At 44.7% G+C, this 54,584-nt stretch carries 78 protein-coding genes, 1 tRNA gene and 6 pseudogenes (2 of these 85 only partly in view); 47 read left to right on the top strand and 38 right to left on the bottom strand.

What is annotated here, in order from left to right:
• The 13 genes from RS881_RS15945 to xseB all read left to right on the top strand — a co-directional run.
• On the top strand, positions 1-557 hold the 3' portion of the coding sequence (locus RS881_RS15945) for an LA_2272 family surface repeat-containing protein (RefSeq protein WP_315821980.1). The gene continues 55 nt to the left of window position 1, outside the view; 557 of the gene's 612 nt are visible here — the last part of the coding sequence; its start codon lies beyond the left edge, outside the window; the stop codon is at positions 555-557.
• A gap of 325 nt (positions 558-882) precedes the next feature.
• Positions 883-1,155: a hypothetical protein gene (locus RS881_RS15940; RefSeq protein ID WP_315821979.1), complete on the top strand. Its 273-nt coding sequence runs from the start codon at positions 883-885 to the stop codon at positions 1,153-1,155.
• 86 nt (positions 1,156-1,241) lie between these two features.
• Positions 1,242-2,177 carry a transglutaminase-like domain-containing protein gene (locus RS881_RS15935; protein ID WP_315821978.1) on the top strand — a complete coding sequence of 312 codons (936 nt, stop codon included), beginning with the start codon at positions 1,242-1,244 and terminating at the stop codon, positions 2,175-2,177.
• Positions 2,120-2,518, top strand: coding sequence for a hypothetical protein (locus tag RS881_RS15930; protein WP_315821977.1), 399 nt, complete (start codon positions 2,120-2,122; stop codon positions 2,516-2,518). Before RS881_RS15935 ends, RS881_RS15930 begins: the two co-directional genes overlap by 58 nt.
• A complete protein-coding gene (locus RS881_RS15925) occupies positions 2,470-2,772 on the top strand; it encodes a DUF3858 domain-containing protein (protein ID WP_315821976.1) in 303 nt (100 codons plus the stop codon). The genes RS881_RS15930 and RS881_RS15925 overlap by 49 nt, the downstream gene beginning before the upstream one ends.
• 7 nt (positions 2,773-2,779) lie before the next feature.
• Positions 2,780-3,376: a hypothetical protein gene (locus RS881_RS15920; RefSeq protein WP_315821975.1), complete on the top strand. Its 597-nt coding sequence runs from the start codon at positions 2,780-2,782 to the stop codon at positions 3,374-3,376.
• Positions 3,377-3,401: 25 nt separating this feature from the next.
• Positions 3,402-3,638: a hypothetical protein gene (locus RS881_RS15915; RefSeq protein WP_315821974.1), complete on the top strand. Its 237-nt coding sequence runs from the start codon at positions 3,402-3,404 to the stop codon at positions 3,636-3,638.
• Positions 3,639-3,784: 146 nt separating this feature from the next.
• Entirely contained in the window at positions 3,785-4,261 is a 477-nt protein-coding gene (locus RS881_RS15910; protein ID WP_315821973.1) for a hypothetical protein, read from the top strand.
• Positions 4,262-4,415: 154 nt separating this feature from the next.
• Positions 4,416-4,616: a hypothetical protein gene (locus RS881_RS15905; RefSeq protein WP_315821972.1), complete on the top strand. Its 201-nt coding sequence runs from the start codon at positions 4,416-4,418 to the stop codon at positions 4,614-4,616.
• Positions 4,617-4,669: 53 nt separating this feature from the next.
• Positions 4,670-5,002 (top strand): DUF3858 domain-containing protein, encoded by a 333-nt coding sequence (locus RS881_RS15900; protein WP_315821971.1) that lies wholly within the window; start codon positions 4,670-4,672, stop codon positions 5,000-5,002.
• Between the two features lie 821 nt (positions 5,003-5,823).
• A complete protein-coding gene (gene xseA, locus RS881_RS15895) occupies positions 5,824-6,795 on the top strand; it encodes an exodeoxyribonuclease VII large subunit (RefSeq protein ID WP_315821970.1) in 972 nt (323 codons plus the stop codon).
• A gap of 257 nt (positions 6,796-7,052) precedes the next feature.
• Positions 7,053-7,193: a hypothetical protein gene (locus RS881_RS15890; protein ID WP_315821969.1), complete on the top strand. Its 141-nt coding sequence runs from the start codon at positions 7,053-7,055 to the stop codon at positions 7,191-7,193.
• Positions 7,171-7,383: an exodeoxyribonuclease VII small subunit gene (gene xseB / locus RS881_RS15885; protein ID WP_315821968.1), complete on the top strand. Its 213-nt coding sequence runs from the start codon at positions 7,171-7,173 to the stop codon at positions 7,381-7,383. Before RS881_RS15890 ends, xseB begins: the two co-directional genes overlap by 23 nt.
• A 446-nt stretch (positions 7,384-7,829) precedes the next feature.
• Here xseB and RS881_RS15880 read toward each other — a convergent pair whose 3' ends face one another.
• Together RS881_RS15880 and RS881_RS15875 are read right to left on the bottom strand one after the other, a co-directional pair.
• On the bottom strand, positions 7,830-8,270 hold the full coding sequence (locus tag RS881_RS15880) for a DUF6169 family protein (protein WP_315821967.1): 441 nt from the start codon (positions 8,268-8,270) through the stop codon (positions 7,830-7,832).
• A gap of 19 nt (positions 8,271-8,289) precedes the next feature.
• Positions 8,290-9,075, bottom strand: a complete 786-nt coding sequence (locus tag RS881_RS15875) for a hypothetical protein (protein ID WP_315821966.1) — start codon at positions 9,073-9,075, stop codon at positions 8,290-8,292.
• A 349-nt stretch (positions 9,076-9,424) separates the two neighbouring features.
• On the opposite strand from RS881_RS15875, the pseudogene RS881_RS61625 reads away from it, so the two are divergent.
• The 8 genes and pseudogenes from RS881_RS61625 to RS881_RS15835 all read left to right on the top strand — a co-directional run bounded on the left by RS881_RS61625 (position 9,425) and on the right by RS881_RS15835 (position 14,089).
• A pseudogene (locus tag RS881_RS61625) lies at positions 9,425-10,008 on the top strand (TOTE conflict system archaeo-eukaryotic primase domain-containing protein).
• Positions 9,996-10,514 carry a TOTE conflict system archaeo-eukaryotic primase domain-containing protein gene (locus RS881_RS15865; protein WP_425476381.1) on the top strand — a complete coding sequence of 173 codons (519 nt, stop codon included), beginning with the start codon at positions 9,996-9,998 and terminating at the stop codon, positions 10,512-10,514. The pseudogene RS881_RS61625 and the gene RS881_RS15865 overlap by 13 nt, the downstream one beginning before the upstream one ends.
• Positions 10,515-10,711: 197 nt before the next feature.
• On the top strand, positions 10,712-11,950 hold the full coding sequence (locus RS881_RS15860; RefSeq protein WP_425476380.1) for an IS701 family transposase: 1,239 nt from the start codon (positions 10,712-10,714) through the stop codon (positions 11,948-11,950).
• Between the two features lie 34 nt (positions 11,951-11,984).
• Positions 11,985-12,227 carry a DEAD/DEAH box helicase family protein gene (locus RS881_RS15855; RefSeq protein ID WP_315821963.1) on the top strand — a complete coding sequence of 81 codons (243 nt, stop codon included), beginning with the start codon at positions 11,985-11,987 and terminating at the stop codon, positions 12,225-12,227.
• A gap of 20 nt (positions 12,228-12,247) precedes the next feature.
• The gene (locus tag RS881_RS15850; RefSeq protein WP_315821962.1) at positions 12,248-12,514 is read left to right on the top strand and encodes a DEAD/DEAH box helicase; all 267 of its coding nucleotides are present in this window, start codon (positions 12,248-12,250) and stop codon (positions 12,512-12,514) included.
• Between the two features lie 20 nt (positions 12,515-12,534).
• Positions 12,535-13,029: a DEAD/DEAH box helicase gene (locus RS881_RS15845; RefSeq protein ID WP_315821961.1), complete on the top strand. Its 495-nt coding sequence runs from the start codon at positions 12,535-12,537 to the stop codon at positions 13,027-13,029.
• Complete coding sequence (locus RS881_RS15840) at positions 13,026-13,442, top strand: hypothetical protein (protein WP_315821960.1); 417 nt, start codon at positions 13,026-13,028, stop codon at positions 13,440-13,442. Before RS881_RS15845 ends, RS881_RS15840 begins: the two co-directional genes overlap by 4 nt.
• Positions 13,443-13,450: 8 nt before the next feature.
• The gene (locus RS881_RS15835; RefSeq protein ID WP_315821959.1) at positions 13,451-14,089 is read left to right on the top strand and encodes a hypothetical protein; all 639 of its coding nucleotides are present in this window, start codon (positions 13,451-13,453) and stop codon (positions 14,087-14,089) included.
• A gap of 225 nt (positions 14,090-14,314) precedes the next feature.
• Here RS881_RS15835 and RS881_RS15830 read toward each other — a convergent pair.
• A tRNA-Val gene (locus RS881_RS15830) sits at positions 14,315-14,392 on the bottom strand.
• A gap of 225 nt (positions 14,393-14,617) precedes the next feature.
• On the opposite strand from RS881_RS15830, the gene RS881_RS15825 reads away from it, so the two are divergent.
• The 4 genes from RS881_RS15825 to RS881_RS15810 all read left to right on the top strand — a co-directional run bounded on the left by RS881_RS15825 (position 14,618) and on the right by RS881_RS15810 (position 16,569).
• Positions 14,618-15,379 (top strand): dienelactone hydrolase family protein, encoded by a 762-nt coding sequence (locus tag RS881_RS15825; protein WP_315821958.1) that lies wholly within the window; start codon positions 14,618-14,620, stop codon positions 15,377-15,379.
• Between the two features lie 185 nt (positions 15,380-15,564).
• Positions 15,565-16,068, top strand: coding sequence for an N-acetylmuramoyl-L-alanine amidase family protein (locus tag RS881_RS15820; RefSeq protein ID WP_315824497.1), 504 nt, complete (start codon positions 15,565-15,567; stop codon positions 16,066-16,068).
• Positions 16,055-16,294, top strand: a complete 240-nt coding sequence (locus tag RS881_RS15815) for a hypothetical protein (RefSeq protein WP_315821957.1) — start codon at positions 16,055-16,057, stop codon at positions 16,292-16,294. The genes RS881_RS15820 and RS881_RS15815 overlap by 14 nt, the downstream gene beginning before the upstream one ends.
• On the top strand, positions 16,288-16,569 hold the full coding sequence (locus tag RS881_RS15810; RefSeq protein WP_315821956.1) for an N-acetylmuramoyl-L-alanine amidase family protein: 282 nt from the start codon (positions 16,288-16,290) through the stop codon (positions 16,567-16,569). The genes RS881_RS15815 and RS881_RS15810 overlap by 7 nt, the downstream gene beginning before the upstream one ends.
• Positions 16,570-16,571: 2 nt before the next feature.
• Here the strand turns inward: RS881_RS15810 and RS881_RS15805 are convergent.
• From RS881_RS15805 to RS881_RS15795, 3 genes and pseudogenes are all read right to left on the bottom strand, one after another.
• Positions 16,572-17,320 (bottom strand): annotated as a pseudogene (locus RS881_RS15805) (proline dehydrogenase family protein).
• A 5-nt stretch (positions 17,321-17,325) separates the two neighbouring features.
• Positions 17,326-17,508: a hypothetical protein gene (locus RS881_RS15800; RefSeq protein ID WP_315821955.1), complete on the bottom strand. Its 183-nt coding sequence runs from the start codon at positions 17,506-17,508 to the stop codon at positions 17,326-17,328.
• Positions 17,505-17,738 (bottom strand): hypothetical protein, encoded by a 234-nt coding sequence (locus RS881_RS15795; protein ID WP_315821954.1) that lies wholly within the window; start codon positions 17,736-17,738, stop codon positions 17,505-17,507. Before RS881_RS15795 ends, RS881_RS15800 begins: the two co-directional genes overlap by 4 nt.
• Positions 17,739-18,082: 344 nt before the next feature.
• Here RS881_RS15795 and RS881_RS15790 point away from each other — a divergent pair, with 344 nt between their 5' ends.
• From RS881_RS15790 to RS881_RS15775, 4 genes are all read left to right on the top strand, one after another.
• Positions 18,083-18,559 carry a hypothetical protein gene (locus RS881_RS15790; RefSeq protein ID WP_315821953.1) on the top strand — a complete coding sequence of 159 codons (477 nt, stop codon included), beginning with the start codon at positions 18,083-18,085 and terminating at the stop codon, positions 18,557-18,559.
• A complete protein-coding gene (locus tag RS881_RS15785) occupies positions 18,505-19,017 on the top strand; it encodes a mandelate racemase/muconate lactonizing enzyme family protein (RefSeq protein WP_315821952.1) in 513 nt (170 codons plus the stop codon). Before RS881_RS15790 ends, RS881_RS15785 begins: the two co-directional genes overlap by 55 nt.
• Positions 19,018-19,028: 11 nt before the next feature.
• The gene (locus tag RS881_RS15780; RefSeq protein ID WP_315821951.1) at positions 19,029-19,178 is read left to right on the top strand and encodes a hypothetical protein; all 150 of its coding nucleotides are present in this window, start codon (positions 19,029-19,031) and stop codon (positions 19,176-19,178) included.
• Between the two features lie 211 nt (positions 19,179-19,389).
• Positions 19,390-19,845: an acyl-CoA thioesterase gene (locus tag RS881_RS15775; RefSeq protein WP_315821950.1), complete on the top strand. Its 456-nt coding sequence runs from the start codon at positions 19,390-19,392 to the stop codon at positions 19,843-19,845.
• 176 nt (positions 19,846-20,021) lie between these two features.
• Here the strand turns inward: RS881_RS15775 and RS881_RS15770 are convergent, their stop codons facing one another.
• Both RS881_RS15770 and RS881_RS15765 read right to left on the bottom strand, forming a co-directional pair.
• A complete protein-coding gene (locus RS881_RS15770; protein WP_315821949.1) occupies positions 20,022-20,567 on the bottom strand; it encodes a lysophospholipid acyltransferase family protein in 546 nt (181 codons plus the stop codon).
• Positions 20,564-20,788: a hypothetical protein gene (locus tag RS881_RS15765; RefSeq protein ID WP_315821948.1), complete on the bottom strand. Its 225-nt coding sequence runs from the start codon at positions 20,786-20,788 to the stop codon at positions 20,564-20,566. The genes RS881_RS15770 and RS881_RS15765 overlap by 4 nt, the downstream gene beginning before the upstream one ends.
• A gap of 122 nt (positions 20,789-20,910) precedes the next feature.
• On the opposite strand from RS881_RS15765, the gene RS881_RS15760 reads away from it, so the two are divergent.
• From RS881_RS15760 to RS881_RS15740, 5 genes and pseudogenes are all read left to right on the top strand, one after another.
• Entirely contained in the window at positions 20,911-21,624 is a 714-nt protein-coding gene (locus tag RS881_RS15760; RefSeq protein WP_315821947.1) for an SIMPL domain-containing protein, read from the top strand.
• Positions 21,625-21,810: 186 nt separating this feature from the next.
• Positions 21,811-22,275, top strand: coding sequence for a MutS N-terminal domain-containing protein (locus RS881_RS15755; protein WP_315821946.1), 465 nt, complete (start codon positions 21,811-21,813; stop codon positions 22,273-22,275).
• A complete protein-coding gene (locus tag RS881_RS15750) occupies positions 22,245-23,612 on the top strand; it encodes a MutS family DNA mismatch repair protein (RefSeq protein ID WP_315821945.1) in 1,368 nt (455 codons plus the stop codon). The genes RS881_RS15755 and RS881_RS15750 overlap by 31 nt, the downstream gene beginning before the upstream one ends.
• 59 nt (positions 23,613-23,671) lie before the next feature.
• Positions 23,672-24,435 (top strand): annotated as a pseudogene (locus tag RS881_RS15745) (MutS-related protein).
• 327 nt (positions 24,436-24,762) lie between these two features.
• Entirely contained in the window at positions 24,763-25,023 is a 261-nt protein-coding gene (locus tag RS881_RS15740) for a hypothetical protein (protein ID WP_315821944.1), read from the top strand.
• 284 nt (positions 25,024-25,307) lie between these two features.
• Here RS881_RS15740 and RS881_RS15735 read toward each other — a convergent pair whose 3' ends face one another.
• The 5 genes and pseudogenes from RS881_RS15735 to RS881_RS15715 form a co-directional block, all read right to left on the bottom strand.
• Positions 25,308-25,793 carry an FGGY-family carbohydrate kinase gene (locus tag RS881_RS15735; RefSeq protein ID WP_315821943.1) on the bottom strand — a complete coding sequence of 162 codons (486 nt, stop codon included), beginning with the start codon at positions 25,791-25,793 and terminating at the stop codon, positions 25,308-25,310.
• Entirely contained in the window at positions 25,756-26,607 is an 852-nt protein-coding gene (locus RS881_RS15730) for an FGGY family carbohydrate kinase (RefSeq protein ID WP_315821942.1), read from the bottom strand. The genes RS881_RS15735 and RS881_RS15730 overlap by 38 nt, the downstream gene beginning before the upstream one ends.
• Positions 26,541-27,344: an FGGY family carbohydrate kinase gene (locus RS881_RS15725; RefSeq protein WP_315824496.1), complete on the bottom strand. Its 804-nt coding sequence runs from the start codon at positions 27,342-27,344 to the stop codon at positions 26,541-26,543. The genes RS881_RS15730 and RS881_RS15725 overlap by 67 nt, the downstream gene beginning before the upstream one ends.
• Positions 27,274-28,056 (bottom strand): alpha-amylase family glycosyl hydrolase, encoded by a 783-nt coding sequence (locus tag RS881_RS15720; RefSeq protein WP_315821941.1) that lies wholly within the window; start codon positions 28,054-28,056, stop codon positions 27,274-27,276. The genes RS881_RS15725 and RS881_RS15720 overlap by 71 nt, the downstream gene beginning before the upstream one ends.
• Positions 28,057-28,369: 313 nt before the next feature.
• Positions 28,370-29,430: pseudogene (locus tag RS881_RS15715) on the bottom strand (cysteine desulfurase family protein).
• A gap of 647 nt (positions 29,431-30,077) precedes the next feature.
• Between RS881_RS15715 and RS881_RS15710 the strand changes: the two are divergent.
• From RS881_RS15710 to RS881_RS15695, 4 genes are all read left to right on the top strand, one after another.
• A complete protein-coding gene (locus RS881_RS15710; protein WP_315821940.1) occupies positions 30,078-30,701 on the top strand; it encodes a toxin-antitoxin system YwqK family antitoxin in 624 nt (207 codons plus the stop codon).
• A gap of 317 nt (positions 30,702-31,018) precedes the next feature.
• Positions 31,019-31,882 carry an SPFH domain-containing protein gene (locus RS881_RS15705; protein ID WP_315821939.1) on the top strand — a complete coding sequence of 288 codons (864 nt, stop codon included), beginning with the start codon at positions 31,019-31,021 and terminating at the stop codon, positions 31,880-31,882.
• 41 nt (positions 31,883-31,923) lie between these two features.
• A complete protein-coding gene (locus RS881_RS15700) occupies positions 31,924-32,412 on the top strand; it encodes a hypothetical protein (protein WP_315821938.1) in 489 nt (162 codons plus the stop codon).
• Positions 32,413-32,438: 26 nt separating this feature from the next.
• Complete coding sequence (locus tag RS881_RS15695; protein WP_315821937.1) at positions 32,439-32,630, top strand: type II toxin-antitoxin system antitoxin; 192 nt, start codon at positions 32,439-32,441, stop codon at positions 32,628-32,630.
• 306 nt (positions 32,631-32,936) lie between these two features.
• Here RS881_RS15695 and RS881_RS15690 read toward each other — a convergent pair whose 3' ends face one another.
• The 4 genes from RS881_RS15690 to RS881_RS15675 are packed head-to-tail and all read right to left on the bottom strand — an operon-like array spanning position 32,937 to position 35,824.
• A complete protein-coding gene (locus RS881_RS15690) occupies positions 32,937-33,374 on the bottom strand; it encodes a hypothetical protein (RefSeq protein WP_315821936.1) in 438 nt (145 codons plus the stop codon).
• Positions 33,335-34,315, bottom strand: coding sequence for a M1 family aminopeptidase (locus tag RS881_RS15685; RefSeq protein ID WP_315821935.1), 981 nt, complete (start codon positions 34,313-34,315; stop codon positions 33,335-33,337). Before RS881_RS15685 ends, RS881_RS15690 begins: the two co-directional genes overlap by 40 nt.
• Entirely contained in the window at positions 34,300-35,325 is a 1,026-nt protein-coding gene (locus RS881_RS15680) for a gluzincin family metallopeptidase (RefSeq protein ID WP_315821934.1), read from the bottom strand. The genes RS881_RS15685 and RS881_RS15680 overlap by 16 nt, the downstream gene beginning before the upstream one ends.
• The gene (locus RS881_RS15675; protein ID WP_315821933.1) at positions 35,276-35,824 is read right to left on the bottom strand and encodes a HupE/UreJ family protein; all 549 of its coding nucleotides are present in this window, start codon (positions 35,822-35,824) and stop codon (positions 35,276-35,278) included. Before RS881_RS15675 ends, RS881_RS15680 begins: the two co-directional genes overlap by 50 nt.
• A gap of 168 nt (positions 35,825-35,992) precedes the next feature.
• On the opposite strand from RS881_RS15675, the gene RS881_RS15670 reads away from it, so the two are divergent.
• Entirely contained in the window at positions 35,993-36,496 is a 504-nt protein-coding gene (locus RS881_RS15670) for a DUF6702 family protein (protein ID WP_315821932.1), read from the top strand.
• Positions 36,497-36,723: 227 nt separating this feature from the next.
• Here the strand turns inward: RS881_RS15670 and RS881_RS15665 are convergent, their stop codons facing one another.
• The 5 genes and pseudogenes from RS881_RS15665 to RS881_RS59490 form a co-directional block, all read right to left on the bottom strand.
• The gene (locus RS881_RS15665; RefSeq protein ID WP_315821931.1) at positions 36,724-37,311 is read right to left on the bottom strand and encodes a carboxylesterase family protein; all 588 of its coding nucleotides are present in this window, start codon (positions 37,309-37,311) and stop codon (positions 36,724-36,726) included.
• An 86-nt stretch (positions 37,312-37,397) separates the two neighbouring features.
• A complete protein-coding gene (locus RS881_RS15660; protein ID WP_315821930.1) occupies positions 37,398-37,601 on the bottom strand; it encodes a hypothetical protein in 204 nt (67 codons plus the stop codon).
• A gap of 264 nt (positions 37,602-37,865) precedes the next feature.
• Positions 37,866-38,306: a transporter associated domain-containing protein gene (locus RS881_RS15655; RefSeq protein ID WP_315821929.1), complete on the bottom strand. Its 441-nt coding sequence runs from the start codon at positions 38,304-38,306 to the stop codon at positions 37,866-37,868.
• Positions 38,303-39,163, bottom strand: coding sequence for a hemolysin family protein (locus RS881_RS15650; RefSeq protein ID WP_315821928.1), 861 nt, complete (start codon positions 39,161-39,163; stop codon positions 38,303-38,305). Before RS881_RS15650 ends, RS881_RS15655 begins: the two co-directional genes overlap by 4 nt.
• Before the next feature lie 17 nt (positions 39,164-39,180).
• A pseudogene (locus RS881_RS59490) lies at positions 39,181-39,605 on the bottom strand (phosphatase PAP2 family protein).
• A 242-nt stretch (positions 39,606-39,847) separates the two neighbouring features.
• On the opposite strand from RS881_RS59490, the gene RS881_RS15640 reads away from it, so the two are divergent.
• From RS881_RS15640 to RS881_RS15605, 8 genes are all read left to right on the top strand, one after another.
• Positions 39,848-40,387 (top strand): LTA synthase family protein, encoded by a 540-nt coding sequence (locus tag RS881_RS15640; RefSeq protein WP_315821926.1) that lies wholly within the window; start codon positions 39,848-39,850, stop codon positions 40,385-40,387.
• Between the two features lie 64 nt (positions 40,388-40,451).
• Positions 40,452-41,735, top strand: coding sequence for an LTA synthase family protein (locus tag RS881_RS15635; RefSeq protein WP_315821925.1), 1,284 nt, complete (start codon positions 40,452-40,454; stop codon positions 41,733-41,735).
• Positions 41,732-41,857, top strand: a complete 126-nt coding sequence (locus RS881_RS15630; protein ID WP_315821924.1) for a hypothetical protein — start codon at positions 41,732-41,734, stop codon at positions 41,855-41,857. The genes RS881_RS15635 and RS881_RS15630 overlap by 4 nt, the downstream gene beginning before the upstream one ends.
• A 231-nt stretch (positions 41,858-42,088) precedes the next feature.
• A complete protein-coding gene (locus RS881_RS15625) occupies positions 42,089-42,688 on the top strand; it encodes a phosphohexomutase domain-containing protein (RefSeq protein WP_315821923.1) in 600 nt (199 codons plus the stop codon).
• Entirely contained in the window at positions 42,672-43,028 is a 357-nt protein-coding gene (locus RS881_RS15620) for a phosphohexomutase domain-containing protein (protein ID WP_315821922.1), read from the top strand. Before RS881_RS15625 ends, RS881_RS15620 begins: the two co-directional genes overlap by 17 nt.
• Entirely contained in the window at positions 43,025-43,462 is a 438-nt protein-coding gene (locus RS881_RS15615) for a phosphohexomutase domain-containing protein (protein WP_315821921.1), read from the top strand. The genes RS881_RS15620 and RS881_RS15615 overlap by 4 nt, the downstream gene beginning before the upstream one ends.
• Before the next feature lie 5 nt (positions 43,463-43,467).
• On the top strand, positions 43,468-44,091 hold the full coding sequence (locus RS881_RS15610) for a peptidylprolyl isomerase (protein ID WP_315821920.1): 624 nt from the start codon (positions 43,468-43,470) through the stop codon (positions 44,089-44,091).
• Positions 44,092-44,117: 26 nt separating this feature from the next.
• A complete protein-coding gene (locus tag RS881_RS15605) occupies positions 44,118-44,417 on the top strand; it encodes a hypothetical protein (protein WP_315821919.1) in 300 nt (99 codons plus the stop codon).
• Here RS881_RS15605 and aroQ read toward each other — a convergent pair.
• From aroQ to RS881_RS15525, 16 genes and pseudogenes are all read right to left on the bottom strand, one after another.
• Positions 44,371-44,793 carry a type II 3-dehydroquinate dehydratase gene (gene aroQ, locus RS881_RS15600; RefSeq protein ID WP_315821918.1) on the bottom strand — a complete coding sequence of 141 codons (423 nt, stop codon included), beginning with the start codon at positions 44,791-44,793 and terminating at the stop codon, positions 44,371-44,373. The genes RS881_RS15605 and aroQ overlap by 47 nt on opposite strands.
• A 124-nt stretch (positions 44,794-44,917) precedes the next feature.
• Positions 44,918-46,024 (bottom strand): glutamine-hydrolyzing carbamoyl-phosphate synthase small subunit, encoded by a 1,107-nt coding sequence (gene carA, locus RS881_RS15595; RefSeq protein ID WP_315821917.1) that lies wholly within the window; start codon positions 46,022-46,024, stop codon positions 44,918-44,920.
• Positions 46,025-46,243: 219 nt separating this feature from the next.
• Complete coding sequence (gene rplQ / locus RS881_RS15590) at positions 46,244-46,729, bottom strand: 50S ribosomal protein L17 (protein WP_350340128.1); 486 nt, start codon at positions 46,727-46,729, stop codon at positions 46,244-46,246.
• A 193-nt stretch (positions 46,730-46,922) separates the two neighbouring features.
• Entirely contained in the window at positions 46,923-47,651 is a 729-nt protein-coding gene (rpoA, locus tag RS881_RS15585; RefSeq protein WP_315821916.1) for a DNA-directed RNA polymerase subunit alpha, read from the bottom strand.
• Positions 47,652-47,680: 29 nt separating this feature from the next.
• Positions 47,681-47,923, bottom strand: a complete 243-nt coding sequence (locus RS881_RS15580) for a hypothetical protein (protein WP_315821915.1) — start codon at positions 47,921-47,923, stop codon at positions 47,681-47,683.
• Between the two features lie 127 nt (positions 47,924-48,050).
• On the bottom strand, positions 48,051-48,656 hold the full coding sequence (gene rpsD, locus RS881_RS15575; RefSeq protein ID WP_315821914.1) for a 30S ribosomal protein S4: 606 nt from the start codon (positions 48,654-48,656) through the stop codon (positions 48,051-48,053).
• Between the two features lie 155 nt (positions 48,657-48,811).
• Positions 48,812-49,225 (bottom strand): 30S ribosomal protein S11, encoded by a 414-nt coding sequence (rpsK, locus tag RS881_RS15570; RefSeq protein ID WP_315821913.1) that lies wholly within the window; start codon positions 49,223-49,225, stop codon positions 48,812-48,814.
• Between the two features lie 198 nt (positions 49,226-49,423).
• Positions 49,424-49,804 carry a 30S ribosomal protein S13 gene (gene rpsM, locus RS881_RS15565; RefSeq protein ID WP_315821912.1) on the bottom strand — a complete coding sequence of 127 codons (381 nt, stop codon included), beginning with the start codon at positions 49,802-49,804 and terminating at the stop codon, positions 49,424-49,426.
• 27 nt (positions 49,805-49,831) lie between these two features.
• Positions 49,832-49,996 carry a 50S ribosomal protein L36 gene (gene rpmJ / locus RS881_RS15560; protein ID WP_425476351.1) on the bottom strand — a complete coding sequence of 55 codons (165 nt, stop codon included), beginning with the start codon at positions 49,994-49,996 and terminating at the stop codon, positions 49,832-49,834.
• Between the two features lie 14 nt (positions 49,997-50,010).
• Positions 50,011-50,229 carry a translation initiation factor IF-1 gene (gene infA / locus RS881_RS15555; protein ID WP_119054088.1) on the bottom strand — a complete coding sequence of 73 codons (219 nt, stop codon included), beginning with the start codon at positions 50,227-50,229 and terminating at the stop codon, positions 50,011-50,013.
• 150 nt (positions 50,230-50,379) lie between these two features.
• On the bottom strand, positions 50,380-50,751 hold the full coding sequence (locus RS881_RS15550; RefSeq protein ID WP_315821911.1) for a hypothetical protein: 372 nt from the start codon (positions 50,749-50,751) through the stop codon (positions 50,380-50,382).
• Between the two features lie 149 nt (positions 50,752-50,900).
• Positions 50,901-51,521 (bottom strand): MFS transporter, encoded by a 621-nt coding sequence (locus RS881_RS15545; protein WP_315821910.1) that lies wholly within the window; start codon positions 51,519-51,521, stop codon positions 50,901-50,903.
• A pseudogene (locus tag RS881_RS15540) lies at positions 51,518-52,125 on the bottom strand (MFS transporter). Before RS881_RS15540 ends, RS881_RS15545 begins: the two are co-directional and overlap by 4 nt.
• A 315-nt stretch (positions 52,126-52,440) precedes the next feature.
• Positions 52,441-52,959: a TetR/AcrR family transcriptional regulator gene (locus tag RS881_RS15535; RefSeq protein WP_315821909.1), complete on the bottom strand. Its 519-nt coding sequence runs from the start codon at positions 52,957-52,959 to the stop codon at positions 52,441-52,443.
• A gap of 292 nt (positions 52,960-53,251) precedes the next feature.
• The gene (locus RS881_RS15530; RefSeq protein WP_315821908.1) at positions 53,252-54,121 is read right to left on the bottom strand and encodes a hypothetical protein; all 870 of its coding nucleotides are present in this window, start codon (positions 54,119-54,121) and stop codon (positions 53,252-53,254) included.
• 249 nt (positions 54,122-54,370) lie between these two features.
• Positions 54,371-54,584, bottom strand: partial view of an aldo/keto reductase gene (locus tag RS881_RS15525; RefSeq protein ID WP_315821907.1) — the final stretch only. It continues 770 nt past the right edge of the window; only the last 214 of its 984 coding nucleotides appear in the window; the start codon falls outside the window, past its right edge — the gene reads right to left on this strand; its stop codon occupies positions 54,371-54,373.

Raw genomic sequence — 54,584 nt, 5'->3', positions numbered from 1 at the left:
TGCCCCAAAAAGAGAAACCCAGGCTGGTAAAAAACTGGTTCTGGTTCGCTCCCTCCAGCGCCACGCAGATTAACGGTCTTTGCGTTGGATTGGAAAGCGACCTGGATGATGACCCGTTGATCATTAAAGGCGTAAACCTCAATGCTGATGGTACTTCTATGTTCATAGGCATGTTTTCCCTGTTTCGACTTTTTACCGATCTCAGCATAGTCAATATGCCCGATACAATAGCTACGGGCAAGTTTAATAATGAAGTGAATGGGTTGAGCATCAGTCTAGGCGGCTTGATGGGCAAAAGTTTACGTGTTCGTGGATTAAGCATCAATGGAGTTATGAGCGAAGCTGCTGAAATGACAGGGCTGCATATAACGATCACCCAAAACAGGAGTGATTCGTTTAAAGGGGTCATCATCACAGGGGTTACCAACCGGGCAATTAAAGGCCGAGGGTTGCAGATAGGATTGGTAAATATGTGTAAGGACCTTAAAGGCATACAGCTAGGTTTGTGGAATATGAACCCAAAACGAAGCCTGCCCTTGATCAACTGGAGTTTTTAGGATGATAATAAATAACAAAGAAGAATCAAGGTATCTTTTTCTGTAAATCAATACTTAACAAGTTTAATTAAATACTCATAATACATGCCCCTGCTACAATACACCGGAAATAGCCAGCGACATTTGCGGCAATAAAAGGGTAATGGCCACGTTTTTCAACTAGCACCGGTATAATAGCCTGATTTTTAATAATTTTGTCGCCCAAATTCTCCATTTTCATGAACCCAACGCTCCAATCAACCGGCGGGCCCGATAGCCCCGCTGCCCCTTTATCATGCATTGGAAATGCCTGCCGTTATTTGTTCCTTTTCGTTTTTATGATAGGTTGTTCGGGAATCACTGTCGCCCAGCTTGTTCATCCGGAGGACCAGGGGATGCCGAAAACCTGTCAAGACAGTACAAGGATGATCCCGTAATATGCCGTTCGGCTCGTCACCTCTTTACTTTTGGCAAGGGTACCAATGCGCTGAATGACAAAGTGGTGGTGGTGCAGGAGGAAGCCGAATTGGAGTTCCTGGCCCTGAAAAAGTATGCCGGACTTACCTATGCGGAGTTCTACAATAAGTTTATCCGTCTCAAGCAATTCAAAAGACCTTAAAGAATGGAAATAAGTTTTTCCTGTCGGAAAGATCGGGCATTGACCGTTCGCTTACCGATGAGAACATCTTTTTCGATGATAGCAGGGTGCAATATTTTCCCCTCCGTTTTGCCGACAAGGGAAATGTGGCCAGGATATCTGTTAGAAAGGAATACAGTGATGCCAAATACCTCACCCGCCTTTTCTTCCATGCCTCCTACCCTATACAGGAACAGGTATTTGAATTTAAGGTACCTGACTGGCTTTCTATTGATTTCAAACCATTCAATTTCGATGGATACAAAGTAGACAAGAAACAAACGCAGAAGGGCGGATATACCACCTATGTGTTTACCTTAAAAGATTTACAGGCCAACAGTTCCGAATTCAAACAAATAGGCAGAGCCTATACCGATCCCCATATTGTGATACAAGTAAAATCCTTTGAAAACAAAGGGGAACTGTTACAGGGATTTGATAAAACCAGTGATGTTTATAATTGGAATAACCGGCTTTATAAAATGGCTAATAATGAACCGGAAAAACTCAAAGCTACTTTATCAAAGATCACAGCCGGTATTACGAACGACCAGGATAAAATAAAGGCGATCTATTACTGGGTGCAGGATAAAATACGGTATATCGCTTATGAAGATGGCTACTCTGGCTATATACCGGCTTCGGTGCAGGATGTACTGACCAATAAATACGGTGATTGTAAAGGTATGGCCAACCTGTTAACAGAGTTATTGAAACTGGCGGGGTATGATGCCCATTTTACCTGGATCGGTACCAGGCAATTACCCTACCCGCAATCAATTCCAGCGTTATGCGCCAATAATCATGCTATCACCACACTGTACTACAAGGGTAAAGAATACTTCCTGGATGCCACAGAGAAATATGTTCCCTTTGGAGAAAATGCCTATCGGATCCAGGGTAAGGAGGCCATGGTAGCTAATGGCGACAAGTTCGACATTAAAAAGTGCCACTCACCACGGGCGATGAACATAAAGTATTTACCAAAGCCGATTTTACGCTGAACAATGAACAACTCAAGGGCAAGATCCAGGTAACGCTTACAGGTAATGAACGCAAGGATTTTCACCAGGAGTACCAGGATCTGCCCAATACCGGCCGGGAGAAATTCCTGAACAGTTACCTGGAATTCAATAATGACAATGTGGAGGCTTCGGATGTAAAAACCAGTGACCTGACCAACCGGGATATCCCTATTAATATTTCAGGTACTATTGATCTTTCCAATTATGTGCAAACCATATCCGGCAATAAATACATCAACCTTGATTTTTCCCTAAAACCCTGGAAAGGTATATGCCCGATGAAAAGCGGAAAAGCGGTTATGATTTTGACTATGTATTAAGTTTTGAGGATGAATTCTCACTCTCAACACCAGCTAATAGTAAGTTTTCAGACATACCTGAAAAGCTGGAGCTGAAATTTGACGGATATGAATTCAAAGGAGAATATATGGTAGCAGGTAATAAGATCACCCTCAAGAAATACCTCGTTATCAAAAACAGCATGATCAATAAGGCTGATTTTGTCAATTGGAAACAGTTCCTTGAATCGATTAAATCCTTCAGTAGCTACTTTTTCAGCATTACCTCTAAATAACGCCTTCATGAAAATAAATAATTTCCGTACAGGCATGACTATTGTTCTGACGGTACTGTATTTGAGTTGTAGCACCAACCTGCTCGCTCAAAGTTATATTGACGAAGATTTCCTGGACATCCTGGACAACAATGCCCGTTTTATGTTAAAGGAAGCAGCGCCAGCGTTTTCCGAAACCAATATACCCACTAAATGGGAAAAGGAATCGGCCGTGGTGATCGGCTTTTCGCGCTATGTACTTTTTGACCGTAAGAGCAGTGGCGGCTTTTTCAGCCGCCGGGAACGAAGCCTTTATTTCTTTGAGAAAATACGACTCAGGATCAAGCTCAATGACAACAATTCGGTGAATGCCCTTTCAGAGATCTATTTACGGTACGGTTCTAAAGAGGATGGGTTTATTGCCCGCATTATTAAACCGGGCGATACGGCTACCAATATTGATCTGAAGAGCGCTGTGGCGGTAGAGCCAGGAACCAATATCCCGGAATATTTCCAGAGTTTTTTTGATCAGGTGGCAGGGTCAGGTTACAATTACTACAAGGTGCCCGTAGCCAACCTGGAACCCGGAGATATCCTGGAATATGTAACCACTACAAAAAAGTAAACTGGATGTAACGGCTTCGGGGTATGTGGAGTTCAGCCCTATTTATGAAGTATGCAGTAAGGAATTCCCCGTCATGTTCAATGAAATTGCTATTGAAACAGATGATAAATCGTTCTTCAAATCGCTTTCACTGAATGGCGCACCTACCTTCAAAAAAGAGAATACATTGGAAGAAGGTTTTTCCGGTATGTATTCGTTGACCGGAATAGGGATACTGAAAAGGATGTCAACTTTATTAGCCCTATTATCCAATATCCGCTAGTAAAATTCCAGGTTATTTATTCTAATAATGACCAGGCAAAGGGGGCTTTCATTGGCGAAAAGGGCGAATTAAAAAGTAGCTTTAGCCGGGAAGAACTGGCACGTAAAGCCTGGGAAGACTATGAACGGGTAAGTAATGCTTCTTTTATGGGAAGTATGCTGACGGTGCAGCAATTTATTGATGGCTGTTTTTCGGAACTGATGAGGCTGGGCGCTAAAAACTGGGACGACCAGCAATACATTAACAATGCTTATTACCTGGTACGCAATAAGATCCTTTTCCAGCGGGAATACCTTAGTGATAAAAAGTTTGCCCATATATTCGGTTCCCTGCTTTACCAACGGGATATTAAGTCGGAGGTAATCATTACGATAGCCAACAATATTGGTCAGTTAAAAGAGGTATTGTTTGAACAGGAGATCAGGTATGTGATCAAGGTAGGCGACAAGCTGTATTTCAATGTTACTGATTTTTCCAATCCTGGCGAAAAAGAAGAAGGCTTACTGGGCAATGAAGCATATATCATATTTGCACCTGTTAAGAAAGGAGGAGCGCAGGAAATAAAAATTTTACCCTTCCGGGAACTACCGCTGCCGACAATAGTGCTTCATATGCCATCGTAGCAGAACTAACAGCAGACATGAAGGGATTGCAAATCACGAGGACCTCGCATGTCAAAGGCATTCAGAAGGCTAAGGCCAGCCCTGGCGCCCTGAAGTATACGCCTTATATGCTACAGGACTATGTCAATTTCGGGGTAGTGACCCTACTGATAAAATGCGGTCGAGGGAAGCAGAAGAATACACCAAATCAGCCCGTTCATTACAGGATGAATTCAAAAAACAGAAGCCCGACTATGTACGGGAATCGCTTCAATCGGAATTTCACCAGCGTATTAAAGAAGCTAGATTTACACTGATCAATGATGGACGTTCGCAAAAAAGAACACCTTATCCTATAAGGAAGAGTTTGAGCTGAACGATTTTGTACGCAAAGCAGGAAAGAAATACCTCATAAACCTTACGGGGCTCATGGGTTCGCAATTACAGATCAAAAAAGAAGAGCGAAACAGGAAATACGATATTGATGTACGCTACCCCAAGACGTATAACTGGCATATTCAGTTTAAGGTTCCTCAAGGTTATAAGGTTGAAGGATTGAGTGAGCTTATAAAGGTCATCGACAATGAAACGGGCACCTTTAATCTCAATGCTAAAGACGAAGGAGGGGTGATTACCATCAGCGTACAAAAGGTGTATAAAATGAAAAATATACCAGCAGCCAAATGGAATAATATGCTGGCCTTTATTGATGCAGCCTATAACAGTACCTTCAAGTATATTTTATTAACCCCTAACAAATAATCACTCTCTCTACATGAAAAAGATCAATGTCTCTCTTTTATTCTTATGCATGTGTGCCGGGGTATCGGCACAGTATAAAAATCCAGTTTCTTTCAAAAGGAAGGACGCACTTTCGGCCTCAGTACAAAACTATTTGTTTTGGGAGATGGCAGAGGAAATCCCCGCGGTTATTCACTTTCTTACGGAGCAGACAAGGATGGCAAGCAATGGTTTTTAGTTTTGATATCACATATCTTCCTTCTTACAGTTTTTCCTTCAATACTACCAGGAACAATGGGTCTGAGGTGCAAGTTTATGGCAATTCCAAATCCAATCTCATTGTTGGATACAATCTTGGTTATCATTTGTTAAAGAATGAGCGCAGCGACCAACTGCTCAAACCTTATTTAACTGCAGGTTTTAGTGCTGCATTTTTGACGGATTTAAGTCGGTAGGCAACAATGATCCATACAATAGTAAAATTGCCAGCGAAGACAACTACAGCATTGGAATTGGCGGTGGCCTGGGTTGCCTGATAAACTTTAGGTCCTGGTTGGCTCTTAAACTGGAAGGAGGTTACACTTATCAACACAATTTAAAGCCTATAGAGCCAACAAACACAACGAATATCTATTATATGCTCACCAAACATCCTTATGCATCTATTGGCCTGCGCTTCAGAGTTGTTTCTGAATCTCAATAGTACTGGTTGATCTAATAGCCTGGAATGCCAGCCGGTAATAGCCCGGCTGGCATTTTACTTAATGCAGGCCAGGGCATAAAAACTTGATGTACTTGCCGGGGTATTCAATAATTTCGGGCTGTTCAAACAAGTGGTGTTCATGACAACGGTACCAGCCCTGCAATTATCGGAACTCAGTTATCAGATCGAAGCCGCTCTGAAAGACCGGTTCGTAGGGAAATACTATTGGGTAGTGGCAGAGGTCACAGGACATAAATCACAGCCAGCTAAAGGGTTCCATTATTTCGACCTGGTAGAGAAACAGCCAGGTTCTACTGGCCTGAAGGCCAGGATCAGTGCGGTGGCCTGGACAGGCGGAGGCCGGCAGATCGCTGAATTTGAAAAGATAACGGGCCAGCGTTTTACAGATGGACTACAGGTATTGATAAAAGTAGCTGTAGAATTCAATGCTGTGTTTGGACTTAAACTTACGCTCCTGGATATTGACGCCGGTTTTACCATTGGACAGTTGGAGCAACAAAAACAAGCTACATTGTTACGCCTGGTAACTGAATGCAGTAGTTTCATCAGAAAGGTTGGTGATCATTATATTACCGCCAATAAGCAGCTTAAGCTGCCCATGGTACTGCAGCGCATTGCTGTAGTGACTGCCCAAACATCGGCTGGTTACCAGGATTTTCACCATACGCTGCTCAACAACCAATATGGATACCAATTTTTGGTAGATACCTATTTTACGACTGTACAAGGAGAAACCAATGCCGGCCAGATCAAAGAAAGACTGCTGGAGGTTTTTACCTCGGGGCGGACCTATGATGCAGTCGTGATCATCCGGGGCGGTGGCTCCCCTACCGATTTCCTGGTATTTGATACCTTTATTTTAGGGCAGGTAACTGCCAAGTTTCCCGTACCCATTATTACGGGCATCGGCCACCAGCACAATGAAACCATTGTAGACCTGATGGCACATACGCCACTCAAAACGCCTACCAAAGTAGCTGAGTTCCTGATAGCACACAACAAGGCCTTTGAAGACAGGCTTGGATTGCTGCAGCATAAATTGCTGGTGAAAGTGCAGCAATGGGTAGCGGATAAAAATCGGACCTGGTAACTGCCGAAAGGCAATTGTTGCAGGAGGCACAAAGCAGCCTGCACAGTTACAGGCGCAAGCTGGATGCAATAGGGGTGAATTAACGATTAAACCAGCCATCCTGTTCCATAGTAAAAGAAAAGATCTCTTAAATATTAATCATCAATTACAGTTTTCCAGTTTTCGTTTCCTTTCGCATGAACGCGATGAAATGCAGGGATTGGAACGACTGTTGCAGGTACTACATCCGGCCAGTATTCTAAAAGGGGTTTGCCCTGGTGTCGTACCAGGGCAAAATTTCGACCAATGCGCAGGAACTACCCATAGGTGCTGATATTGATGTATTGCTGAACAACACACATATTACTACGACTATCAAAGCCAAACAAATAGCCGATGAAAGAAGCACTGAACTATGAGGCCGCCTATGAGGAACTAAAAGAGATTGCTGCCGATATTGAGGCCGAAACGGTATCGGTAGATGTACTTGCTGAAAAATTAAAGCGAGCCTCTTTCCTATTGGAGTTTTGCAAAACCAGGCTCAAAAGCACAGAACAAGAGGTGAGTAATATAATTCAACAAATGAAACAGGACGAAGAAGGAGTTTAATTACCTCCGTGAGTATGGTTCCAGTTTCTTGGTTTAACTTTTTGAGGCTTAGTATGAATAGTCCACAACACCGGCCTGGCAGCCCTATAAAATATGCGGCATGCTGAATAAGTTTGAAATGATATCGTGGATAAAAATACCCGGTAGCGTCCACTTGCAAAAGGTTGGAATTGAAAAGGCGTCTAATGAAAAGTAATGCCTGTGGTTGTATTATTCGGGTGCATTGATTTTCCGGCCTAAGAAGGGTGGAGTCTGCCAACGAATTGTCGAACCATATAAAGAGTTTTTAATACGCATTTCTTCGTTTAATTCATTAATAGACAAGTATTTGCTTGGTAAAACAGGATTTATTCCTGTCCGTAAATAACGCTATTTCTTTGGATAAAGGACGCCAGAAGGATGAAGGATCTTTGAAAACGAAGAAAACTTAGGAGTGATTATTGTGATTAATCGTACTTGTCCTCCGGAATGGTAGTTAGTTCTTTAAATGCTTGTACGATCTCGCTTGCCCGAATGTTATCTTTATGGACAAGTAGTGAACTGTAGATAAAGGAATCACCACCCATTGCGACTATGGCATCTTCTTTAAGGAGAGAGCCGTCGTTGGCGCGAAAGAACCAAATATTAAATTTTCTCCTCCGAGCTAGCTGTCGATCATCAACAGAATCACATACATAAACAACTACATTCTCACGGTCTGCAAAAACAGCTTCGATAATGGCAAACACCGTACTTGCAACTCTAGGATCCTCTATGGAAGAGTCTGCGTTACCTTCTAACACATCAATATTGAAGAGATATACCTGGCCTTTCAGATGCGGATAACTATCAAAAATATAATTTCCATCAAGAAAATACACCGCATAGCCAATGCCTTGCTCCGTCACAAATTTGTACGATATGGGGCTATTGACCTCTAAAGTATATGGGATTGGCAAAGTTGAATTTGTCTTTTAGATCAGCAAGCACACCACCTTTTTTTTTAGATGCTGGTGTATTTCGTTTTTTTTCATCCAACATGCGCTTGAAGATAGAAGCGCCCTTGGATGTAATTTGTGGCTGTTTTATGTTTGGCCTTTGCTCAGTTTGAGTAAACCCTAGCAACGCAGCCAACGATGCATAGGCTCGAGTAGCTTCTCCTAATAATGAAGCTACTTGCATTAAATTGGCTTCAGGCACAATCAACTCCTCTTCATACATAATGTAAGCAGCCAGGGTGAGATACTCTATATAAAGAGAACTGATACACCAGTCTTGAAAAGACCTGGACTGTTCTGTATGTGGAAACATATTTGTAGCATCTATAAACTGCTTAAAAGTAAGTTCAGGAATGCTTTGAACCGATAATTGCGACAAATCTCCCTCCCCCTTGTTCGAGCGATTAATACTTTCTATTACCAACTCCATTGTCGAAAGTGCATAGCCAATATGATTGGCGATCGTATTGAAGCGGCTGACCTTATTCATATTTATTAGAATCGGTAAGACTTCGCTACGAAGCATTTCCTGATAGTCGATACTTTCCGATGACATCCAACGAAGGATATCCAAGCGTAACTCAAAAATTTCACCGAGCTTTTTCTCAACAGTCCTTTTCAAAGGTGTAGCGTAGGGATGTACTAAATTATTTCTTAGTTCAACCAAAAGCTTGTCAAATTTACTATGCAACGGATGGGATTGTTGCCTAGCCACAACCCTTAGGTGAAAAAAGTAAAATCATAGTTATTTGCTGAAGCCAACATCATACATAAAGTTATTCAAAATCACTAAAAAATCTACTAAAAGATTACAAGTATTTGGTTTTAACACAAAAGGGCATCAAATGGCTCCAAGGGTAGCGCTGAAACTCTTGTTTAAATATGTTTTTGAAGTTTTATCTTGGGTTAATTTGAGCCAGCTTAGGCTATATAAAAGAACTTAGACGTGTCGACAAAATCCGTATCTTATTTAATATCAAACAATTGAAGCCGCTTTTCATTGCATAAGATCAAATCAGTTTATATTATATTTGGCGAGAACAGCATTTCCGAATTATAAAACGATGACGCCAATATCGAAAGAATCTTTGAATGTTTTCATGTCTCTTTTCACAGGCAGGCGAGATGTTTTTGCTATTCGTTGGGAAAGAGATAGCCGAAGTGGTTATATGCCCGCTTATGATTTGAATTGGGATGAGTTTGCCATTCACAAAGCAAACGGAGGTACGCTTAAGGATTTTGCCAATAAGTCATATTCGCCGTTAACCGAACAAAGGTTATTGAATCATTTATCAGGTAAAGAAGTGATCGGACTTTATCCCCTTTTACCGGATAACTCTTCCTTTTTATTACAGCCGACTTTGATGAATCCCAAATCGGCAACATCAGTTGGCAGGATGAAATAAAGATGTTTATGGAAGCCTGTTCAAAACATGAGCTGCCTGTATACCTTGAACGTTCAAGAAGCGGGCAGGGTGGCCACGTATGGATATTTTTTGAAACAAACTATCCTGCATTTAAAAGCAGAAGAATTATACTTAACATATTAGAAACGGCAGGGATTATTTCACCCTTTGATAAAAACTCAATTATGATCGACTTTTCCCTAATCAGGATTTCCTTTCTGGCAAGGGCCTGGGTAATCTGATAGCATTACCGTTGCAAAGTAAATCTTTGGAAAATAATAATTCATGTTTTATAGACCCGGTTAGCTTTATACCTTATCCAGATCAATGGTCATTTCTGCAAACAATCAAAAGAGTTAATCCCACACAATTAGATGGGTTATATATTACGATACCAGAATCAGATAATTCAATATATAGTGAGCCTTTAAATTCAGGCGTCCTGCAAATCACCATCAGCAATAATATTAAAATCCCACGAGCACAATTAAATTCTGAATTGGTAATCTTTCTAAGAGACAACCTCAACTTCGTTAATACCGAATACATCATTAAAAAGAGGCTGGGTAAAAATACGTTTGGCACAGAGGGCTATTTCAGGATGCTTGAAGAGCGGGGTGGCTATGTTGTTATTCCAAGAGGATTTATTAGAGAAATACTTCTTTATTGCAAAGAAAAACAAATTCCTTACCTATTAAATGACGAACGAAAAAAAACTAACAGCAGTAACTCTACTTTGTCACATTAGATAAATCTAATAAAAACAGTCATTGAAATAGTATAAGCGGAATTAGTGCGCGTAAATTGCGTGAGCAAAAAAGAATAGCCCTTTCTCATGGAAAAAGCAAGGGCTATTTAAAAACAAAAAATTAAATATGAGTCGAAGATACAGGATGTCTCGCTCATAGGTAATCGTTTCGGTTCTTTTTTAAGGAGTATGAAGATCTGTTCAGATCAAAGACTCGATCAGTAGGAGCAACTGCGTCCGTTTATTGTACCGGCTTAATGATCACCCACCGGCGTAACTGTCAGGCGATGGCGCAGGAAATGGATGGCGTTAATGATCAACGTCTTCACCACTTGCTCACGCAGGCAAAGTGGGAAGCCAGTGGGGTTATGGACAGGATCACGGTTGATTTTTATCGCCATCTCCAAAGCTATCATCCCGATGAGGACATTGCCCTGTTGCTGGATGAGAGTTCTTTCCCAAAGAAGGGTAACCAATCAGCTGGTGTAAACAGGCAATATTGTGGCCAAAGAGGGAAAATAGATAATTGTCAGGTAGGCGTTTTTGCTGCACTGAATGGTGGTTCCATGGTTAATCTTGTTCAGGCAGCTTTATATCAGCCAGATCAAAACATCAGTAAGATAGACCACGCCAGGGATATCATAAGTCATGTTACCACAGATCTGCAGATACCTGTCCAATGGGTTGGTTTTGATGCCTTTTACGGTAGGGATACATCCTTCCTGAGTGCCCTGGCAGAAACAGGGCAGGAATTTATCGCAGATGTTCCAGGTAACATCCATGTATGGCTGAGTTGTTTTGAAATGGAGATACCCGGCAAACTGCCAGGCAAAGGCAGAAAGCCAACCCGGCTAAAACCCACTACAGCATCCATTTTGATCCGGGACTATTGTTCATCGTTGAGAAGAAAGGACTGGCAAAAGCTGACGATACGCTATCAAAGTAAAGGAAAGCTAAAAGCAAAGTTCCATCGAAAAGATGTATATGTATTGAATCCATTGACAAGCCAGGCAATGAAGTTAATTCTGCTTGTCAGAAAGGATAAGGATGGAACGATCAAATACAGCCTTTGCCATGCTCCTAAATATGTGCGTACCCGGGTGCTGGCATACCGCCAATGTAAAAGGTATTTTATTGAACAGGCATTCAGGGATACCAAGAAAGAACTGGGCCTCAATGAATACCAGACCCGAAGTGAAGTTGGATGGCTCAGGCACATGGCACTATGTATGTTAGCTCAATTGTTTATTAACACAGAGAAGCTGCGCCAAAAAGTCCGACATCACTTAAAGCTTACCACAGGAGAGATCGTAAGATGTATCAAAATGAAAGTCTTATTCCCTGATAGCTATTCAGAAAAGGTTTTTTCTATTATCCGTTGGAAACAGCCATTCCGTAAAAGCACCCTCGATAACTTGTTCTATTTAAGAATGTGACAAAGTAGAGGTAAATTATTCATTTAAAGGTTCATTGTATGATTATCAGAAAGCAGTAATTGATACCGTAACAAGAAAAGAGATGGGGATTATTGTAGCCCCTCCTGGTTCTGGAAAAACTATTATTGGTTTATCAATAATAGCTCAACAAAAACAGCCTGCACTGATAATTGTACATCGCAAACAGATTTTTGATCAATGGATTGAACGAATTCAATCGTTTTTGGGAATTGCAGAAACATTCATTGGTAAAATTGCACAAGGGCAGCAAAAATAGGTACACACATTACAGTTGCTATGATACAAAGCGTTGCAGCCATAGAAGCTTCCAGCCCTATTTTTACTTCCTTTGGCACCATCATTATCGATGAATGTCATCATGTGCCAGCAAAAACATTCAGGCAAGTGATATCCAACTTCCACTCCTATTACTTGTATGGATTGACAGCTACACCCATTAGAAAGAATAATGACGAGCAATTAATCTTCATTCATCTTGGAGATGTAATTCATGAATTGAAATTACCCACCAACAACAATGCAGATGCTAAAAAGTTTCAGTAATAATTCGAGAAACGGAATTATTGGTTCCATTTGATTATAAAACAGATAAGACAGAGACATTGCTGCAAATACTCATTCATGATTCATCAAGGAATAGGCTTATCATAAACGATATTATTTCCGAGGTAAATACGGGCAAGAAAGTACTGGTATTAACAGAACGGAAAGCACATATTGATACTCTTTACCAATATCTCAAAACAAAATTCGAGGTCATTGTTATTTCCGGCGAGGATTCTGAATCACAAAAGAAAAGCAAATTCAACCAAATTAATTCAGGAAGTTTTCAGGTGTTAATATCGACTGGTCAATTCTTAGGTGAAGGTACAGATATACATGGCCTACATTGCCTGATTCTAGCTTATCCATTTTCATTTGAAGGGAAAATGGTTCAATACCTTGGCAGGGTTCAACGAACCGAAATCACCCCGGTTATCTATGATTACAGAGACATAGGGGTAGATTATTTAGAAAAATTATTCAAACAAAGAAGCCGGTTTTATAAAAACTATTGAACACCGGACAAATAAATCGGCTGGATGAGTTATTACTAATCTTCAATGATGATAAAGTTTTCATTAATTCAGATGCTACTACACTGCAAATAGGTCAGCTTGATTTCCCCGTGCAAGTTGAAAGGTTTAAGCCAGAGATTACATGGAAAATAAGGGTACTGAATTATGATGATGAAAAAGGCGAAATCATTGCTGAAATCATAGATTATGCAGCTAATCCTGAACCTAACACTGGCAGTCAAATTTCCCTGCAATTCGAGTCTATTGAAAAGATACGATTTCGTTCCATTGATACACCTCAGCTATTACATGCTATTGAACTTAAGCGGAGTACTATTACAAAATCACCGGAAGAATTCCACAGTATTCAGCAGCCCATATTGAAAAAGGAAATAAACCGGAATGGGTTTTAAAGAAAAGTATGAAGGTTCCTTTTTCAAATATTCAATTCTTATATACCTATGCTGCTTTTGCTATTTTTATTGAAGAATTAGGCCAGGAAGTTGCATTTAAAATTGAAAATCCAGATATAAGACCTGAGTTTGACGCAATCAAAGAATACTTTATAAAAATCCTGAAGAAAAAAACGATCATCGCTGAAATTGAAATTCGTTACAATGAAAATGATATATTATCTGTAGCCGCCTCTTCAGAAGATATCAATAAAATAAACAGTAATATTATCGATAGTGTTCGCTTTGAATTTGTAAAGAAGAGAATACTACCGTTTAAAACGCACACCAATGAAAACCAAATCCTAAATACGATCGACACACTACCAGATCAGCCCTCTTTAAAGGAATTGTTTAAGTCCGACAAGGATTTAATTGATGATATTTTGAGTATAAAAGACTCAAAACATTACCACCACCTGAAATTCCTGGCTGCACAACACCTCTCCTCTGTGTTGAAAATCCGTTTTGTATTACACCCCTTTTCATTCTTATTTCTATTGCAGGGGGATAGAAAATATTACATGGTGTGGGAGACTCTAAATAGTGACGAAGCTACTTATGTCTGGCAATTTGAAAAACTATGGACGCATTGCGAAATGGGTTGAAAGATATCGAGGAAGTGTTAACTGATATAAAGTATACAGGCAAACAAGATTACCTCAAAAGGATAACCCAAACTTTAGCAGAATTATTCATGATTATAACGGAGCCAAACAAGGATTTGCAGCATGGAAAGATTTGTTGGAGCAAAGACTAGTGTAGCAGATTCCGGGTCGATCAACCGGTTGACATAAAAAAGAAAAGCCCTGCAATGCAAGGCTTTATCAATCTGGTGGATCGTACTGGGCTCGAACCAGTGACCTCTGCTCTGTCAAAGCAGCGCTCTAAACCAACTGAGCTAACGATCCGGGGGTGCAATTTACAGTTTCGTTTCCAATAAGATACAAGGAAGGGCATAAAAATTGGAAAGGCGGTAACTGATCCAGGGTAGGATTCATTAACTTTAAAGCTTATCCTTTTATCACTCAATAATACATCATGAACCAGCAGATCATCAACCTCTTTGATGAATACACACATAAACCCCTTAAACGGGAGGATTTCCTTAAAAGCTGGTACTGCTAACGGGCAGTATGACAGCGGCCTTGACGGCCCTTTCTCAACTGGAAGTAAAGTACGATCAGGCCGTTACAGTATTACCACAGGATGACCGCATTACCACTGAATATATTACGTATCCCGGAGACGAGACAACTATGAAAGGCTATTTTGCCAAACCCAAAAAGGATGGCAAGTATGGCGCCGTAGTGGTGATCCATGAAAACCGGGGACTGAATCCCCATATTGAAGATGTTACCCGCCGGGTGGCCCTGGCCGGATACCTGGCCCTGGGGGTGGATGCTTTATCGCCACTGGGTGGTACGCCCAAAGATGAGGAAGCAGCCAGGGGGCTCTTTGGGCAACTGGATGCCAAGAAGAACCTGAACAACTTTATCAAAGCCTTCGATTACCTGAAAGCCCGGAAGGACTGCAATGGCAAAACAGGCTGTGTAGGCTTCTGCTGGGGTGGCGCCCTGGCCAACCAACTGGCCGTGAATGTACCCGACCTGAAAGCCGCCGTGGCTTTCTATGGCCGCCAGCCCGACGCGGCTGATGTACCCAAGATCAAAGCCGCTGTGCAGTTGCATTACGGAGGTTTGGACGAGCGGGTCAATGCAGGCATCCCGGCTTATGAAGAGGCGCTAAAGAAAGCCGGTGTTAGTTATGAAATTTTCACTTATGAAGGCGCCAACCATGCCTTCCACAACGATACAGCACCTACCCGGTACAACGAAACCGCCGCCAAGCAGGCCTGGGAAAGGACCCTCAAATTGTTTGGTGAAAAGCTGAAATAGGAAGTTCAAAGCCGGAAACAATTACAGCTTCCAGCTAATAAAATCTTCTGATCGCATTAAAAAAATTGCAACATTACATATTGTAAATTGTCTTTTATCGTTAAAGCTTTTTAGGCCCCAAGCTGCAGGATGTTCTGTGGTGAGATGGTGTCAGGTTTGTTCCACTTTTTAAACTGATACAAGTGATGATGAAGAAACCCGTAACTCTAATACTGTTTTTTGCTGCGATAGCCGGCATTTTATCCTTCTCAGGAAAGGAACCCCAACCAGGTACGCCCGTAGGCCGCCAGAAAGCCGTTTTGGCTACCATTGTGGTGGATGCAGGTCATGGTGGTCCTGCACGGGGCGCCAAAGGATTATTTTCCTTCGAGGCCGATGTTGCATTGGCCATTTCCCTAAAGCTCGGACAACGCATTCAAGAAGTATTTCCGGATACCCGGGTAGTATATACACGCACTTCGGATACTGTTTTTGGCGTTCATGTAGATTCCCGCACCGCCAACCGCATGCGTGCCGAACTGGCCAATGAAGTAAAGGGCGACCTGTTCTTAAGTATTCACTGCAATGCCACGCCACAAAAAGCCGGTGGCTGGTATGCCAAACGGGTAGTAGGACATACTACCAAAACGGTTACCGTAGGTAAAGGAGCCAAGAAACGGAAAAAAAACAGTTCGGGTGCCTGTCTATGAAAACTATTGGGTAAAGAACGAGCGGCATGGTACAGAAACCTATATCTGGGCCGCCGACCGCAGTGGGGTTAAGAGCACTTTTATCAAACCCGATGAAGGAGGTGAGTTTGCCAGCGACAGTGTAGCCTATACCCCACCCGATGTAAATAGTCCCGAAGCCCGGATCAGGGCCCAACTGTACGAGAAAAATATTTTGGCAAGAGCCTGCTGCTGGCCAATATGGTAGAGGAAGAATTTGCCAAAGGCGGCCGCTTGAGTGGCGGCGTAAAACAACGAAATTGGGAACAAATATGGGTATTGCAGGCCACTGGAATGCCCAGTATCCTTGTTGAAACAGGATTTATAACCAACGAAGAAGAAGAAAAATACATCAATAGCGAAGAAGGGCAGTCCGAAATTGTAGAAAGCATTATCATCGCCCTGAAAAGATACAAAGCCTCCTTAGAAGGGAAAACCATCGAAGAGCCCGCAGCCGTTGTTGACAGTTCCAAGGCGCAGTAATATTACTTGCCTGGTTTAAACAGGCCCACAAAGTGGCAGCCGATGGTATACCCTACCCGAAAACGCGCTTGCTTAGGCTTTTCTTCTTTGCAATTCCTTTTGATCAATCCCAGCTCACGACCTGTTTGTCCCGATACAGAAGAGTTTTCTTGTGCCCGGCGCATGAGGTAAGGAATTACATCATCAATGGGGCCAAATGGCAGGTATTTGCTCACCGACAGGCCCGCCTTGGCCAGGTTGAAGGTGATATTATCGCTCATACCATATAACTGGGAAAAATGAATATGCGGATGGTTGTGCGGCAGCCCTTTCTGATCGAGTAATTCAGCCGCCCGGAGGGAACTGTATTCATTGTGCGAAGCCACGATCAATGATATTTTATCCAGGTGGTCTATACAAAACGCCACTGCTGCATTGTAATCGCGGTCGCTGGCTTCCTTACTGGGCTGAATGGGGAAGGATAACCCATTTCTTCGGCCCGCTTTCTTTCTTTCTCCATATAGGCTCCACGTACCAGTTTGGCGCCCAAGATGAATCTTTTGCCGTTGGCCTGGTCAAAGCTGTTTTTCAGGAAAGACAACCGATCGTGCCGGTATAATTGAATGGTGTTGTACACAGTTACCTTTTCCAGGTTGTACAGCTCCATCATTTGCATGGTGAGGGCATCTACCGGGTCCTGTATCCAGGTTTCTTCAGCATCTACCAATACCCCTATATTTTTAGCGGCCGCAGCGCTGATGATCTTGTGCATGCGGTTCACCACGCGTTGCCATTCGGCTTTTCCTCGTCACTAAGCACTTCGGTATGCACCTGGCCTTCATAACCGCTTTTATCAGTAGCGGCAGCATCCAGTTTCTCCAGCAATGCAAAACGGGCAAAGCCGGTCACCTTAATACTCATAAAGGGCATATTATGCTGGGTAGCTGCATAGTTGATCACACGGATAAACTCCTCACAGGCATGATCAAAATTCTCCTCTCCTTCTTTGCCTTCAACGCCATAATCAATATTACCTGTACGCCAAACTCCTCCAGCTTATTGGCTACGCGGGAAGTTTCTTCCAGGGTTTCGCCACCTACAAACTGTTTGAAAATAGTATTGCGGATCAGCCCTTTGATGGGCAATCCCACGCGGATGGCCCAGGGCGTAAAACGGGTGCCCAATTTCACCAGGCTCCCATATCCCATGCTGGAAAAGAGGAAACTGGCTTTTTAAGCTCCTGGTCGGTTTTATAAGCAAAGGCGTATTCTGTATTGTCAAATGAAATAACGGGCTGAGGATGATCCATATCTGCTAACGAATGTTAGGCGCAAAAGTAAGGGAAGATTTCAGATATATCCTAATCCGGCAGGTGATATTGCTGCCTAATTGAGCGGATTTTTGTAAAAAATGATGTATAACTCGTTGATATCCGTAGGAAAACGCAATAGTGGCATAATTCAACCGGTTGCATGAAAAGTTTCAACGGCAGTAGAAATCAATAATCCTGAAATGTCTTTACTTTGAGCCACTTATGAAAATAACGCATACCGAGATCTGGAAGTTCAGCATTCCTATGCACCCTTTTACCATTTCCACGGGCACCATGCATTTTGCACAGAATATCTTTATACGGGTACATACTGATGCAGGACTGTATGGTGTGGGGGAATGTTCGGCATTCCCAATGATTGCGGGTGAAACGCAAGCTACTTGCTTTGAGATGGCTAAGGATTTTGCGGCTCTTTGGAAGAACAAGGATGCCACCGATATCACCGGCCGGCTGGGTGAGCTGGATGCCTTTACAGCCTTCAACAGTACCATTAAAAGCGCCTTTGATATGGCACTGTATGACCTGGCAGCCAGGTTGGCCGGCCAACCTTTGTATCAATACCTGGGCGGACAGCAAAAGAAGCTGGAAACCGACCTCACCATTGGCATTGATACGCCCCAAAGATGGCAGCTACCGCTGCCGGTTTTATCCAGCGGGGTGTACGGATCATCAAGGTAAAACTGGGTAAAAATGCCCGGGAAGATGTGGAAAGGATCCGGCAAATACGGCAAACGGTGGGACCTGGTATTGGGTTACGCATTGATGCCAACCAGGGTTGGAGTTATGAAGATGCGTTGTATGCGCTACAAGCCATGGGACAATATGATATCCAATTTTGCGAGCAACCCATGCGCCACTGGAACGACCATCATTTACCTGTATTGAAAAAGCAATCGCCCATTAAGATCATGGCCGATGAAAGTGTATTTGACCACCATGATGCTGCCCGCCTTATTGCTGCTGATGCCTGTGATTATGTGAACATCAAATTTGCTAAATCAGGTGGTATTGCAGAGGCCATTAAGATCAACCAGGTCTGTGCCGATCATAAGATACCCTGTATGATGGGGGTATGTTGGAAAGCCGGGTGGCGCTTACCGCTTTTGGGCATTTTGCACTGGCGCATGAAAATGTAGTCTTTTATGATATGGATACCTGTATGCTGGGCCATAAAGCCGATCCGGTAACGGGCGGTGTACGGTATAATGGCTTCTTTGTGGAAGTACCGGATGCGGCGGGCATTGGAGCCGACGCAGACAATGGTTTCCTGGAAGGCTGTGAAAAAGCTGTGATCTAGTCGGAAAGACCGAAAGTCCGGAAGGAATGCGCTTTTTCTTCGATCGCTCCTATGGCTCCCTCTTTCGGACTTTCCCGACTTACTGACTTTCGGACTTTCCCGACTTACTGACTTTCGGACTTTTCCGACTTACTGACTTTCGGACTTTTCCCGGCTTACTGACTTTCGGACTTTTCCGACTTACGGACTTATATTTGCGCAAATTTGCAGCATGAGCCCAAAAGCAAAGACAGCCAAGGAATCGTACGTAGTGATGACAGAACTGGTATTGCCCAATGACACCAATACTTTTGGTAACCTGATGGGAGGTCGCCTGATGTATTGGATGGATATTGCAGCCGCCCTGGCTGCCATGAAGCATTGCGCAGCACCGGTGGTAACCGCCTCGGTTGACAATATTTCTTTTGAAAATCCCATTAAGCTGGGCAATGTTGTGCATATTGAAGCCAAAGTTTCCCGCGCCTTCAACTCCTCCATGGAAGTACACATGAAAGTATGGGGTGAAGATGCCATTCAACAATACCGGTATAAAAGCAATGAAGCCTATTATACCTTTGTAGCGCTTGATCCCAATGGACGTTCCCGCACAGTACCTCAACTGTTGCCCGAAACGGAAGAAGAAAAACCTTGTTTGAAAGCGCCTTGCGCAGAAGACAACTCCGGTTGATCCTCGGTGGAAAAATGAAACCCGCCGATGCAACGGAATTGAGGGCATTGTTTCAGCTATAAGGTGAGCCGCTTAAGCGCTGCTGCCGATACCCCACACAAAGCGAACCACCTTGTTTGAAGCTCGTAACACAGTATTGGCTGTTAGCTAATAGCTAAAGGCTAGCTAATACCTTTCTAATTCTTCAGTTTCTCCCGGTGGTGTGCTCCTTTCAGCATCCAGGATTTACTTTGTTCAATGGCTTCCATTAGCTGATCGAGGATCACTTCGGTAGGCGCCTCATAATCTACCTGGATGGGTGGTTTAAAACGAACGGTAAGTAAGGTGCCTCTTTTTTTGAACTTCAATCCTTTTTTATCGAAGGCCCGCCAAAAGCCATTGATCACTACAGGCACTACAATAGGTTTGGTCATTTTAATGATCAGTGCCGTTCCTTTACGGCCCGGAGCAAATGGTTTGGTAGTTCCCTGCGGGAAAGTAATGATCCAGTTATTCTCCAAAGCACGCGCAATTTTACGGGTATCTGAAGGGTCCAACCCTTTTCGCGATTCAGTACCTTCCGGCCGCCAGGTCCTTTTTACTGTAATAGCACCTGCCATGGTAAATAACCGGCTGATCCACGTGGCGCGCATGGTTTCTTCGGCGGCTACATAATATACGTTGGTAAAAGGATTGAGCAGGTAATAAGGAACACCCAGCTTATTTTGCTTTCGCCACTTCACCGCACAAAAATATGCAGGAAAGTAATTACATCTGCAAAATAGGTTTGGTGATTGCTTACAAACAATACATTCTTGCGGGGAAGGTCTTTGATGTGCTCTGTACCCGATATCTTCAACTTATTCACCAACACCAATCCCGGATAGGAAAACACACCTACAATAGCGTAGATGATCTTGCGTACTATTTGGATGTGTTTTAGTCTTTCCCAGAATGAGCTCATGGATTTGTCTTTAAAAGATGTACCGAAATTAAGGAAATGTTAATAAAACCCTATGTTTATTGATAACGGCTGCAACGTTATGTAATTGCTTTTGATCCTACATCTATCTAAAAAATAGAAGTATGAAAAAGTTTATCCCAGTCTGTTTAATTGCTTTAACATCACTTACAGGGTTTGCGCAATCAACAGCCGTTAATCCGTTCCCGAAGACGATTACAGTAACCGGAGGTGCTGTTATGGAGGTAGTACCGGATGAGATCTATGTATTGGTAGATCTGAAAGAGTATGAAAAGAAAGGTAGTGGTAAGATCAATCTTGAAAAGATCAAAAGCGACTTCCTGAATAATTGCCGCAGCATCGGACTCCCCGACTCTGCCGTTACCATCGCCTCTTATGACGGATACAATGGTAATCCCTGGGTTAGAAAAAGGAGTAAAAAGCAAGACCTGCTGGCATCAATTACTTACCAGATAAAGTTTACCAACAGCCGGAAAATGGATGAGCTGGTAGAGAAACTGGATGATGAAGCGACTCAGAATTTCAGGATTGCCCGCACCTCACACAGCAAGATCCAGGAATTCCGTAAACAACTGAAGATCCAGGCCATTAAAGCTGCTAAAGAAAAAGCTGGTTACCTGGCAGCCGCTATTGATGAGCAGGTAGGTGCAGCAGTAACGATCACCGAACCTAATGATATGATCGTACAACCTTATGAAAACAGGGTATTCCAGTATAACCTGGCCATGGATGCTGCTAAAACAGGTGGCGAAAGCACGGTGGATTTCAGCAAGATCAAATTGAGCTTTGAAGTAAATGTGGTGTTTGCCTTGAAATAATGACCGGCTAGTGACGAGTGGTTAGTGGGGCGTTTGAGTCGCAAGTAAGACTCGAACGCCCCATTTCTCATTTACCGCTTACCACTCGCCGCTTACCACTCGCTTTTTCATTAATAATTAACGAGTTCTCCACATTGACAGAGGCCTTTTTTATTAAGGGAGCCAAAGCCTTTATATTTGTCCCCCATGGCAAAAGCAGGCGAAGATACTCCCTTGATGCAGCAGCATAAGGCCATCAAACAAAGATATCCTGATGCGATCTTGTTATTCCGGGTAGGTGACTTCTATGAAACCTTCGGCGGAGATGCTATTATTGCTGCCCAGGTGCTGGGCATAACGCTTACCAAGCGGAATAATGGCGCCGCTTCAGGAGCTTCGGAACTCGCCGGTTTTCCACACCATGCCATGGATACCTACCTGCACAAGCTGGTAAAAGCTGGTTACCGCGTAGCCATCTGCGATCAGCTGGAAGATCCCAAGCAAGCCAAGGGCATCGTAAAACGGGGAGTAACCGAAATGGTGACGCCCGGAGTAGCCACCAATGATAAACTGTTAGAACACAATAGCAATAATTTCCTGGCCGGTATTCATTTTACGGATGATCAATCGGGCATTGCTTTTTGGATATTTCCACTGGTGAGTTCTTTGTAGCTGAGGGCAACCAGGAGTACATCGATAAACTGCTGCAAACCTTAAAACCTGCCGAGGTTATTTTCCAACGCAGCTACCAAAAGCATTTCAAAGAAAACTTCGGTAGTAAGTTCTATACCTACACCATGGAAAGCTGGATCTTCGATGCAGCTTATGCCACGGAAAGCCTGATCAAACATTTCGACATACGGTCGCTCAAAGGATACGGAGTTGAAGGCATGCCGGCTGCCATTATCGCTGCCGGTGCGGTATTGCACTACCTGAAAGATACAGAACATCCCAACCTGCAGCATATTACTTCCATTCAACGGATTGACCGGGAAGACTACTTGTGGATGGACCGGTTTACGATCCGCAACCTGGAGCTCACCGGCACCGGCAACGGCGATCCCGGCAATTCCTTACACAAGGTACTCGACAATACGGTGTCGCCCATGGGCGCCCGGCTGTTGAAACGCTGGATACTGCTGCCCCTGAAGGATGCCACCCGCATCAATGAACGGCTGGACCTGGTGGAGTTTTTTATCAAAGAAGTTGAATTAAGAAATAAGATCAGCCACCATATCAAGCAGTGCGGTGATATAGAACGGCTGGTGAGCAAGATACCGGTAAAGAAGATCAATCCAAGGGAGGTGATGCAGATAGCCCGGGGATTACAACAGGTATCAGAAGTGAAAAACCTTTGTGCAGGTGTAGCCGATAAATACCTGGCGCAATTAACTACTACGCTCAACCCCTGCCTGAATATTCATGATGCGATCATTAATACCATCATGGAAAACCCTCCTGTAGCCGTAGCTAAAGGAGGCGCTATTAAAGATGGCGTGCATGCCGAGCTGGATACACTACGTAAAATTGCTTCTGGCGGTAAAGAGTACCTGGTAGAGCTGCAACAAAAGGAAGCTGAAGCTACTGGCATCTCCTCACTCAAAATAGGTTTCAACAATGTATTTGGTTATTACCTCGAAGTAACCAACTCACACAAGAACAAAGTACCTGCTACCTGGATACGCAAGCAAACCCTGGCCAATGCCGAACGGTATATTACGCCCGAGCTGAAAGAGTATGAAGAGCAGATCACCGGCGCCGAAGATAAGATCATGTCCATTGAAGCTGAGCTGTATGATAAGCTGTTGCTGCAATTGCAGGAGTATATCGCTCCCATGCAAACCAATGGTCATATCCTGGCCATATTGGATTGCCTGGTATGTTTTGCCGATAATGCATTGCGTTACAACTATAAAAACCAGTGCTCCACGAAGGGCATGAACTTGATTTCAAGGAAAGCAGGCATCCGGTTATCGAACGTAACCTGGAACCCGGCAATCCGTATATAGCCAACGATATTTTACTGGACCAGGATGCCCAACAGATCATCATCCTCACCGGTCCCAATATGAGTGGTAAGAGCGCCATTCTGCGGCAAACAGCGCTTATTACGCTGATGGCGCATATGGGTAGTTTTGTACCAGCCACTGCGGCCCGGGTACCTTTAACCGATAAGATATTTACACGGGTAGGCGCCTCAGACAATCTTAGTGGTGGCGAATCGACCTTCATGGTGGAAATGAATGAAACAGCCAGCATTATCAATAATTTCACGGCACGCAGCCTGATATTACTGGATGAAATTGGGCGCGGCACCTCTACGTATGATGGTATTTCCATTGCCTGAGTATTGCCGAATACCTGCACAATGCAGGCCATGCCCCCAAAACATTGTTCGCTACACATTACCATGAATTAAATGAACTGGAAAATAAACTGCCGCGCGTTCGCAATTACCATGTTACGAATAAAGAGGTAGGCAATAAGATCGTTTTTCTGCGTAAACTGGCCCCTGGGGGTAGTACGCATAGCTTTGGTATCCACGTGGCCAAAATGGCCGGGATGCCCCCTGCCCTCATTCAGCGGGCCAATGAAATACTACACCAGCTGGAAGAAAAGCATGTAGACGAGGACAGCCCCGCTCACCAAAGTTCTTCGGTGGGGCAGTCCGTCAACAATATCTCCTCCCCAAAATTCCAACTCTCCATCTTTGATGCCCACAGTGAAACTTTTGATGATATCCGCAAGCTGCTGGACGGCATCGACATTAACCGGCTAACGCCAGTAGAAGCTTTGTTGAAATTGCAGGAGATCAAGGGTAGGATCAAATAAACTACAGGCAGACCACACTATTAACAATTATCAAAAAGTTCGTTCCACTAGAAAGGCATACAATAATGAATAATATGTGCCCGTTTGAATGACCGATAGCACTTACCTTGTTCTAATACTCTACGTACCCTTCGTTTTCGCTAATCAATGCTTTAACTATGAAAAGTCCAATGCTGATCTTTATCAGCACACCGACTGGCTTTTGGCCAATCCATGCTATTACCTTTGCGACCAGTAAAAAGATTGTTACCCCGACGACTATCGTTGTACAACACTTCCGTACTCCCCTTATCCCCTCTATCTATTGTGAATTTTAAAACAAGTATTTTGGCAATCAAGATCTACCCAACCATCATTGACAAGATCAACTGGCTATTTGTACAAACCAATAAGAAGCTGGACAATACCAGCATTGCATTATTAAGTCTTACGGGACGTAAACTGTATGAGCAGAAAACGGGCTTACTGGAGCCCGGGCAAATGGTAAGTTTTCCTTTAGAAACAGATGGCATCCGGCCGGGCACCTACCTGTTGCAATTGTTTTCGGGCAGTGACCTGATCTATAAAAAGAAGATCAGTGTGCAATGAAGTAAGACCCCAAGGTTCATTTTTTCAAATATAACTCAACCACCATTGCCCATGTGTACGCTTATAGGCACTATAGCGTTTACAAAGGGGGTATAAAAGCAGGATCACCGCCATCCACACCAGGTAAACTACCTATAGTGAAAACCAAAAGTGAGGGGTCTGAACAAGAATGGCACCTGCTGGGAGATGATGTCTTTTGCGCCATAGCCGGAAGCATAGAAAGCAATGACGGTTAAAGCATGTATCAGGAAGAATGGGAAACGGGCAATAGGAAAGGTAGTATGCTAGTTGCGAAACAGGTCTTTCAATTGATCATACAGCCTGTTATATATGGCAAAGTTACGCTGATAAATAGCCTGTTGCTGTTCATTGGGGAGAAAATATTCGGCGGCTGGTTGCGCAGCCTGGGCAAACTGCAGGTTATCATTCCTACCCAGGGCATGCAAGGCCAGGATGGCGGCTCCGGTAGCCGAAGCATCGCTCGTGGAAGAAACAATGATCTTTTTACCAAACAGATCGGCCAGCCATTGCAGCCATTGGGGAGATTTGGTGAACCCTCCGCTGGCATAAATATTGGTTACCGGGCCAATGGTTTCTTCAATGGATTGCGTTACCTGGTACAAAGCGTAGTTGATGCCTTCTACAATGGCCCGCATAAAATGGGCCTGCGTATGCCCGGCCTGTATACCGAAAAATACGCCTTTGGCAGCTGCATCCCAAACGGGCGCCCGCTCACCTTGTACATAAGGTAAAAAATAAGTCCCCGGCACCTGCCGGCGCTTGTGCCGCCTCTTGCACAAACCATTCAAAATCTTCGGTACCGGTAAAGTTGCGTTGCAGGAAATGCTCGGTATACCATTTCAACAACACGCCCCCATTATTAATAGGGCCGCCTGAAACATACCATTGTTGGGTGAGGATATAATTAAAGATGCGCGCTTTATTATCATGCTGTGGGTGTTGGGCCATCATACGTACCGCCCCGCTGGTACCAATGGTCAGGGATACATCGCCTGGTAGCATGGCCCCACTGCCTACATTGGCCAGGCAGCCATCGCTGGCGCCAAGGACAAAGGGAGTGCCTGGATCAATGCCCAACAGGACGGCATATTCATGGGCAAGGCCTGTTACTGTATGGGTAGTACTTACCGGGGTGGACAAACGCACAGGGGTAATGCCCGCTGTTGCCAACGCTTCCTCGTTCCAGTCAAAATCATATATATCAAACAAGCCGGTGGCCGAAGCGATGGAATGATCAATGAGGTATTGACCAAAGAAACGGTAAAAGACCAGCTCTTTAATACCGATAAACTTATGGGCATTTTCAAATAATGCAGGGTTTTCGTCCTTCATCCAAAGCAGCTTACACAAAGGCGACATGGGATGAATAGGCGTACCCGTTCGCTGATAGATACGCTTGCCTGCATCAGATTGCTTTAAGGCTTCGGCCTGCTTGCTGCTACGCAGATCGGCCCAGGTAATAAGATGCGTTAATGGCTTGCCCGCAGCATCTACCGCTAGCAGGCTGTGCATGGCACTGCTGAAGGCAATGGCCAGTAAAGAAGATGCCCCACCTGGCTGCATACCGTATGGATGGTTTGTACTATGGCATTGAACAATGGTTCAGGGTCCAACTCATGCACCCCTGCGTCTGAAGCAAGGGGGCTATAGGTCAAATTGGCCTGTGCCAGTATGACCCCTTCGGGTGTAATGGCGATGGCCTTGGTATTGGTAGTACCAATATCTACCCCAATGATATATTGGCTGGGTTTAGTACTCACAAACAATATACCCCAGGGTTCAATGTTGAAGGAATGGTTCAAAGTAAATGGTTCCTTAGCACCCAGGAAGAGGTTCATGGGCGATCCTACCAGGGCATTGTCTTTTATAGTAATGGTTTGCTCCTTATTGCTCAGGTTAAGGATCACCAGTACCTTATCTTTTCCTTTTTCACGCAAATAAGCATAGAGGGCTTTATCATCTCCTACGGATACTTTTCTGAAAGGGGCATCCGTAGCCAGTGCCGGGTTGCGCTTGCGCAAATCCAGCAGCCTGCCATAAAGTGCTGATCGCGCTAAATTTTTAAAGCGCATATCATCCTTTTCAAAAAAGGGAATAGCCCTCAATACCGGCTCTTCCTGGCCGCTATAGATCAATGGCAGGCTGGCCCGCATGGTTTGCGTAAGTACGGCAAAGGGTGCGTGTTTCGGACCAGGGAAGGTGCCGAAGTCGCTCTTGTTCCAACTGTTCTCATCGTGGTTGCTGGTAAAATACAAACGAACAGCTCCGGCAGGAAAGGTACTGTCCTGGCGCAGCAGCACCGTGTCCAACGATAATGCATTGCGTTCGCCCGCAGCTACTTTTTTTCATCGTCTGGAACATATCCCAGGGGTAACTGGCATCAAAGCCGGCCGTATGCAATTCGCCTTTATCTCCTTCGGCCAACATAAACACGTTCTTCACCTGGCGCAACTGCCGGATACAATCCTTCCAGAAATCAGTAGGCACTTCGCCCGCCACATCACAACGGAAGCCGTCGATATTGGTTTCCTGTATCCAGTATTTCATAGCGGCAATCATACTGTCGCGCATCTCTTTATTGTCAAAGTTCAAGTCCCGCGTATCCGACCAGTCGAAGGCATATTTGGCTTTGCCCGTACTGTCGCGGTTATAGAAGTCGGGATGACTGGTTAGCCAGGGATGATCGGCCCCGGTATGGTTGGCCACCCAGTCAACAATCACCTTAAACCCATTGGCCTGGGCTATTTGTACCAGTTGCTTAAAATCGTCCATGGTACCAAACTCGGGGTTGATGGCTTTGTAATCGGCCACCGCATAGTAACTGCCCAGTGTGCCTTTACGGTCTAATTTACTGATGGGGGTAACCGGCATGAACCAGAGTATATCCACGCCCATGATCTTCAGGCGGCGCAGGTGATCACCAAATGCTTTAAAAGTACCCTGGGGAGTAAACTGGCGTACATTGACCTCATACACATTAGATTGTTTGATCCAATCCGGGCCAGCTATCACAGCTGTATCTTTCTTGGGTGCTTCGGCCTTTTTTTTCTTCCTCTTTGGGCATCAGCTTACAGGCAGGAAGCAAAGCGGTGGCAAGGCAGACAATGACAATTGATCTATACAGCACGTACTTCATGCAAAAGAATTTGAGGAGTAAGTTAATGGATTTTGCAGAAAGGTAGGAAAAGAGAAGCAGGTTGGAAAGTTAACAGGTTAGCGGAGGGTATGTAAAAGCAAAGTGGCCCCATTTTTCAATGGCGCCCCTTTGTACTTAATATGAGCAGTATTAAAGTCTATTTTGTTACCACACGCTAACCGCTATTCACTAAATGATCTCCTTCAGCTTGGTAATTACCTGGTCAATTTCTTCCTTGGTATTGTGTTTACTGAAAGAAAAGCGAACAGTGATCTGGTTGGGATTGTTGTTGATGGCACGTATTACATGCGATCCCTGGTCGGCACCACTGGTGCAGGCGCTGCCACCGCTGGCGCAAATATTATTGATATCGAGGTTGAACAGAATCATTTCCGATTTCTCTGTCTTGGGAAAGGATACGCTTAATACCGTGTACAGGCTTTTGCCCAGTGTATCGCCATTAAAGGTTACCCCCTTTATTTGCTTTTGCACCTGCTCCATCATGTACAGCTTCAGCCCCTTTATATAGGTACTATCCTGTTCATATTGAGCAGTGGCCATTTCAATGCTTTGGCAAAACCTACAATGCCATACAGGTTTTCCGTACCGGCACGCATATTGCGTTCCTGTGAGCCCCCATGAATATGCGGTTTGATCTTCACGTTTTCGTTCACATATAAGATGCCTACACCTTTGGGGCCATGGAATTTATGTCCGGCGCCGGTAATAAAATGAACGGGCGTATTGCGCAAATCGAAGGGGAAATGCCCTACGGTTTGAACAGTATCGGAATGAAAGATGGCGCCATAACGCTTGCATATTTCACCTACGGCATGTATGTCCAGTATATTACCTACTTCATTATTGGCATGCATGAGGGTTACCAGGCATTTCTCCTCACTGCCTGCCAGCAGTTGTTCCAGGTCTTCCAGGTCTACATGCCCGTTGGGCAGTAGCTTTACATAACTCAGGGCTACTTCGCCACGGTGGTAGAGGTTTTCTACGGTATGCAGGGTGGCATGGTGCTCAATAGGCGAGCTAATGATGTGGCGGCAGCCAAGATCATGCACCGCCGCATTAATGGCTGTATTGGAGCTTTCTGTGCCGCCTGAGGTAAAGAATATTTCAGCCGGATGGGCATTCAATATTTTAGCTACTGATTTACGGGCAGTTTCAATGGCCAGCCTTGTTTCACGACCATAAGAATAGATGGAAGACGGATTGCCAAACTTTTCGGTGAGGTAGGGCATCATTGCTTCCAGTACGAGCGGGTCCAGGGAGGTGGTAGCCGCATTGTCGAAATAAATACGTGGTGTGTGGCTCATGGGGCGCAAAATTCCGAAATATTTTTTATTGTTTGCGCCCGCTATTGGGTATTGCAAATTAGTCAGGGAAACATCGGAATCACTAACAGGTTTTTAATGATCGATACGCACAGATAGAAATTATTCAATAAGCTGCCCTTATCATTAAATATCTAAAACCATCCGATTGTCCAGTAATTCAATGGGTTAAGTGATAAAATCCGGAGGTAATATAGAAGAGCCGGAAAGTCCGGACTTCCAGATTTTCCCGACTCCCGGACTTTCCCGTCTTCCCGACTTCCCGACTTTCCCGTCTTCCGAATTTCCGGTCTTTCGCTCCTCCCAACTTCAGCCTTTCCGCCTTCCAGACCAGCGGTCTTCCGGACTTTCCCGACTTCCAGACTTTCAGACTTTCAGACTTTCCCGTCTTCCCGACTTCCCGACTTTCCGACTTCCAGACTTTCCCGTCTTCCAGACTTTCAGACTTCCCGACTTTCCCGACTTTCTTTAGTATTTTCTTTGCAATGAAAGGTGGAACTTTGGCGTTATTATTGTCGGCATTTCTTGTATTTAGACGTTGTTAAAATTGCTTCATGCGTTGGATAACCTTCATATTACTGTTCTTTGCTGCGCCTGCTTTTTCGCAGTGGAAGGATTATAAGATCAATGCCAATGGAGATACCCTGAACCGGGTTGATGTGACCGGTCGTAAACAGGGCCCCTGGGTGAACCGGTTTGAAACAATGCGGGGTGAGCCTGGTTATGAAGAAGAAGGCTGGTATGTACACAACCGCAAGGATGGCGAGTGGCGCCTATTTAGCCTGATGGGTGACCTGGTAGGGGTTGAATTTTACAAATGGGGATTGAAAGACAGTGTTTGCCGGTATTATAACAAACACGGAGAATTGAGACTGGAACAAAAATGGAAAGCTATTAATCCCGATAAACAGTACGATACGCTGACGATTGAAGACCCTGACAAGTTTGATACTTACCGTACAGTGATCGTTAAAAATGAGGGCGCTTCCCTGCGTCACGGCACCTGGAAATACTACGATCCTGAAACCGGGGAACTGGCCCGCACAGAGTCCTATACATTAGGCGAACTGGACAAAAATAAAGCGCCCACTACTCCGGCCTCCACGGCCAAAAAGAAGTCACCAAGCCCAAAGAAGTATTGGACTTTGAAAAGAAGAATGCCGGCAAAAAGAAAGTAAAATTCCGCGACGGTAGTACCGGTAATTAAGCGCCTCCCCAGGGCCTTCTCACCCAATTGTTTACAACACCTCACCGATGCCTGTAGCCCTCATCAGCTTTTTCAAATACCACTTTTCAGCCATACATAACGTATCCAGAGGAAGCCATTTACCCAGGCATTCCCGGCTTTAGGAGGAATATTGGGGTGTGGCTGAACCCAAGCCTGGCCTTTTTCCACTCGTACCGAATTCTTTTCCGTTTGTATGGTTCCCCTTTGGTATCCTGCGCAAATGATGTAAATTTGATATCATATTGATACCATCTTAAAACTACTTATATGCAAAAGATCATTAAACCCATGTCGGGCTTCCTGGCTTTGTTCTTGTCTTTATTGCTGTTCATTGGGGCCATTTTCTTCTTTGTTTCCAGTAAGGAGAATAGTTCTTTCGCCGTGTATGGTTTGTTGTCATTCCTGGTCAGCCTTTACCTGTCGTTGGGCATTATCGTGATCAGCCCTAACCACTCCCGTGTATTGACCTTCTTTGGTAAATATGTAGGCACCGTAAAGGAGAATGGGTTACTGTTTGTAAACCCCTTGTTCAAGAAACAAAAGATCTCTCTGCGGGCCGAGAACCTGGAGAGCGCCAAGCTGAAAGTAAATGACAAGATGGGTAACCCCATTGAGATTGCAGCAGTAATAGTATGGCAGGTAAGTGATACTTATAAGGCCGCCTTTGAAGTAGAAAACTATGATCACTATGTAAAGGTGCAAAGTGAGGCAGCCATTCGCCACCTGGCCACTACGTATGCTTATGACCATATGGAAGATGAAACAGCTTCGATCACCCTGCGGGATGGAGGTGATAAAGTAAATGAGATGCTGGAAAAGGAATTGAACGACCGACTGGCACCTGCAGGAATCCTGGTAAGAGAAGCACGTATCAGTCACCTGGCCTATGCTGCAGAGATAGCAGGTGCCATGTTACAACGCCAGCAGGCTACAGCCATTGTAGCCGCCCGTACCAAGATCGTAGAGGGCGCTGTAGGCATGGTTGAAATGGCGCTGGAACAACTATCAAGAAAACAGATTGTAACCCTGGATGAAGAGAAGAAAGCAGCCATGGTGAGCAACCTCATGGTGGTATTATGTGGCGAAAAAGGTGCCCAACCCATCCTGAATACCGGTACTTTGTACCAATAATTCCCTACCAGGTGAAAATTCAAAAAACATCAGGCAAGATATTGTTTAGGGAAGCACAGCAGTTCCGCCAAACCTGGCTATGGGCGTTAATTATTAGTGGTACACTGATACCTGTAGTTTTGGTATCGGTACTGCTGTCCCAGGATAAAAACGTTTCCCTGTTTGAAACCATCGGCGTCATAGCCCTCGTAGCCAGTATATCAGGTATTAATATGGTGGCCTTATATATTACGAAATTGGAAACCATTGTTACGGATGCAGGTGTATATTTTCGGTGGCGGCCTTACTTACGAAAATACAATATGCTGCCTTGGGAACAAATAGCGATGATGACGGTAAAGAAATACCCTTACCTTAAATATGGCTATTCAAATAACAAGGATTATGGGAAGGTGCACAATATCGATGGTAAACGCGGAATATTGTTTGAGCTGGTGGATGGGAAACGCGTTTTTTTAGGAACCCAAAAACTGAAGGCCCTGCAATACACATTGGAACAGATCAAACCATTGCTGGTACAAACGAAATAACACGCAATTATTAAAATCCACTCAAGGTGAGTAGTAAGAAAAACTTTGTACTACGGATTGATGAAGAAACCTTCAAGGCCCTGGAAAAATGGGCCGGAGATGAGTTTCGTAGTGTGAATGGTCAACTGGAATGGATCATTGACCAGGCATTAAAAGAGAGTGGACGCAAGAAAAAGGTTGATAATCAACCACCAATGGGTGACAAAAAACGGCCCTGAACACACCGTGAACCGGGATAAACGGTATTGTTTAAGACCTGGCATATCGTATCTTTACATATCCTTAATATACACCTTAAAAACCCTCACTATGAATAAAAGTTTTCTATTTTTCTGGATACCAGTAGTAGTAGCATTCATAGGTATTTTAGCCAAAGGCTGCCAGTAAGCACATAGGATCTTAATACAATCGTCGGGCCATTGGTTCTGACGATTTTTTTGCCCACCTATCTCCCTCCAAATCATTTAATAAAAAAGCCCCCGTTGTTAGCGAGGGCCTTAATTATAAGAAAATATCAATTCGGCTTAGAATGCTTTTTTCTTCTCTTCTGACTTCTGCATGGGGTTGATGCCTGAAGACTGTCCACGGGTTTGTTGCTTTTGTTTAAACACCGTGAATTTGGAAGGTGCAGCAATAGAGCCCCAGGTATTGTTGCCTTCATTGATATCGGCAGTTTCACGATTGGGGTCCAGCTTAACGGATTCCACTTCTTTATCCTTCATGAAGGTCTTGGTCACCTTTTGCTCATTGAGGCGCCATACCTGTGCTGGGATGCGGTCAACTTCTTTGGTGCCATCCTTGAAGGTCCATTCTACAATGATGGGCATTACCAGGCCACCTTTATTGCTGAAAGTAAGTTCATAGAAATGCTTACCAGCTGCTTTTTGCTTGGCGGCATCATCAGCACCTTCAATAAAGCTGTTCACCGGAACGCTATAGCTGGTGGTATCATAAGGCTCCATACCACGGGAATAGCGCCAGTAGAAATCACGCAGGGTAGTATCCTGGTCAACCAGGAATTCGATCTTTTATCATTCCGGTTGCGCTCCTTAGATACATCGGTATCGAATGTATTTGTCATTGCTTTTTCCAGCTTGCGGGTAGAAGTAGCGCCTTCTTTCGCTGGCGGAGGATTGTAAGCAATATCTGCTTTGAAATACTTAACAGTATCCAAGGCAATATCACAGGCATCGGTACCAAAGAACCATCCTCTCCAGAACCAGTCGAGGTCTTCGCCCGAAGCGTCTTCCATGGTGCGGAACAGATCGGCAGGTTCGGGATGTTTGAAAGCCCAGCGGCGTGCATATTCTTTGAAAGCATAGTCAAACAGGTCGCGGCCCATGATGGTTTCGCGCAGCATGTTCAAACCGGTAGCAGGTTTGGTATAGGCATTGGGGCCAAAACCAACAATGTTCTCGGAATTAGACATAATGGGCTCCAATTGATTCTTGGGAAGACGCATATAGTCTACAATGGCCCAGGCTGGCCCTTTACCACGAACAGGGAATTTGTTATCATACAATTCCTCGGTAAGGTATTCTACAAATGAGTTCAATCCTTCATCCATCCAGCTCCACTGGCGCTCATCACTATTGATGATCATAGGGAAGAAATTATGACCTACTTCATGGATAATTACACCCAGCATACCATACTTGGTAGCTTCGGTATAAGAACCGTCTTTTTCAGTACGGCCATAGTTAAAGCAGATCATGGGATATTCCATACCATTGGCAGCTTCTATACTTTGGGCTACCGGGTAGGGATAAGGAATGGTGAATTTGGAATAGCTGCGGATAGTATGGGCAACAGCTTTGGTAGAGAACTTACGGTACAAGCCATAGGCCTCTTTTCCATAAAAGCTCATGCACATTACCTTTTTGCCTTCTACAAAAGTAGGCATGGCATCCCATACAAATTTGCGGCTGGCTGTCCAGGCAAAGTCGCGTACATTATCGGCCTTGAAGATCCAGGTCTTGGTAGCCTTGCTTTTTGACCTTCGGCTTTCCTGGCTTCATCAATGGTAACTACTTCTACCGGCTCTTTAGAAGCCTGTGCTTTTGTCCAACGACCCAATTGTGCTGGTGACAACACCTGGGCGTAGTTTTGGCATTCGCCGGTGCCACCTACTACGTGATCGGCCGGTACTGTCATTTGTACTTTAAAATTACCGAACGTGAGGGCAAACTCTCCCCTACCCGTAAACTGGTGGTTTTGCCAGCCCACGGCATCACTGTATACGCAAAGACGCGGATACCATTGGGCCATGGTAAAGAGGTGATTGCCATCTTCGGGAAAATACTCATAACCACCCCGGCCGCCCATCTTCATGCGGTCGGAAATTTTGTAATTCCAGTTAATGGTGAATACGAATTTCTGTCCAGGTTTCAGCGGTGCAGGCAGCTCTACCCGCATCATGGTTTTGTTAACAGTGTACTTCAGCGGCTTGGCCAGGACATCCACCATTTTAGTGATGTTGAATCCATACCCATTGTCGCCCCTGCTTTCTTCCAACTGGTCAATCGCAGCTGTATTTAACTGGGTGCCCATGGTCCTGCTGTTCTGGTAATTGGCATTGTTGACCGTGCTGTGCTCATTCTCATCCATCTGCAACCAGAGATAGGTCAATGTGTTGGGCGAGTTATTGAAATAGCTGATCACCTCACTGCCGGTAAGTTTCAAGTTGGCTTCATCCAGCTCACATTTGATATCATAATCAGCCCGCTGCTGCCAGTATTTGGGGCCGGGGGCGCCACTGGCTGTTCGATACTCATTGGGCGTTGGCAGCATAATGCCCAATTGTTCAAATTTGTTACCGTGGTTAGAGCCGGGATTGTTTTGTATGTTTTGGCCATTGGCTACACTAAACAATCCTGCGAAGGCTACTCCCACGAGCAGAGACTTTCTCATCATGTGTATTTTTAGTATATGGAAATCGTTGATATGCCCAAATCAATGAAAATACCAGGATGATGGCCGAAGCAATCCGTAGCCAGCCAATCCTTGGTAATTTTAATAACTGCACCACCACCCACGACAAGAACAGGATCACCACCACCACCAGCAATTGCGCAACTTCAATGCCCAGGTTAAAGGCCAGCAGGTGCGAAACCAGCCCCTCTTTACCTTCCAGGCTCAGGAACTGGCCTGCAAAAGCCAATCCATGGATGAGGCCAAAGAACAAAGCAAAGAAATAGATCAAGGGCAAACGCTTTTGCCGGGTTACGGCAGGCTGCGTAATATTATTGATGCAAGTGGCCGCAATGGTAAGCGGTATCAGGAACTCGATCCAGTCGGTTGAAAAATGAACATAGTTCAGTGCACTCAATGCCAGGGTAATGGAATGCCCAATGGTGAAGGCTGTGACCAGGATGACCACTTTTTCCAATCCTGCCACAGGTACCGGAGGCATAAAGCGGTCACAAACAGAATATGGTCCATTGCATCCAGGGTGAGGATGTGTTCAATGCCGAGCTGAAAATAAAATGTAAAATCTTGCATAGTATCAAGCGGGTACCAAAATAATTAAGAGATTTGTAACAGAAAAATTTATGATGTTAATGGTGCTACACCTCTTTAAGTGGTTAATCCTCTGCCAAAGTCTGTTTTCCGGGCCAGCCGGCCAGTCCCCAGCCCTTCCAGGCTGCACCCGCTGTATGTAAGCGTAACGGAGATCACCCACAATGCCACGGATAAAAACCTGGAAATAAGCTGTAAGATATTTACCGACGATTTTGAGAAAACACTTACCGCACTGTATAATAAGAAGGTAGACTTGTTTAATCCCAAAGACAAAGCAGAAACGGACCGGCAGGTATCGGAATATGTGCGCAAACGGTTACTGATAAAGCTGGATGGAAAGGATATTCCCCTGGAATTTGTAGGCTTTGAACGGGAAAACGATGCCATTTGGAGTTACTTCCAGGCTGCTGTGCCCAGTGTTCCCAAAAAGGTGGAAATTAGTAATAGTATTTTGTACGAAACCTATGATAAACAGCTGAACCTGATGCATGTTACCGTTGGGGGCGCCCGCAAAAGCACCAGGCTTAATTACCCCGACAAAGAAGCTAAGTTTGAGTTTTAAGGCAACGAGGTACTGCGGTAACGAAGGGGCGAAACTATAAGGCACCAGGGTATTGAGGCAACGGGTTGAAGAAAGCTTTTAAAGCAACCGGCTGACCGGCAAAAAGAAGGCGCAGCGTTCAAATACATTATCAGAGCCCTAACAACTATATCGTCACACTGCGCCATTGCGTTTTCCAAGGTCAATTGATTTGCACATTTATTGATACAATGGTCAGGGATACTTATTTAGCTCTTGCTATATTGCAACATCCACTCATATATATTCATATTATTTTCCCTATAGGTAGGATTGGTAGCTTTTGTCCAGGCATCATGCCCGCCGGTAGGCCATAAGGTAAGTTTCGCTTGAATAACCGGGTTCAGCGCATTGATCTTATTTACATACCCAATAGAATTGCTGGGCAACACTACCCCATCATCATTGTTGTGAAATGCCCAAACCGCCACCTTCGCATTGACCAGGTTTTTGGCCCTGGTATCATTGGGCCCTGATGCACCACAAATAGGCACGATGGCCGCTACCCGCCTGGCAAAATCACCTGCAAATTCCCAGGTATACCCTCCACCCATACTCAACCCACTGACATAGATTCTTGTAGTGTCAACACGGTACTTGGCAATAGCATAAGTAAGCATATCGTTGATGTCTTTTGCTACCGTCTTATAGTCCCAGGTTTTGATCTGGGGCGCTATCACGATAAAAGAATAGTTCTTACTATTGACTGTAAAATTGGGCGGAAACTTTTTGTCTTTGATCAGCCGGGGCACGCCCACATTGGCAGCATTGTACAATTGGGTTGAACCATCGCCCAACTCGCCTTTACCATGGATAAATATTAATAATGGATATCGTTTGGTCGTACTGTCGTACAGTGCCGGTAATGCCTGCTGAAAGCCGCCTATATTGTTATTGACATTGACTGTAATACCTTTTGAACAGGCGCTTTCACTTCCAGCATATTGTTGTACTTATTTTCAACAGGTGGTTTACCACCACCGGGCGTATCGCCTGGGGTAGTATCATCATTGGTATCTTTTTTACAAGAGGTAGTTGCCAGTACAGGCACAAGTATCAGGAAGAAATATTTGATCGCGGTTTTCATAAGTTTAGACTTTATAGGTTGTCGTACGGATCGGATGAAGTCAAAGATGGTGCCATTTTAGCAACGGGTCAAGCGTAGAAGTGATCGAAATGTTAAAACCGTATTTTTACTGCATAGGTAGGAAAGTTCACAGCAATCGTATTGACGAATACGTTGCAAACTAGCCACAGTCTTGAGTTTCAGGACTGTAAACACTGATAATAGTCAATGGAATAGACAGTACAGATGGTGAGTTGCCATTGAGCAGGCAACCCACGCTCTTTCTTAATCTTCTTCCATTTCTTCCTTAATAGCATCGGAGATGTTGACGAGTACCTTGTCTATGCGCTGGGCATCCATATCGATGATCTCAAAGCGGAAGCCTTCCCAATCGAGGGTATCGCCCGTATGCGGTATCCGTTCAAGTTTATGCAAAATAAATCCGGCAAGGGTATCAAACTCCTGCTCGCCTTCATGCATGTATTCTGTTTTGGCAAAACGGGAAAGGAAATCATAAAAAGGTATCTGGGCATCAACCAGGTAAGAACCATCCTGTCTTTCTACAATCTCATAGTCCACTTCATTGATCTCAGGCATACCGCCTACAATGGCTTCCAGGATATCATTGAGGGTGATCATGCCTTGTACACTCCCATATTCATCTACGATGAAGCAGGCGTGGTTGCGGGTAGCTTTGAATTTCTCCAATACATTATAGGCCGTCACATTTTCCGGAACAAAAGAGCCGGTTTCATGATCTGTTTGAACAAAGTAAGATCATTGGTCACGTACATATCCTTTAAGGATACCATGCCTTTGATATTGTCCAGGTCATCCTCGCAAATAGGATATACCGAATGGGGTTCGGTAACGATCTTATCCTTGATGGATTGTTCATTGTCGGTTACATCAAACCAGATGATATCGCTTCGGTGCGTCATCAGGGAGGTGATATTGCGATCGCCCAGGTGAAAGATGCGTTCAATGATCTCTTGCTCGGCCTCTTCAATGGTGCCCTGTTCGGTACCTTCGCTGATGATGGCCTTGATCTCTTCCTCTGTTACTTGGGTATCCTTGGCTTTGATCCTCAGGAGGCTTACAATTACCTGAGTGGATTTGGTGAGGAGCCAGATAAAAGGATAGGTGATCAGGCTTACAATACGCATGGGACCAGCTACCAGTTTGGCAATGCTTTCGGGCCTTGATAAGCCAATACGCTTGGGCACCAGCTCCCCCAGTACCAATGAAAAGTAAGTGATCAGGATAACAAGTACGGTAGTAGCAATACCATTGCTGTATGCTTTGAGCGATTCAAAGGTGTTGATATAATCAACCAGGTCGGTCTTTAATTGTTCGCCCGAATAAACACCCGTCAGGATGCCGATGAGGGTAATGCCTATTTGAACGGTTGAAAGGAAATGATCGGGATGGTTGGCCAGTTTTAATGCTTCCTGGGCCCTTTTATCACCCTTATTAGCCTGTGATTCCAGCCTGGCTTTCCGGGAGGAGACCAGTGCAATTTCAGCCATTGAAAATAATCCATTCAGTAGTATTAATCCAAGTATAATAAAAATCTCTGCCATGAGGGCTATTAATTTAACTAAGCTAATCTAAGTATTCCGATCTTGTTATTAAATAATTTACCGGTTGCCAAACCGATACCGCATCCAATCAAAGCGCCACAAAACACGTCGAACGGATAGTGTACGCCAACATATACCTGTGTATAAGCAATCACAAAAGCCCATAAAAGAACAAACCAGCCCACCGGCCAATGAAGCTACGCAGGGTAAGGAAAAAGAACATGGCCTGGGCAAAATGGCTACAGGCATGGGAAGAGGTAAAACTGGAACTTTTGGGACAGTAATTGATAAAAAAGCGGATCTGCTGCGCCACCGAAGGCTCCTGGCAAGGGCGAACCCGCATTACTGTTTGCTTAATCAACTGGCTGCTGATAATATCGGCCAATGCCGCAGTAAGAATGATGCCCAATATCCACCACAAACCCTGTTTACCAAAGTTCATGGTCACCAACAGGATAAGAAAAATATATAGTGGTATCCAGAAAATGGTTTCCCGCATAAAAGGCAGCACCGTATCCAGGAAAGAACTGCTCCAATCCTGGTTAATATGGGTAAGCAGCCAGGTATCGTAGGGTTGTATTTGTTGCCAGAATGTTAACAGGTTGGTGGCAGGATCAAATATCATAGTAACAAAAATAAAGAAAAGCAAGGATTCCCTTAATTTTAGCGCCTTATTTCATTGTAATGAAGCGAATTATAAAGCTGCCCACCCTGATACGCTGGATGTTATGGACTGGATTGATCCTGTTGATCCTGTTTACTCTGATGCGACTCGGACTTTACCTGTTCTTCAATAAACAGGGCAATTCGCTGGGTGAACTGGGTGGCACCTTTTGGCTTGGATTGCGGTACGATCTGCGCACTGTATCGCTCCTATTGATGCTCATGCTCATTATAGGCAGCCTTCCCTGGCTTCACCCTTTTACGAGCAAAGGAGGCAGGCGGTTCTGGACCATTTTATTATACATCGTGGTTTTCCTATTCCTTTTCCTGTTTGTAGTCGACTTTGCCCATTATGCCTATTTGGTACAAAGGCTCAATGCCAGTGTACTCAATTACCTGGAAGATGCCGGCATTTCACTCAATATGGTGTGGCAATCTTACCCCGTCATACGCTTAATACTGGCCCTGGTTGTTGGTACCTGGCTGATCATGTGGTTTATCAGGCGCGCCTACCGCCGGGTAAAAACCGCCCCGGGCCTGTTACAAAAAGAAACCGGGTGATCAGTTTTATTGTAGCCTTCCTGGTGCTGGGCTTTTTCTCTTCGGACGCTTCAATCAATATCCTTTGCGCTGGAGTGATGCCTTTGCCTTGGGAAATGATTATAAAGCCAACCTGGCCCTCAATCCCTTTGAATCGTTTTTCAATACCCTGAAGTTCCGCAACAAGTATGACGAGAAAAAGGTGAAAGCATTGTATCCTGTAATAGCCCAATATTATAACCTGCCCGCCAGTGATTCGGTATTGAACTATGAAAGGAAAGTAAGTCCACATCCCGGTGGTCTTACCACCCAACCCAATATCGTACTGGTGATCTGTGAATCATTCAGCGCCTATAAAAGCTCTATGTGGGGCAATCCATTAAACACAACCCCCTTCTTTGATAGCATGAGCAAAGGTGGATTGTTTTTTGAGCGTTGCTTTACCCCTACCTATGGTACGGCCCGTGGTGTATGGGCTACCGTCACAGGTATTCCGGATGTAGAAGTACCTAAAACTGCCAGCCGTAATCCGGGTGCAGTAGACCAGCATAGCATCATCAATGATTTTGCCGGTTATGAAAAACTGTATTTCCTGGGAGGCAGTGCCAGCTGGGCCAATATACGCGGCCTGCTTACCAACAATATCACGGGATTAAAATTATATGAAGGAGAAGATTTTAAATCGCCCACTGTTGATGTATGGGGCATTAGCGATAAAAATCTATTCCTTGAATCGAATAAGATACTGGCCCAACAAAACAAACCTTTCTTTGCGGTAATACAAACAGCCGATAATCATCGACCCTATACCATTCCGAAGGAAGACCAGCAGGAATTCAAGAAGGTGAATGTATCGCTTGATTCGATCAGGAGGTTTGGTTTTGAAAATGTGGACGAACTCAATGCCTTCCGGTATACCGATTTCAGCTACCGCAAATTCATTGAAGCAGCCCGCGCTGAAAAGTATTTCAACAATACCATATTCGTATTTATTGGCGATCACGGTATACCGGGTAATGCCGGTACTATGTTTCCACAAGCCTGGACCGAACAACGCCTTACTTCCATGCACGTGCCCTTGCTAATGTATAGTCCTGCACTGGTAAAACCAAGGCGTACGGATATGATCTGCTCACAGGTAGATGTATTACCTACCCTTGCCAGCCTGGCCAATATATCTTATACCAATACTACCCTGGGCAAAGACCTGCTGGATTCAACCACACATCCCTTTGCCTTTATCTTCGATCCGGATAACAATATGTCGGGCATCGTAAAAGGTGATTATTTTTCCGGCATCAACCCAAAAGTGGCAAGGATGAATTATTCTCCATTGTCAACAATACCATTCCCGGCAAAGATTCAGTGACTACAGCTGTTACCGCAGATATGCGCAAGCTCACAGAAGCCATCCATGAAACGGGTAAATACCTGTTGCTGAACAATAAAAAAGACCGCAAGTCGAAAAGACAGAAGACCGTAAGTAAATGATTTGTATTTCTTACCGGCTTTCGGACTTACTGACTTCCGGACTTTTTGTCTTGTTAGCAGGTGAGCAACCGATTGCCCGCAACTCATTATCCACAAATTCATTATATGTCTTTGACTTTCCTTAATTTCCCGGCTCGATGCTTGTCTGGCACTTCCTGTAAAATACCCATAAGTGGTATTTCTGCGTAGTAACAAACACCCTATTTTTGTAACTGATAAAACCCTTGGCAAGTGGCATTGATTAAAAGCATATCAGGTATTCGCGGAACAATTGGCGGTAAAAGTGGAGACAATCTAACACCTTTGGATGTCGTAAAGTTTGCTGCCGCCTATGGCAGTTGGCTACTCGAAAACAGTTCCATTCGTAAAGTAGTTATTGGTCGTGATGGACGTATCAGCGGCTCCATGGTACAACAGTTGGTGGTCAATACCCTGATGGGATTGGGCATTGATGTAGTAGATGTCGGCTTGTCCACCACTCCTACCGTTGAAATGGCCGTGGTATGGGAAAAAGCAGCCGGGGGCATTATTATTACCGCCAGTCACAATCCCAAAGAATGGAATGCGCTGAAATTATTGAATGAGCAAGGCGAATTCATCAGTGCTGCTGATGGGGCCATTGTATTGGAAAAAGCCCGTACAGAAGACTTCACCTTTGCCGGTGTGGATAAACTGGGCAGCTATACCCTGCATGAAACCAGTTTGCAGCAGCATATTGATGCCATTCTGAATTATCCATTGGTCAATGCCGAAGATATTCGCAAAAAGAAATACAAGGCCGTTGTAGATGTGATCAATTCAACCGGCGCCCTGTTTGTTCCCCCTGCTTAAAGCAATGGGCGTAGAAGTGATCCTGTTGAATGGAGAGCTCACCGGCAAATTTGCCCATAACCCCGAGCCCCTGCCGGAGAACCTGACGGAACTAAGCAATGCGGTGCGTAAACACAAGGCCGATTTCGGTATTGCTGTCGATCCGGATGTTGACCGCCTTTGTTTTGTATGTGAAGATGGCAGCATGTTTGGAGAAGAATATACCCTGGTAGCCGTAGCCGATTATGTACTGAGCAAAAGAACAGGCAATACGGTGAGCAATATGAGCAGCACCAAGGCGCTGAAAGAAGTAACCCTGAAACACGGAGGCCAATACTTCCCTCGGCTGTTGGTGAAGTGAATGTTGTAACCAAAATGAAGGAAGTAAAAGCAGTCATTGGCGGCGAAGGCAATGGCGGCATTATTGTTCCCGATTTCCACTATGGCCGTGATGCGCTGATTGGTATTGGTTTATTCCTGAGCTCCCTGGCTACCCATAAGAATGGTATGAAATCATTCCGCGCCCGTTATCCCGACTATTTCATTTCCAAGAATAAGATCGAGCTCGAGAATGGCATTGATGTAAAAGCCATCTTTGAGCGCATCCAAAAGAAGTACAAGAACCAGCCTGTTAATACAGAAGATGGCCTGAAGATCGAATTCGACAGCGATTGGGTACACCTCCGTACCTCCAATACAGAGCCCATCATCAGGATCTATGCGGAAAGTAATTTTGAAACCACCGCCAATAATATAGCCCTGCGCCTGATGCAGGATATTAAGGAGTCGCTGTGAAACCGTTGATCATATTATTACTCTTCTTTACCGGCCTACCGGCCGCCTTTGCACAAAAGAAAACGGTAGCACAAATAAAGGCTGAGCTCGAAAAATCGCCCAACAGTCCCTTGTATGTAAAGGAGGTATTGAAGAAAAGGTTTGTGATTGATACCATTGTTATCCGCAGTACGATGCAATTTATCGGGCTACCCGATAGCCTGGCCTACCATGGGAAAGTACGGAAGGTATATGGTCCTTACCACAATGGTAAAACGCTGGTACAGGTCCTGGCCAAGGCGCCTGCTACCTTCAACCATCCAGCACAGATATTCCTGGATACGGCTGTTTTTTCCAAACGTTTTGCCGATTCGCTTTCTGACAATATCATGATACGCATTAAGCAGGGTACCGCTAGTTTTGAAGATATGGCCCGGACCTATTCCATGGGTGGTGAAGGAGCTACCAGGGGCGATCTGGGCTGGATAGCCGTGGGCTACCTTTTACCGCAGATAGAAAAGGAGTTGGCCCATCGCAAAAAGGGAGATATTTTCAAGATATGGACGGCCAATGGTGTACATATTATCCGTAAGGTGGAAGATGCCAAAGAAGACCATGGGTATGCCCTCCTGATGCGTGTATTCCTCTGACCCGCCAACCAACTTAAAATACCTGTATGAAAAAGCTTTGTACTGTGCTCACCCTCGCCATTGCCCTGGCCGCTTGCAATGCCTTTCCCGAACCCAGGGAAAAGCTGAAATTAATAAAGGAAGAAGAAACCAGGAGAAAGAACGATAGTATACTCCTGGAGTTCAAGAAAGAGAATCAGCAACTGGAAAAGAAACGGGACTCCCTGAAGCAGGTACTGAAGGATACCTACAAAAGCATGGACAGCTCCCAAAAAAGAAGTAACGCCAGCCTCCCTGCCCCTATTTCCTGCTCAATAAATATTGTAAGGCTAGTTCATATCCTTTAAGGCCCAGGCCGAAAATACTGCCTGCCGACTTACCGGATACATGGGATAGTTTGCGAAAATCTTCCCGGGCATGTACATTGGAGATATGTACTTCCACCACCGGTGCTTTAATAGCAGCAATGGCATCGCCAATCGCTACCGAAGTATGGGTATAGGCAGCTGGATTAAGGATGATACCATCGTAATCAAATCCCACCCGCTGGATCTCATTCACCAATTCACCTTCTACATTGCTTTGATAATAATGAAGACTCACCTGCGGATATTGCAGTTGGAGGGTTTCCATGTATTTATCGAAAGACATATTGCCGTAAATATCTGTTTCCCGCTTACCCAGCAGGTTCAGATTAGGTCCATTGATGATAGCGATCTTCATATAATAAATTAGCAGCTAAAAATACAGCATTTATAGGAATGAATAAAGGGTGAACCGCCGTTGGAAGGCGCCCCACCCTTTGTTATTATTTCAGCACAGCCCTGCTAAGAAGGGCTGCCTTTTATTATTTATGCTCCTTGACCAGGTTGATGAAATCATCAAACAGGTAACGGCTATCGTGTGGGCCCGGTGTAGCTTCGGGGTGATACTGTACAGAGAAAGCCAGTTTATTCTTCAAACGGATACCTTCAATAGATTCATCATTGAGGTTCACGTGCGTAACTTCCACATGGGTTGCTTTCTTCACTGATTCGGGATCAACACCAAAACCATGGTTTTGGGTGGTGATCTCACATTTACCGGTGATCAGGTTCTTCACGGGATGGTTCAAACCGCGGTGACCATGGTGCAGCTTGTAGGTGTCTATATCATTGGCCAATGCCAGCAACTGGTGGCCCAGGCAAATGCCAAAGGTAGGTTTGCTTTCTTTCAGTATCTCTTTTACGGTAGCTACTGCATAGTCCATGGCAGCCGGATCGCCAGGGCCATTGGAGATGAAATAACCATCGGGATTGAATTGCTTTAACTCGGCTATGGTAGTTTTGGCAGGAAACACTTTTACAAAAGCGCCTCTGTCTACCATACACTGCAGGATATTGCGTTTGGTACCATAGTCCATTACTGCTACTTTAACCTCAGCGGTGGCTTCGTCACCCATGGTATAAGGCTTTTCAGTGCTTACAAAGCTGGCCAGTTCAAGGCCATCCATGCTGGGCACCTTGGCCAGTTCTTTCTTCAGCTCTTCTACATCGAGGATCTCAGAAGAGATGATACAGTTCATGGCGCCTTTTTCACGCACATGCGTTACCAGGGCGCGGGTGTCGATCTCTTCAATACAAACGATGTTATTGTCTTGCAGGTATTTCTCCAGGGAGGCATTGGCCTGCTTGCGCGAATATTGTTCTTCGAGGTTACGGCCTATCAGGCCACGGATCTTTACACTGTTGGATTCTACATCCGTATCCTTGGTGCCATAGTTTCCAACATGCACGTTGTTCATGATAATGATCTGGCCATAATAGCTCGGATCGGTGAACACTTCCTGGTATCCGGTCATACCGGTATTAAAACAAATTTCTCCGGCCGTAGTACCAATCTTTCCAAAGGCTTTACCAAAGTGAACGGTACCATCCGCCAATAACAGAACAGCAGGTTTTTGTGATGTGGGCATGTGTATCGAAAAATTTTGCAAAGAAAAGAATTATTAAATGTATTTGAAGTTAAAATTGTTCACAGGTTATACCTCAATGGGTTAGGGAGCAGCAATCCATGAGCTGGTAGCCAATACAGAGATCAACACACCTGGCTGGCCTGGCGCTCTCCCTGATACCCAAAAAAAGCCCCGCAGTTCAAATGCGGGGCTTCGGTATTAAAAGAATTCAAATCATGCTTATTCAGCGGCTTTGTCTTCTGGCTTGGAATCTTCCGCTTTAGCATCACCCGCTTTCTTAGTGGTTCTGCCGCGACGTGTTTTCTTAGCCGGCTCTTTCGCCTCTGTTTTGCCCTTACCGTAGATCTCGTTAAAGTCTACCAGTTCGATTAACCCCATTTCAGCATTATCACCCTTCCGGATGCCCAGCTTAATAACGCGGGTATAACCACCGGGACGGCCACCGATCTTCTCAGCAATGGTGCTGAACAGTTCAGTGATAGCCTCTTTATCCTGCAGGTAGCTGAACACTACACGACGTTGGTGTGTAGTATTTTCTTTACCCTTGGTGATCAGGGGCTCAATGTACGTACGCAACGCTTTGGCCTTGGCGAGGGTAGTAACGATTCTCTTGTGGGCAATCAGCTCGCAAGCTAAGTTGCTCAACAACGCCCTTCTGTGTGACGATGTCCTGCCCAGGTTGTTGATCTTGTCTCCGTGACGCATGACTTTTAAGTTTTACCGACTGTACCGTGTCAGGAATTACAGTCTAATTTGATAATGTGGTAATTTGAAAATTTGAGAATGCTCTAAGCAAACTTCCCTATTACCCGTTAAAACATTTATAAGGTAGATATTTGGAATCTGATCTCCGGAGAACTCCATATTCAAATTCTCAAATTATCTAATCTTCAAATTACTAGAGCTCTTCTTTATCCAATCCCAGCTTGCTCAGGTCCATACCAAAATGCAAACCTCTTTCAGCCAACACTTGCTCAATTTCAGCCAGTGACTTCTGACCGAAGTTGCGGAACTTCATCAGGTCTTCCTGCTCGTATTGTACCAGTTCGCTGAGGGAGTTGATCTTAGCAGCTTTCAGACAGTTGAACGCACGTACTGACAGATCGAGGTCTTCCAGTGGTGTTTTCAGTATCTTACGCAGTTGCAACATTTGCTCATCTACCACATCTTCTTTCTTATCTTCTTTGTTGTCGAAAGTGATGTTTTCGTCGGTGATGATCATCAGGTGCTGGATCAGGATCCGGCTGGCTTGTTTCACCGCTTCTTCAGGGTGAATGGTGCCATCGGTATTTACATCCATGATCAGTTTTTCATAGTCCGTACGTTGTTCCACACGCGTGTTCTCAATAGCGTATTTTACGTTCTTGATAGGCGTGAAGATGGCATCCGTAGGGATATAACCAAATGGAGCATCTTTTACTTTGTTGTCTTCAGCAGGTACGTAACCACGACCTTTGGAAACAGACAGTTCAATGTCCAACTTGGCAGAAGTATCTAAAGTACAGATCAGCAGATCGGGGTTCATGATGTCGAAGCTTTGGGTAGCTTCACCGATCATACCGGCTGTAAATTCAGCTTTGTTCTTAATACTCAGGGTAATCTTCTCTGCACCTACTTCATGATCCACTTTCTTTTTGAAGCGAACCTGCTTTAAGTTCAGGATGATTTCAGTACATCTTCGGTAATGCCTTTGATGGTAGCAAACTCATGGTCTACTCCTTCAATGCGGATACCTACGATGGCATAACCTTCCAGTGAGCTCAGCAACACCCTGCGTAAGGCGTTACCAATGGTCACACCGAAACCGGGTTCCAACGGGCGAAACTCAAATTGAGCTTCAAATTCCGTTGCTTTCTGTAAAACGATCTTGTCTGGCTTTTGGAAATTTAAAATGGCCATATTTTAAAATTTCTGTTTTTTACAAGTTTGAAGGCTTTGCTTTTATGCTGCCTTAAACGGTGAACAATTTGAAAGACTGCTATTCGGAGTACGGGGAAGGGCGACTGGATACCAGTCACGGCTCACCTTACTTAGAATACAATTCAACAATCAACTGCTCCTTAATGTTTTCAGGAACGCTTTCACGCTCAGGATAAGCTACGAAAGTACCTTTCATTTCACCTTCGCTCCAATCCAGCCAGGAGAACTTTTGGTTCTTACCGCGGAACTGGCCGGTGATAGAGGTATTGGCTTTATCCTTTTCTTTAATGCTGATCACATCGCCTGGTTTCAGTTGGAATGAAGGTACATTCACTACTTCACCATTAACGGTAATGTGTTTGTGAGAAACCAACTGACGGGCGCCGGGACGGGAAGGAGCGATACCGAGGCGGTATACTGCATTGTCCAAACGGGCTTCCAGGAGTTTGATCAGGTTTTCACCGGTAACACCTTTGATACGGTTGGCTTCTTCAAAAGTCTTACGGAATTGTTTTTCCAGAACGCCGTAAGTATATTTGGCCTTTTGTTTTTCTTTCAACTGAAGGGCATATTCACCCGGAGCCTTACGTTTTTTGGTAGGACCATGTTGACCGGGAGGATTGCTGTTCTTGCTCAGGTATTTACCATTACCTAAAATGGGCTCGCCAAAAATGCGGCAGATTCTTGTTTTCGGACCAGTGTAACGTGCCATAATTTGTTTAAGTGATTTTTTGGTGACGGCGCCTGATCAATAAAAATCGTAAAAATAAATCGGGCACCCTGTTTATGAATAGAAGTCGAAAGTATGAGGCCAGCAGTTTGATATGAATGTATCAGATGATCAGACTGCTGACTTCCGGCTTCAGTTTATACTCTTCTTTTCTTGGGAGGACGGCAGCCATTGTGTGGCAGCGGGGTTACGTCCTTGATCATTACCACTTCAATGCCATTCTGGGCCAATCCGCGGATAGAGCTTTCACGACCGGCACCGGGGCCTTTTACGTAAACGTCTACTTTCTTAACACCCGCATCGAAAGCGGTTTTAGCTGCATCAGCAGATGCCATTTGGGCGGCATAAGGAGTGTTCTTTTTAGAACCTTTGAAGCCCATTTTACCGGCACTGCTCCAGGAAATAACCTGGCCATTCTTGTTGGTAATGCTGATGATCAGGTTGTTGAAGCTGGCTACGATATGTGCATCGCCATAAGAATCAACCTTTACTACTCTTTTCTTCGCAGCGGCTTTTGCGCTGGGAGCTTGTTGTTTAGCTGCTTTTGCCATTTGTTTTAACAGGTAATCTTTGCGTTTTAAAATAATCCCGTTTTTAGCCGGGACTGAATCAATCCTCCTGCTGTGAAGCGATCCGGCACTGATTCAAATTCGTAGAGACGCAACAAGTTGCGCCTCTTTTTGCCCGGTACCAGGGGTAACAGGCAAAATATGAAAACAGAGACACTGAAAAACAGTGCCTCTGTAGCATTATTTCTTAGCTGCTTTCTTCTTACCAGCCACAGTCTTACGCTTACCTTTCCGTGTACGGCTATTGGTACGGGTACGTTGACCACGAACCGGTAAACCTTTACGGTGGCGTAATCCGCGGTAGCAGGCGATATCCAGCAAACGCTTGATGCTCATCTGTACTTCAGAACGCAACTGACCTTCTACCTTAAACTCATTGGTAATGATATTACGGATAGCGTTCAGTTCATCATCATTCCAGGCGTTCACCTTCTTGTTGAAATCAATACCTGCTTTGCCCAGGATATACTGAGCTGTAGAGCGACCGATACCAAAAATATAGGTAAGACCAATCTCGCCCCTTTTAGTTTTTGGTAAGTCTACACCGGCAATACGAGCCATATTCGATTTGAAATTTTAATTTACAATTTATCTTGTCAATAGAAATTGGTATTCCTTACCAATCCCGCATTGCCAATTAACCCTGCCTTTGCTTGTAGCGAGGATTCTTTTGTTGATCACATACAGCCTGCCTTTTCTCCTCACGATCTTACAATCGGCGCTGCGCTTCTTGATGGATGCACGAACTTTCATGTTATTTCTTTTTCTTATTTATACCTGAAAATAATCCTACCTCTGGACAAATCATAGGGACTCATTTCCACTCCCACCTTATCACCCGGCAAAATCCGGATATAATTCATCCGCATTTTTCCAGAGATGGTAGCCAATATTTCATGACCATTTTCCAACTTCACCCTGAACATCGCATTGGACAAGGCTTCCAGAATTACTCCATCTTGTTTAATCAGCGGTTGTTTTCCCATATTCGTTTAAGGAGGCGCAAAGATAGGATTATCACACGGAAATATGAAATAATAACATAAATTTTTCCTTCTCCACGCACTTTGGCCTTCAAGGCGGCAAAAGTAAGGATAAAATCCTTGATAATCAGGCAGGATTGAGTTCTACTTTCGTCATTTGATAGTAATGATTCTGTAATTCATGCACATTGATGGCCTGCCGCAGGTGCCGGCGATCCTCCCGCCACCAGATATCAAGGTGACTAAAATCGCCTTTATGGGGTACCAGTACCCGGAAAGAATCTTTTTATACTTTACAGAACCGTCACCATTCTCAACCCTCTCAAAACCAAGCTTTAGCAATTGTTCTTCCGATAAAGGGATGGGGTACAAATGTTCGGGTTTGAACCAGAATTCCTGAACAGATGTTTCCACACAAACCTCCTTGTCTTCTCTGTTCAGTTCCTTTACAGTGCCTTCCATTTGCTGGCCTTCAAATTCGGCCATTACAATGTCTCCGGGTTGCAGTTCTGAAAGTTTTAGCATACGACAGCAATTTTAGGTTAAAAAATACCGCGGCGCCTGCCAGGACGCAGAGAAAAGCAGTAGTTACCTGTCCTCAGCGTCTTTGCATGCCCGCGGTGTAATCATTTCCTAATTTAACAAAACCCCGGATATCAAAAAATAAAGTCCTGTTATCCGGCCGTTAAGGCGGGTTCAGCGCCCCAACACCCGACTCCAGGCCTATTAAGTTGCCAATGCCTCCCTATTGGCTTGGTGCGGACCCCACTGCCGGTTTTGCTTTGTACCTGCCTGGCCACGAAATACATGATCACGGCGGCAATTACCATGGCCACCATGGTTACATAACCCACGGTATCAAAATGGCGCAGGGATTTATCGGGATTCTCCACAATGATCATTCCCGATATAGCAGCGGCAATACCGCCGGAAACCTGCTGTACGGATGCGTTGATACTCATGAACGCTCCCCTGTCCTGCGGCTGCGGTATGGCACTGGTAATGGCTGTGGCAGGGATCATCCTCGACATGATGCCTGAAAACATAATGATATTGATCACGGCCAATATGAAGAAACTGGTATGCCCCAGGTTGGTATATACACCGATCATGAGGATACTAAGGGCGGTGCCAATACAGAAAACGATGTACTTGTCGATCTTATCACTTAGCTTACCGATCAGGGGCATTACCAAGAGGGAACAGATACCAGTGATCAGGTATAGCTGCGGCAATGCATCCTGGTGAATGCCCAGGTTATTGGTAGTGAAAGTGCTGGCAAAGGGCATGATCATAAAGCCCCGGTAGCCAGCAAAATGGTACCCAAAAATCCAAGGAGGTAGGGCTTCATGGAAACCGTATGGATCAGGTGCTCCAGCGGATTCTTCTCCGATCTCAGCTTTAAGTGCTCAGTCACCGGTTTCATATAGGCAACAATCACAAAGCCCAGTACCAGGCCAAAGGCCACAATCATCCAGAAGGTAGAATGCCAGCCCCAACGGGTGGCCAGCAGCAGGCCGATGGGAATACCCAATACCTGGCTACCGCCAAAGGCCATTTGAATAAAGCCCATTACCCTACCCCGCATCTGAATAGGGAACAGGTCGGTAACGATGGCCATACTGGCCGATCCTACCACACCCGCAAAAAGCCCTGTAACAATGCGGGCTATGAGCAGGAATGGAAGTCGGTAGCCAGCGCACAGAGGGCGGTACCTATCAGGAAACCGATGTAAAAGATTACCAACAGCTTTTTGCGATCATACTTATCGGCAAAACCAGCTGCCAGCACACCCGAAATACCGGCACTAAATGCGTAGGCCGATACCACCCATCCAAAACGGGCCGGTGTAATACTTAATTCTTTAATAAGAATAGTACCCAGCGGTGAAAGCACCATAAAGTCCAGGATAATGGTAAACTGGAGCAGGGCCAGGATGGTCACTACCAGTTTTTGGTAGGGTGTAAAGGAAGGTTTTAATGAAACAGTTTGGGATTGATTCATGGCTATAATTTGTCAATTTATTTAATCGGGCAAAACAGAACAGCAATAGCCGGCGCCCGTAACCAGGACTATTACTTCTTGCACGGATAGCTGGGTAGTCTAAATGAACATTCATTTACTTAATTAACAGGTAAATTTTTTTAAGGCTTTAAACCCTTTAAGACCATTTCCAGCGCCAGCTGCATAATATCTTCTGTAAGCTTAAAATCTTTATTCTTTTTTTCCTCCCTGGTTATGAAACTTGATCAACTGGTAAAGTGGGGCAAATGCCACAGCCCAATACACTTCAAAAGGCACTTCCCGCAACTCCTTATTGGCAATGGCTTTGTGCACAAAGGGTCCCAGTACACTTCCAAATTTGGCCCCAATCGCTTCATGGATCTTTTCGTACATGGGTGAGTAGCGTACCTGTTCCATAAACTGGGTCTCCATCGGAAAACGCATAAAATAATCCAGGCGGGCCCTCCACTGGGCCTCCATTCCTTTGGCAAAGGGGAATTCAGGATCAAACCCTTCCAGGGTAATGGTAAACATATCATCCACCACCGCAAGGACCACTTTCGTCAACAGGTCTTCCCGGTCCTTATAATATATGTACAGGGTGGCAGGCGAAATATTGGCGGCTTTCGCCAGTTTTTGCATGCTGAAACCATCAAGGCCATCATTTACAATCAGTTCGATGGTTTTCTGCTTAACCAGCCCTTCTTTATCAGTGTCTCTTGTTCTCATTACTGGCACAAAGGTAAGTGAATGTTCATTTACTTATGCAATGGAAGTGTTTTTTTCTTTGCCTGGTATAGAGCCGGAGGCTACAAAATAGCTTCGCCCGCCAGCTGCCAGGCCGCTCCAGGCAGTTAGTTCGTTCTTGTTAGGTTCGTGTATCCTAGGGTCATCCTAGGGTTTTCTTAGGGTATTTCTTGGGTAATGAATGGGTATAAAGCTTAAGATAGTCCTAAGAATACCTGAAGATATCCCTACTTTACAAGGAGGTAAAGGCCTTGAATAGAGGTACCAAAGGGGCTTATTCCTTATCCGGAACCACCAGGTCGCCCAACATATCCGCTATCACGCCTTTATAGGCCAGTATGAACTGCAGCCGGAAGGCGGTGGTACTGCCTTCGCGGGCAGAACCCAACATATCCCTGAGCTGAACAAACTCGGAATAAGGCGCATAGGATTTCTCATTGAACTTGTTCTTGCAGGTTTCATACTCACTAAATACTTCGCCCAGGTAATGCTCCATTGACTTCAGGGCATCATAGATCTCCTTGTTCTTTGAAAACAGGGTCATATGGATCTTGCTGTGTTTTATTTCGTCCTTGATACCCTCCAGGTCCAACTGCAGATCGTTGAAGGTTTCCATGTATTGGGCGTATGGCTTCAGGTAAACATTGGCGGTGGATACGATCTTTTCATCGTAGGGCACAGATAGTACTTTGGCGCGTAACATCCTGCGCACGCCTTTCACATCATGGTATATCTGACTTAGGCGCTTGATAATATCCTTCTTGAGGTCATTTTTATTTTTGATCTCTATCCTTAGCAAGTCCCTCGCTTTCTCTTCCCGCAGGCGGTTATCACTCTCCTGCTGCCGCATATCTTCTTCCCATCGTTGCTTATCGGCCTGCAGCCCGGCCTGGTCATGGGTGTACTGCGCCAGCAATAGCGAAAAAATGGAACCTATTACACCTACGGCAATGATCTGCAGGAAAACAATACCGATCTCTCTCTCAAAGGAATCCTTCTCCAGGGTGAAACCAAATTGCAATACCAGGAGGCCGCCCAATGACAGGGCGACTAAAATGACCAGGAATATGATAATCCAGGAAAGCGGAGAGAATCGTTTACCCACGCCGGGAATGCCGGGTTTAGAATTGCTTAAAAAGCCCATAAGATAAGTATTAGCGTTTAGATTAATATCCGGAAATGCTCACGGGTATCCTGATCGCAATAGCAGCGGAGAATAAGAAGGGGAAGTGTAACAGGAGGCAAAAGTTAATACAAAAACCAGCACCAGCAAACGAAGTTGACAAATTTTGATGCATGATAAATGTCAAACCGCCCTGCAACAAGGGATATGCATACCTGTTGCAGGACGGTTTACAACGATGATCAATATGTATTGATCACATACAAAACATTATAGAGCAGCCAATTGCTTATTGATAAAGGCAATTTCCTCTCCCGATAGCATTACATCAATAGCCCGGGCATTCTGCACCGCTTGTTCGGCGTTCCGGGCACCCACCAGGGCCACGGTGATGGCCGGTTGTTCAATGGTCCAGCGGATCACTAATTGGGCAAGGGTGGCTTTCCTGGCTTCCGCCAGCGGTTTCAGGGTATCCAACATGGCA

Origin of the sequence: Paraflavitalea speifideaquila (genome assembly GCF_032395985.1) — a bacterium.
In the GTDB taxonomy this organism is placed as follows: domain Bacteria; phylum Bacteroidota; class Bacteroidia; order Chitinophagales; family Chitinophagaceae; genus Paraflavitalea; species Paraflavitalea speifideaquila.
The sequence above is the reverse complement of the archived record's forward strand: the minus strand, read 5'-3'. Positions and strand labels throughout refer to the sequence as shown.

Bases quoted from the DNA above. Each gene is read 5' to 3' on its own strand.
- RS881_RS15925 (WP_315821976.1), top strand. From the start codon at position 2,470: ATGCCCGATGAAAAGCGGAAAAGCGGTTATGATTTTGACTATGTATTA.
- RS881_RS15920 (WP_315821975.1), top strand. From the start codon at position 2,780: ATGAAAATAAATAATTTCCGTACAGGCATGACTATTGTTCTGACGGTA.
- RS881_RS15910 (WP_315821973.1), top strand. From the start codon at position 3,785: ATGGGAAGTATGCTGACGGTGCAGCAATTTATTGATGGCTGTTTTTCG.
- RS881_RS15905 (WP_315821972.1), top strand. From the start codon at position 4,416: ATGCGGTCGAGGGAAGCAGAAGAATACACCAAATCAGCCCGTTCATTA.
- RS881_RS15900 (WP_315821971.1), top strand. From the start codon at position 4,670: ATGGGTTCGCAATTACAGATCAAAAAAGAAGAGCGAAACAGGAAATAC.
- xseA (WP_315821970.1), top strand. From the start codon at position 5,824: ATGACAACGGTACCAGCCCTGCAATTATCGGAACTCAGTTATCAGATC.
- xseB (WP_315821968.1), top strand. From the start codon at position 7,171: ATGAAAGAAGCACTGAACTATGAGGCCGCCTATGAGGAACTAAAAGAG.
- RS881_RS15850 (WP_315821962.1), top strand. From the start codon at position 12,248: ATGATACAAAGCGTTGCAGCCATAGAAGCTTCCAGCCCTATTTTTACT.
- RS881_RS15835 (WP_315821959.1), top strand. From the start codon at position 13,451: ATGAAGGTTCCTTTTTCAAATATTCAATTCTTATATACCTATGCTGCT.
- RS881_RS15825 (WP_315821958.1), top strand. From the start codon at position 14,618: ATGACAGCGGCCTTGACGGCCCTTTCTCAACTGGAAGTAAAGTACGAT.
- RS881_RS15820 (WP_315824497.1), top strand. From the start codon at position 15,565: ATGATGAAGAAACCCGTAACTCTAATACTGTTTTTTGCTGCGATAGCC.
- RS881_RS15810 (WP_315821956.1), top strand. From the start codon at position 16,288: ATGGTAGAGGAAGAATTTGCCAAAGGCGGCCGCTTGAGTGGCGGCGTA.
- RS881_RS15790 (WP_315821953.1), top strand. From the start codon at position 18,083: ATGAAAATAACGCATACCGAGATCTGGAAGTTCAGCATTCCTATGCAC.
- RS881_RS15785 (WP_315821952.1), top strand. From the start codon at position 18,505: ATGGCAGCTACCGCTGCCGGTTTTATCCAGCGGGGTGTACGGATCATC.
- RS881_RS15780 (WP_315821951.1), top strand. From the start codon at position 19,029: ATGGATACCTGTATGCTGGGCCATAAAGCCGATCCGGTAACGGGCGGT.
- RS881_RS15775 (WP_315821950.1), top strand. From the start codon at position 19,390: ATGAGCCCAAAAGCAAAGACAGCCAAGGAATCGTACGTAGTGATGACA.
- RS881_RS15765 (WP_315821948.1), bottom strand. From the start codon at position 20,788: ATGAGCTCATTCTGGGAAAGACTAAAACACATCCAAATAGTACGCAAG.
- RS881_RS15760 (WP_315821947.1), top strand. From the start codon at position 20,911: ATGAAAAAGTTTATCCCAGTCTGTTTAATTGCTTTAACATCACTTACA.
- RS881_RS15755 (WP_315821946.1), top strand. From the start codon at position 21,811: ATGGCAAAAGCAGGCGAAGATACTCCCTTGATGCAGCAGCATAAGGCC.
- RS881_RS15730 (WP_315821942.1), bottom strand. From the start codon at position 26,607: ATGCAGCCAGGTGGGGCATCTTCTTTACTGGCCATTGCCTTCAGCAGT.
- RS881_RS15710 (WP_315821940.1), top strand. From the start codon at position 30,078: ATGCGTTGGATAACCTTCATATTACTGTTCTTTGCTGCGCCTGCTTTT.
- RS881_RS15705 (WP_315821939.1), top strand. From the start codon at position 31,019: ATGCAAAAGATCATTAAACCCATGTCGGGCTTCCTGGCTTTGTTCTTG.
- RS881_RS15690 (WP_315821936.1), bottom strand. From the start codon at position 33,374: ATGGAGCCTTATGATACCACCAGCTATAGCGTTCCGGTGAACAGCTTT.
- RS881_RS15685 (WP_315821935.1), bottom strand. From the start codon at position 34,315: ATGCCTACTTTTGTAGAAGGCAAAAAGGTAATGTGCATGAGCTTTTAT.
- RS881_RS15680 (WP_315821934.1), bottom strand. From the start codon at position 35,325: ATGATGAGAAAGTCTCTGCTCGTGGGAGTAGCCTTCGCAGGATTGTTT.
- RS881_RS15675 (WP_315821933.1), bottom strand. From the start codon at position 35,824: ATGCCTCCGGTACCTGTGGCAGGATTGGAAAAAGTGGTCATCCTGGTC.
- RS881_RS15660 (WP_315821930.1), bottom strand. From the start codon at position 37,601: ATGAAAACCGCGATCAAATATTTCTTCCTGATACTTGTGCCTGTACTG.
- RS881_RS15650 (WP_315821928.1), bottom strand. From the start codon at position 39,163: ATGGCAGAGATTTTTATTATACTTGGATTAATACTACTGAATGGATTA.
- RS881_RS15640 (WP_315821926.1), top strand. From the start codon at position 39,848: ATGAAGCGAATTATAAAGCTGCCCACCCTGATACGCTGGATGTTATGG.
- RS881_RS15605 (WP_315821919.1), top strand. From the start codon at position 44,118: ATGAAAAAGCTTTGTACTGTGCTCACCCTCGCCATTGCCCTGGCCGCT.
- aroQ (WP_315821918.1), bottom strand. From the start codon at position 44,793: ATGAAGATCGCTATCATCAATGGACCTAATCTGAACCTGCTGGGTAAG.
- carA (WP_315821917.1), bottom strand. From the start codon at position 46,024: ATGCCCACATCACAAAAACCTGCTGTTCTGTTATTGGCGGATGGTACC.
- rplQ (WP_350340128.1), bottom strand. From the start codon at position 46,729: ATGCGTCACGGAGACAAGATCAACAACCTGGGCAGGACATCGTCACAC.
- RS881_RS15580 (WP_315821915.1), bottom strand. From the start codon at position 47,923: ATGGCCATTTTAAATTTCCAAAAGCCAGACAAGATCGTTTTACAGAAA.
- rpsD (WP_315821914.1), bottom strand. From the start codon at position 48,656: ATGGCACGTTACACTGGTCCGAAAACAAGAATCTGCCGCATTTTTGGC.
- rpsK (WP_315821913.1), bottom strand. From the start codon at position 49,225: ATGGCAAAAGCAGCTAAACAACAAGCTCCCAGCGCAAAAGCCGCTGCG.
- rpsM (WP_315821912.1), bottom strand. From the start codon at position 49,804: ATGGCTCGTATTGCCGGTGTAGACTTACCAAAAACTAAAAGGGGCGAG.
- rpmJ (WP_425476351.1), bottom strand. From the start codon at position 49,996: ATGAAAGTTCGTGCATCCATCAAGAAGCGCAGCGCCGATTGTAAGATC.
- infA (WP_119054088.1), bottom strand. From the start codon at position 50,229: ATGGGAAAACAACCGCTGATTAAACAAGATGGAGTAATTCTGGAAGCC.
- RS881_RS15550 (WP_315821911.1), bottom strand. From the start codon at position 50,751: ATGCTAAAACTTTCAGAACTGCAACCCGGAGACATTGTAATGGCCGAA.
- RS881_RS15545 (WP_315821910.1), bottom strand. From the start codon at position 51,521: ATGATCATGCCCTTTGCCAGCACTTTCACTACCAATAACCTGGGCATT.
- RS881_RS15535 (WP_315821909.1), bottom strand. From the start codon at position 52,959: ATGAGAACAAGAGACACTGATAAAGAAGGGCTGGTTAAGCAGAAAACC.
- RS881_RS15530 (WP_315821908.1), bottom strand. From the start codon at position 54,121: ATGGGCTTTTTAAGCAATTCTAAACCCGGCATTCCCGGCGTGGGTAAA.